55 protein-coding genes and 1 pseudogene (1 of these 56 cut by a window edge) are annotated in these 55,970 nt (G+C 70.6%); 28 read left to right on the top strand and 28 right to left on the bottom strand.

Annotated elements, in window-relative coordinates; genetic code table 11:
* The 3 genes from ABD346_RS16735 to ABD346_RS16725 all read right to left on the bottom strand — a co-directional run.
* Positions 1-253: the beginning of a CpaE/TadZ family protein gene (locus ABD346_RS16735; protein WP_344375588.1), read on the bottom strand. Its footprint begins 983 nt before the window's first position; only the first 253 of its 1,236 coding nucleotides appear in the window; the start codon lies at positions 251-253; its stop codon lies off the left edge, out of view.
* Positions 254-260: 7 nt separating this feature from the next.
* Positions 261-968, bottom strand: coding sequence for a Flp pilus assembly protein CpaB (gene cpaB, locus ABD346_RS16730; RefSeq protein WP_344375587.1), 708 nt, complete (start codon positions 966-968; stop codon positions 261-263).
* A gap of 69 nt (positions 969-1,037) precedes the next feature.
* Positions 1,038-1,973: a hypothetical protein gene (locus tag ABD346_RS16725; protein WP_344375585.1), complete on the bottom strand. Its 936-nt coding sequence runs from the start codon at positions 1,971-1,973 to the stop codon at positions 1,038-1,040.
* Between the two features lie 352 nt (positions 1,974-2,325).
* On the opposite strand from ABD346_RS16725, the gene ABD346_RS16720 reads away from it, so the two are divergent.
* Positions 2,326-4,089 carry a chitinase gene (locus ABD346_RS16720; RefSeq protein ID WP_344375583.1) on the top strand — a complete coding sequence of 588 codons (1,764 nt, stop codon included), beginning with the start codon at positions 2,326-2,328 and terminating at the stop codon, positions 4,087-4,089.
* A 58-nt stretch (positions 4,090-4,147) separates the two neighbouring features.
* Here ABD346_RS16720 and ABD346_RS16715 read toward each other — a convergent pair whose 3' ends face one another.
* The 5 genes from ABD346_RS16715 to ABD346_RS16695 all read right to left on the bottom strand — a co-directional run bounded on the left by ABD346_RS16715 (position 4,148) and on the right by ABD346_RS16695 (position 9,057).
* The gene (locus ABD346_RS16715; protein ID WP_344375580.1) at positions 4,148-5,020 is read right to left on the bottom strand and encodes a S1 family peptidase; all 873 of its coding nucleotides are present in this window, start codon (positions 5,018-5,020) and stop codon (positions 4,148-4,150) included.
* Positions 5,021-5,196: 176 nt separating this feature from the next.
* Positions 5,197-6,675, bottom strand: a complete 1,479-nt coding sequence (locus tag ABD346_RS16710; protein ID WP_344375579.1) for a GntP family permease — start codon at positions 6,673-6,675, stop codon at positions 5,197-5,199.
* Positions 6,676-6,798: 123 nt separating this feature from the next.
* Positions 6,799-7,212 (bottom strand): RidA family protein, encoded by a 414-nt coding sequence (locus tag ABD346_RS16705; protein ID WP_344375577.1) that lies wholly within the window; start codon positions 7,210-7,212, stop codon positions 6,799-6,801.
* A complete protein-coding gene (locus ABD346_RS16700; protein WP_344375575.1) occupies positions 7,202-7,984 on the bottom strand; it encodes an IclR family transcriptional regulator in 783 nt (260 codons plus the stop codon). The genes ABD346_RS16705 and ABD346_RS16700 overlap by 11 nt, the downstream gene beginning before the upstream one ends.
* Positions 7,981-9,057 (bottom strand): sugar kinase, encoded by a 1,077-nt coding sequence (locus ABD346_RS16695; protein ID WP_344375574.1) that lies wholly within the window; start codon positions 9,055-9,057, stop codon positions 7,981-7,983. Before ABD346_RS16695 ends, ABD346_RS16700 begins: the two co-directional genes overlap by 4 nt.
* A gap of 135 nt (positions 9,058-9,192) precedes the next feature.
* Here ABD346_RS16695 and ABD346_RS16690 point away from each other — a divergent pair, with 135 nt between their 5' ends.
* Both ABD346_RS16690 and ABD346_RS16685 read left to right on the top strand, forming a co-directional pair.
* Positions 9,193-10,482, top strand: coding sequence for an amino acid deaminase (locus tag ABD346_RS16690; RefSeq protein WP_344375572.1), 1,290 nt, complete (start codon positions 9,193-9,195; stop codon positions 10,480-10,482).
* Between the two features lie 271 nt (positions 10,483-10,753).
* Entirely contained in the window at positions 10,754-12,652 is a 1,899-nt protein-coding gene (locus ABD346_RS16685) for an N-acyl-D-amino-acid deacylase family protein (protein WP_344375623.1), read from the top strand.
* Here ABD346_RS16685 and ABD346_RS16680 read toward each other — a convergent pair.
* Complete coding sequence (locus tag ABD346_RS16680; RefSeq protein ID WP_344375570.1) at positions 12,582-12,914, bottom strand: alkyl sulfatase dimerization domain-containing protein; 333 nt, start codon at positions 12,912-12,914, stop codon at positions 12,582-12,584. The two genes, ABD346_RS16685 and ABD346_RS16680, sit on opposite strands and share 71 nt — an antisense overlap.
* Before the next feature lie 112 nt (positions 12,915-13,026).
* On the bottom strand, positions 13,027-14,460 hold the full coding sequence (locus ABD346_RS16675; protein WP_344375568.1) for a cellulase family glycosylhydrolase: 1,434 nt from the start codon (positions 14,458-14,460) through the stop codon (positions 13,027-13,029).
* Positions 14,461-14,568: 108 nt separating this feature from the next.
* Here ABD346_RS16675 and ABD346_RS16670 point away from each other — a divergent pair, with 108 nt between their 5' ends.
* The 3 genes from ABD346_RS16670 to ABD346_RS16660 all read left to right on the top strand — a co-directional run bounded on the left by ABD346_RS16670 (position 14,569) and on the right by ABD346_RS16660 (position 17,163).
* Entirely contained in the window at positions 14,569-15,132 is a 564-nt protein-coding gene (locus tag ABD346_RS16670) for a hypothetical protein (RefSeq protein WP_344375566.1), read from the top strand.
* 341 nt (positions 15,133-15,473) lie between these two features.
* Positions 15,474-16,685 (top strand): pyridoxal phosphate-dependent aminotransferase, encoded by a 1,212-nt coding sequence (locus tag ABD346_RS16665; RefSeq protein WP_189968624.1) that lies wholly within the window; start codon positions 15,474-15,476, stop codon positions 16,683-16,685.
* A 91-nt stretch (positions 16,686-16,776) separates the two neighbouring features.
* A complete protein-coding gene (locus tag ABD346_RS16660; RefSeq protein ID WP_344375564.1) occupies positions 16,777-17,163 on the top strand; it encodes an SCO4983 family protein in 387 nt (128 codons plus the stop codon).
* 272 nt (positions 17,164-17,435) lie between these two features.
* On the opposite strand, the gene ABD346_RS16655 is transcribed toward ABD346_RS16660, so the two are convergent.
* Entirely contained in the window at positions 17,436-19,259 is a 1,824-nt protein-coding gene (locus tag ABD346_RS16655; protein ID WP_344375562.1) for a phosphoenolpyruvate carboxykinase (GTP), read from the bottom strand.
* A gap of 288 nt (positions 19,260-19,547) precedes the next feature.
* Between ABD346_RS16655 and trhA the strand changes: the two genes are divergently transcribed.
* Together trhA and ABD346_RS16645 are read left to right on the top strand one after the other, a co-directional pair.
* A complete protein-coding gene (gene trhA / locus ABD346_RS16650) occupies positions 19,548-20,237 on the top strand; it encodes a PAQR family membrane homeostasis protein TrhA (RefSeq protein WP_381225644.1) in 690 nt (229 codons plus the stop codon).
* Between the two features lie 94 nt (positions 20,238-20,331).
* A complete protein-coding gene (locus ABD346_RS16645; RefSeq protein ID WP_344375558.1) occupies positions 20,332-21,033 on the top strand; it encodes a TetR/AcrR family transcriptional regulator in 702 nt (233 codons plus the stop codon).
* Between the two features lie 54 nt (positions 21,034-21,087).
* Here the strand turns inward: ABD346_RS16645 and ABD346_RS16640 are convergent, their stop codons facing one another.
* Entirely contained in the window at positions 21,088-23,112 is a 2,025-nt protein-coding gene (locus tag ABD346_RS16640; protein WP_344375556.1) for a thioredoxin domain-containing protein, read from the bottom strand.
* A 113-nt stretch (positions 23,113-23,225) separates the two neighbouring features.
* Here ABD346_RS16640 and ABD346_RS16635 point away from each other — a divergent pair, with 113 nt between their 5' ends.
* On the top strand, positions 23,226-26,432 hold the full coding sequence (locus tag ABD346_RS16635; RefSeq protein ID WP_344375553.1) for a tetratricopeptide repeat protein: 3,207 nt from the start codon (positions 23,226-23,228) through the stop codon (positions 26,430-26,432).
* A gap of 80 nt (positions 26,433-26,512) precedes the next feature.
* On the opposite strand, the gene ABD346_RS16630 is transcribed toward ABD346_RS16635, so the two are convergent.
* The gene (locus tag ABD346_RS16630) at positions 26,513-26,758 is read right to left on the bottom strand and encodes a hypothetical protein (RefSeq protein ID WP_344375551.1); all 246 of its coding nucleotides are present in this window, start codon (positions 26,756-26,758) and stop codon (positions 26,513-26,515) included.
* On the bottom strand, positions 26,751-27,632 hold the full coding sequence (mca, locus tag ABD346_RS16625) for a mycothiol conjugate amidase Mca (protein WP_344375550.1): 882 nt from the start codon (positions 27,630-27,632) through the stop codon (positions 26,751-26,753). The genes ABD346_RS16630 and mca overlap by 8 nt, the downstream gene beginning before the upstream one ends.
* A gap of 127 nt (positions 27,633-27,759) precedes the next feature.
* On the opposite strand from mca, the gene ABD346_RS16620 reads away from it, so the two are divergent.
* Together ABD346_RS16620 and greA are read left to right on the top strand one after the other, a co-directional pair.
* Positions 27,760-28,161: a DUF4307 domain-containing protein gene (locus ABD346_RS16620; protein ID WP_344375548.1), complete on the top strand. Its 402-nt coding sequence runs from the start codon at positions 27,760-27,762 to the stop codon at positions 28,159-28,161.
* 213 nt (positions 28,162-28,374) lie between these two features.
* Positions 28,375-28,872, top strand: coding sequence for a transcription elongation factor GreA (gene greA / locus ABD346_RS16615; protein WP_189968643.1), 498 nt, complete (start codon positions 28,375-28,377; stop codon positions 28,870-28,872).
* Positions 28,873-28,930: 58 nt separating this feature from the next.
* On the opposite strand, the gene ABD346_RS16610 is transcribed toward greA, so the two are convergent.
* The 3 genes from ABD346_RS16610 to ilvA all read right to left on the bottom strand — a co-directional run bounded on the left by ABD346_RS16610 (position 28,931) and on the right by ilvA (position 32,181).
* Positions 28,931-29,755: an ABC transporter permease gene (locus ABD346_RS16610; RefSeq protein WP_381225927.1), complete on the bottom strand. Its 825-nt coding sequence runs from the start codon at positions 29,753-29,755 to the stop codon at positions 28,931-28,933.
* A 17-nt stretch (positions 29,756-29,772) separates the two neighbouring features.
* Positions 29,773-30,780 carry an ATP-binding cassette domain-containing protein gene (locus ABD346_RS16605; RefSeq protein ID WP_344375545.1) on the bottom strand — a complete coding sequence of 336 codons (1,008 nt, stop codon included), beginning with the start codon at positions 30,778-30,780 and terminating at the stop codon, positions 29,773-29,775.
* Between the two features lie 171 nt (positions 30,781-30,951).
* Positions 30,952-32,181, bottom strand: a complete 1,230-nt coding sequence (gene ilvA / locus ABD346_RS16600; protein WP_344375544.1) for a threonine ammonia-lyase — start codon at positions 32,179-32,181, stop codon at positions 30,952-30,954.
* A 156-nt stretch (positions 32,182-32,337) separates the two neighbouring features.
* On the opposite strand from ilvA, the gene ABD346_RS16595 reads away from it, so the two are divergent.
* The 3 genes from ABD346_RS16595 to ABD346_RS16585 are packed head-to-tail and all read left to right on the top strand — an operon-like array spanning position 32,338 to position 33,664.
* The gene (locus ABD346_RS16595) at positions 32,338-32,841 is read left to right on the top strand and encodes a MarR family winged helix-turn-helix transcriptional regulator (protein ID WP_189968650.1); all 504 of its coding nucleotides are present in this window, start codon (positions 32,338-32,340) and stop codon (positions 32,839-32,841) included.
* A gap of 33 nt (positions 32,842-32,874) precedes the next feature.
* Positions 32,875-33,387, top strand: coding sequence for a sigma factor-like helix-turn-helix DNA-binding protein (locus tag ABD346_RS16590; RefSeq protein WP_344375542.1), 513 nt, complete (start codon positions 32,875-32,877; stop codon positions 33,385-33,387).
* A 22-nt stretch (positions 33,388-33,409) separates the two neighbouring features.
* Positions 33,410-33,664, top strand: a complete 255-nt coding sequence (locus tag ABD346_RS16585; RefSeq protein WP_344375541.1) for a hypothetical protein — start codon at positions 33,410-33,412, stop codon at positions 33,662-33,664.
* On the opposite strand, the gene ABD346_RS16580 is transcribed toward ABD346_RS16585, so the two are convergent.
* Positions 33,661-34,815 carry a cystathionine gamma-synthase gene (locus tag ABD346_RS16580; RefSeq protein WP_344375540.1) on the bottom strand — a complete coding sequence of 385 codons (1,155 nt, stop codon included), beginning with the start codon at positions 34,813-34,815 and terminating at the stop codon, positions 33,661-33,663. The two genes, ABD346_RS16585 and ABD346_RS16580, sit on opposite strands and share 4 nt — an antisense overlap.
* A gap of 168 nt (positions 34,816-34,983) precedes the next feature.
* Between ABD346_RS16580 and ABD346_RS16575 the strand changes: the two genes are divergently transcribed.
* From ABD346_RS16575 to ABD346_RS16560, 4 genes are all read left to right on the top strand, one after another.
* A complete protein-coding gene (locus ABD346_RS16575) occupies positions 34,984-36,093 on the top strand; it encodes a hypothetical protein (RefSeq protein WP_344375539.1) in 1,110 nt (369 codons plus the stop codon).
* 84 nt (positions 36,094-36,177) lie between these two features.
* Complete coding sequence (msrA, locus tag ABD346_RS16570; RefSeq protein ID WP_344375538.1) at positions 36,178-36,852, top strand: peptide-methionine (S)-S-oxide reductase MsrA; 675 nt, start codon at positions 36,178-36,180, stop codon at positions 36,850-36,852.
* 149 nt (positions 36,853-37,001) lie between these two features.
* A complete protein-coding gene (locus ABD346_RS16565; protein ID WP_344375536.1) occupies positions 37,002-38,417 on the top strand; it encodes an ATP-binding protein in 1,416 nt (471 codons plus the stop codon).
* A 297-nt stretch (positions 38,418-38,714) separates the two neighbouring features.
* Complete coding sequence (locus ABD346_RS16560; RefSeq protein ID WP_344375535.1) at positions 38,715-38,864, top strand: DUF6879 family protein; 150 nt, start codon at positions 38,715-38,717, stop codon at positions 38,862-38,864.
* A 69-nt stretch (positions 38,865-38,933) separates the two neighbouring features.
* Here the strand turns inward: ABD346_RS16560 and ABD346_RS16555 are convergent, their stop codons facing one another.
* Positions 38,934-40,418, bottom strand: coding sequence for a recombinase family protein (locus ABD346_RS16555; protein ID WP_344375533.1), 1,485 nt, complete (start codon positions 40,416-40,418; stop codon positions 38,934-38,936).
* Between the two features lie 54 nt (positions 40,419-40,472).
* Between ABD346_RS16555 and ABD346_RS16550 the strand changes: the two are divergent.
* From ABD346_RS16550 to ABD346_RS16535, 4 genes and pseudogenes are all read left to right on the top strand, one after another.
* Positions 40,473-40,565 (top strand): annotated as a pseudogene (locus tag ABD346_RS16550) (peptide-methionine (S)-S-oxide reductase MsrA); the annotation flags it as partial.
* A gap of 264 nt (positions 40,566-40,829) precedes the next feature.
* Complete coding sequence (locus tag ABD346_RS16545) at positions 40,830-41,243, top strand: hypothetical protein (RefSeq protein WP_344375532.1); 414 nt, start codon at positions 40,830-40,832, stop codon at positions 41,241-41,243.
* Between the two features lie 456 nt (positions 41,244-41,699).
* Positions 41,700-41,996 (top strand): hypothetical protein, encoded by a 297-nt coding sequence (locus ABD346_RS16540; RefSeq protein WP_344375530.1) that lies wholly within the window; start codon positions 41,700-41,702, stop codon positions 41,994-41,996.
* A 257-nt stretch (positions 41,997-42,253) separates the two neighbouring features.
* A complete protein-coding gene (locus tag ABD346_RS16535; protein WP_344375529.1) occupies positions 42,254-42,832 on the top strand; it encodes a hypothetical protein in 579 nt (192 codons plus the stop codon).
* A 7-nt stretch (positions 42,833-42,839) separates the two neighbouring features.
* On the opposite strand, the gene ABD346_RS16530 is transcribed toward ABD346_RS16535, so the two are convergent.
* Positions 42,840-43,634, bottom strand: coding sequence for an MmyB family transcriptional regulator (locus ABD346_RS16530; protein WP_344375527.1), 795 nt, complete (start codon positions 43,632-43,634; stop codon positions 42,840-42,842).
* 187 nt (positions 43,635-43,821) lie between these two features.
* Between ABD346_RS16530 and ABD346_RS16525 the strand changes: the two genes are divergently transcribed.
* A complete protein-coding gene (locus ABD346_RS16525; protein WP_344375525.1) occupies positions 43,822-44,259 on the top strand; it encodes a VOC family protein in 438 nt (145 codons plus the stop codon).
* Here the strand turns inward: ABD346_RS16525 and ABD346_RS16520 are convergent.
* Complete coding sequence (locus tag ABD346_RS16520; RefSeq protein ID WP_344375524.1) at positions 44,256-44,861, bottom strand: TetR/AcrR family transcriptional regulator; 606 nt, start codon at positions 44,859-44,861, stop codon at positions 44,256-44,258. The two genes, ABD346_RS16525 and ABD346_RS16520, sit on opposite strands and share 4 nt — an antisense overlap.
* A 132-nt stretch (positions 44,862-44,993) precedes the next feature.
* Between ABD346_RS16520 and ABD346_RS16515 the strand changes: the two genes are divergently transcribed.
* Both ABD346_RS16515 and ABD346_RS16510 read left to right on the top strand, forming a co-directional pair.
* Entirely contained in the window at positions 44,994-45,938 is a 945-nt protein-coding gene (locus ABD346_RS16515; protein ID WP_344375523.1) for an alpha/beta fold hydrolase, read from the top strand.
* Positions 45,939-45,986: 48 nt separating this feature from the next.
* Positions 45,987-46,580: a DUF4291 domain-containing protein gene (locus ABD346_RS16510; RefSeq protein WP_344375521.1), complete on the top strand. Its 594-nt coding sequence runs from the start codon at positions 45,987-45,989 to the stop codon at positions 46,578-46,580.
* A 1-nt stretch (position 46,581) separates the two neighbouring features.
* On the opposite strand, the gene ABD346_RS16505 is transcribed toward ABD346_RS16510, so the two are convergent.
* Entirely contained in the window at positions 46,582-47,232 is a 651-nt protein-coding gene (locus tag ABD346_RS16505) for a GntR family transcriptional regulator (RefSeq protein ID WP_344375520.1), read from the bottom strand.
* Between the two features lie 52 nt (positions 47,233-47,284).
* Between ABD346_RS16505 and ABD346_RS16500 the strand changes: the two genes are divergently transcribed.
* Positions 47,285-48,277: a DMT family transporter gene (locus ABD346_RS16500; protein ID WP_344375518.1), complete on the top strand. Its 993-nt coding sequence runs from the start codon at positions 47,285-47,287 to the stop codon at positions 48,275-48,277.
* Here ABD346_RS16500 and ABD346_RS16495 read toward each other — a convergent pair.
* From ABD346_RS16495 to ABD346_RS16485, 3 genes are all read right to left on the bottom strand, one after another.
* Positions 48,201-49,364: an AAA family ATPase gene (locus tag ABD346_RS16495; protein ID WP_344375516.1), complete on the bottom strand. Its 1,164-nt coding sequence runs from the start codon at positions 49,362-49,364 to the stop codon at positions 48,201-48,203. The two genes, ABD346_RS16500 and ABD346_RS16495, sit on opposite strands and share 77 nt — an antisense overlap.
* 65 nt (positions 49,365-49,429) lie before the next feature.
* Positions 49,430-49,795 (bottom strand): DUF1330 domain-containing protein, encoded by a 366-nt coding sequence (locus ABD346_RS16490; RefSeq protein WP_344375515.1) that lies wholly within the window; start codon positions 49,793-49,795, stop codon positions 49,430-49,432.
* Between the two features lie 173 nt (positions 49,796-49,968).
* On the bottom strand, positions 49,969-51,006 hold the full coding sequence (locus tag ABD346_RS16485; RefSeq protein WP_344375514.1) for an NAD(P)-dependent alcohol dehydrogenase: 1,038 nt from the start codon (positions 51,004-51,006) through the stop codon (positions 49,969-49,971).
* A 158-nt stretch (positions 51,007-51,164) separates the two neighbouring features.
* On the opposite strand from ABD346_RS16485, the gene ABD346_RS16480 reads away from it, so the two are divergent.
* Positions 51,165-52,019, top strand: a complete 855-nt coding sequence (locus ABD346_RS16480; protein ID WP_344375513.1) for a helix-turn-helix domain-containing protein — start codon at positions 51,165-51,167, stop codon at positions 52,017-52,019.
* An 8-nt stretch (positions 52,020-52,027) separates the two neighbouring features.
* Here the strand turns inward: ABD346_RS16480 and ABD346_RS16475 are convergent, their stop codons facing one another.
* Positions 52,028-53,296, bottom strand: a complete 1,269-nt coding sequence (locus ABD346_RS16475; RefSeq protein ID WP_344375511.1) for a L,D-transpeptidase — start codon at positions 53,294-53,296, stop codon at positions 52,028-52,030.
* Between the two features lie 182 nt (positions 53,297-53,478).
* A complete protein-coding gene (locus ABD346_RS16470) occupies positions 53,479-53,805 on the bottom strand; it encodes a hypothetical protein (protein ID WP_344375510.1) in 327 nt (108 codons plus the stop codon).
* 107 nt (positions 53,806-53,912) lie between these two features.
* Between ABD346_RS16470 and ABD346_RS16465 the strand changes: the two genes are divergently transcribed.
* Positions 53,913-54,194: an LPXTG cell wall anchor domain-containing protein gene (locus ABD346_RS16465; protein ID WP_344375509.1), complete on the top strand. Its 282-nt coding sequence runs from the start codon at positions 53,913-53,915 to the stop codon at positions 54,192-54,194.
* Positions 54,195-54,303: 109 nt separating this feature from the next.
* On the opposite strand, the gene hutH is transcribed toward ABD346_RS16465, so the two are convergent.
* Positions 54,304-55,845: a histidine ammonia-lyase gene (gene hutH, locus ABD346_RS16460; RefSeq protein WP_344375621.1), complete on the bottom strand. Its 1,542-nt coding sequence runs from the start codon at positions 55,843-55,845 to the stop codon at positions 54,304-54,306.
* Between the last annotated feature and the right edge of the window lie 125 nt (positions 55,846-55,970).

The following is a 55,970-nucleotide window of genomic DNA, read 5'->3' as shown; positions in this document are numbered from 1 at the left end:
CGACCGCCGGGAAGCGCAGGGCGACCTCGCGGATCAGCTCCAGGGCCGGAACAGGGCCGATGCGTTCGTGGACCAGGACTACCTCGGGGAGCTCGTCCAGGGACTCGGCCGCGAGCCTGGCCAGGGTGTCGAGGAGCTGGGTGGAGTCGCCGACGGGCACGGCGGGTTCGGCGTCGGGGAGCTGGCTGAGCAGGGTGGTGACGGAGCGCGCGGTGTCCGCGTCGGCGACGGCCGGAAGGATTCTGGTGGTCATCCGCACCTCACTGGTCCTTTTCGAGCCGGTACGTACGGTCACCGGGCGGGATCGTGCTGTCGCCGTTGCCGCGGCCGACGAGCGCGAGGCGGACATGGGTGGCGAACGACTCGGCGTAGGCGACCCGTTGGGCGTCGAGGGTGGAGAGGGCGAAGGTGATCGGGACCGCCTGGGTGGTCTGATTCTTGGCGGCGGCGTCCGGGTTGAGCGCCTGCAGCTGACCCACGGCGATCACCCGGGCATTGGCCACGATGAGCTTGGACTCGGGGGTGTCGCCCTGCTTGGTGGCGGCGAAGGTGGCGAAGATGTTGACCGTGTCGCTCGCGTTGATCTTTCCGGCGACACCGGTCGCCGCGTCGATCATGATGGCGATCTCCTGTTCGCCCGGCTTGAGCTGGGGCCGGTCGGTGAACATGCCGTCCTGGAGCAGCGAGCCGCGGGTGAGGTGGGTGGCGGCCATCTTGCCGTTGACGTCGGAGATGTCGGTGACCGCGCCCTGCGAGAGCCACCGTTTGGGCATGCTCGTCCTCACGAACAGGTCGGCCTTGAGCGGCGTGTAGGCGGGGATGTCGTCCTTGAGTTTGTACGCCGTCACCTCCGGCCCCACCTTGGAGTTCACGTCGCTGATCACCGTGAGCACCCCGGCGAACGCGCCGAGGGCGCACAGGACCGAGAGGAGGAGAAGGATGGTGCCGCGGCGCTGGCGGGAGTTCATTGACCGTACGACCTCGTTCGCTGACGTGGGGCAGAGCGGGCAAGTGGCGGGCCTTTGAGGCGCGTTGGGTCAGGGGCCCGGGGCGATGGCGCGGCGGCGTTCGGCCCGGGTGAGGGGCCGGGCGCGATAGGCGGAGGCGGGGACGGGACCGAGGGCGGCGGCGCCGTACGGGTCGGCGGACTCCTCCTCGGGCGGCTGGTGCGAGGCGCAGAATCCGCAGCGGTCGCCGATGAGCTCCATGGCGCACCAGCGGCACTGTTCGCGGCGTACGGAGGCGACGAGTTGGTAGAGGACCGAGATGTCGGGCAGGTAGGCGGCGAACTCGGTCAGTTTGCCGGTGCCCCACCAGGTGGCCGAGTCGGCGGGCAGGGCGGCCTCCTGCACGGCCTTGACCTGCCAGGACGGGGCGAGGGTTCCCGTGATCCAGTCGGCGTTGGCGGTGCCTCGGGCGAGCAGGAGGTGACAGGCGAAGTCGGGCCCGGTGAGGGCGCCGGCCGGGCCGACCTTCACGAGTTGTGGGGCGGGGTTGGCGAGGACGGCGAACTGGCTGCCCGGTATCCAGGACTTGGCGTGCGCGGTCAGGGCGACCGGGATGCGCTCCAGGCGGGTCACGGAGTTGAGGACGGCGCCCGCGTGGATGTAGTGGGAGAGCAGCCGGGCCGCCGAGGCGATGACGCCGGGGCTGAAATCGCAGACCGACAGCTGCCTCAACTGCCGCACGAGGATGGCGAGTCCCAGCGGCGGAAGATCGGATTTGATCAGGGTGATCCGATCCGTTTCCAGGAGAGACCGAACGGTATGCAGCCGGTGTTCATGGGCGGCGTCAATTGATGCCGGATAGAACGCGATGACATAGCCGTGCTGTTCCAGGAGGCGGTGCATGTCGACGAGTGCGGCATCGAGCGGCTGGGCGTGCGGCGACTGGAACAGCGCCGCGAGCGGCGTCTGCGGATCGGTCGGCGGCAGCACCAGGTCGGGGCTGGTGACGGCTATCGCGGTCGGCACGTCGCGGGCCCCCGTTCACTGATCGCGGTCGCCACCTTGCGGCCCCCGTTCCCTTCGGACGCGCGAGCGTGTGCGAGCCCCCACGACCGCAACTGATCACTGCAATTCCCACCTGCCTCAGCACTTTATCCACGACCTACCGGCCGGAGAACCGTCTTCTCCTTTCCTGTGTGCTTCCACGGCCGGTTTTGGTGCGCGTGGGACGGGAGTTGCGTGGAAAGTCAGCCAGCCGTGCGGCCGGAATTGATCCTTCACTCCAGAAGGCCGAACGAGCGAGCGCCACAGGGAGCCCAGGCGCAGGACCGTGTACGGGTCACCGCCAGAGGTCTTGACAACCCAATTGGTCTGGACCATGTTGTGCGACCAGGACGCCCCACCCCCACTCCCCCACGTCCTCCTCTCCTCCCAACTCCCCTCCCGGAGGCAGCAAGTGAACCGTGCAAGATTCGGTCTTGCCGTGGCCGCGGCCGGCGCGCTCTCCATAGCCGGGCTCACCGGCGTCGCGTCGGCGGCCGATGTCAACAACGCCAAGAACGCCGGGTTCGAGTCGGGCCTCGGCGGCTGGAGCTGCACGGCCGGCAGCGGCTCGGTCGTCTCCTCCCCGGTGCACGGCGGAACCGCCGCCCTCAAGGCGACGCCGTCGGGCTCCGACACCGGCCAGTGTTCGCAGACCGTCGCGGTCAAGCCCAACTCGACCTACACGCTGAGCGCCTGGGTGCAGGGCAGTTACGTCTACCTCGGCGCGAGCGGCACCGGCACCACCGACGTCTCGACCTGGACGCCGGGCACCGGCAGCGGCTACGGCCAGCTGTCCACGACGTTCACCACCGGCTCCTCGACGACCTCCGTGCAGATCTACACCCACGGCTGGTACGGCCAGCCCGCGTACTACGCCGACGACATCTCGGTGTACGGACCCGACGGCGGCGGGGGCGGCGACCCCGCGCCGACGATTCCGGCGGCTCCGGGCGGTCTGGCGGTCGGCTCGGTCAGCTCGTCCTCGGTGAACCTGTCGTGGGGCGCGGTGTCGAACGCGACGGGTTACAACGTCTACCAGGGCGGCACCAAGGTGCAGTCGGTGACGAGCAGTTCGGCGACCGTGACCGGGCTGAGCGCCTCGACCTCGTACCAGTTCCAGGTGACCGCGACCAACGCGGCGGGCGAGTCCCCGAAGTCGGCGGCGGTGACCGGCACGACGTCCGGCTCCAGTGGCAACCCGGGCGGCGGGACCGTGCCCAAGCACGCGGTGACCGGCTACTGGCAGAACTTCAACAACGGCGCGACCGTGCAGAAGATCAGCGACGTGCCGGCGAACTACGACATCATCGCGGTCGCCTTCGCGGACGCCACCACGACGCCGGGCGCGGTGAGCTTCACGCTCGACACCAACGGCCTGGGCGGCTACAGCGTCGACCAGTTCAAGGCGGACATCGCGGCCAAGCACGCGGCGGGCAAGTCGGTGATCATCTCGATCGGCGGCCAGAACGGCACGATCTCGGTCAGCGACTCCGCCTCGGCGAACAACTTCGCGAACTCCGTCTACTCGCTGATGCAGACGTACGGCTTCGACGGCGTCGACATCGACCTGGAGAACGGCCTCAACTCCACCTACATGACACAGGCGTTGAAGTCCCTCTCCGCCAAGGCGGGCAGCAAGCTCGTGATCACGATGGCTCCGCAGACCATCGACATGCAGTCCCCGTCGAACGAGTACTTCAAGACGGCGCTCAACATCAAGGACATCCTGACCGTCGTCAACATGCAGTACTACAACAGCGGCTCGATGAACGGCTGCGACGGCAAGGTGTACTCGCAGGGCACGGTCGACTTCCTGACCGCACTCGCCTGCATCCAGCTCCAGGGCGGCCTCGACCCGTCGCAGGTGGGCCTCGGCCTGCCGGCGTCGACGTCCGGCGCGGGCAGCGGCTATGTGTCGCCGTCGGTGGTGAACGCGGCGCTCGACTGCCTGACCCAGGGCACGAACTGCGGCTCGTTCAAGCCGTCGAAGACGTACCCGGGCCTGCGCGGCGCGATGACGTGGTCCACCAACTGGGACGCGTCCTCGGGCAACGCCTGGTCGAACGCGGTGGGTCCGCACGTACACGCCCTGCCGTAACGGGTGGCAACGGACAGCAGCGCCGCCCGCAAGCCCGGACGGCGCTGCTGTCGCGCGCTTACGGCTTGGGCAGCGTGCAGCCGGCCCGGGTCAGGTCGATCTTGTTACCGGCCCCGATGCAGGGAACGATGATGTACGTCTCCTCGGCATAGTTGATGCCCTGGCGTACGGTCACGTTGCCGTTCTCGTCGACCTCGCACGGGTTGTTCTCCGTGCACCGCTCGCCGTCCTCGTTCCCGGTGTTGTTGACGGCGACGACCTTGCCGGTGGTCGTGTCGATCACCGGCGAGCCGGAGGTTCCGCCGATGGTGTTGCAGGACGAGGTGTAGCGGACCGAGTCCTTCCAGGTCCAGTCGCCCTCCTTCAGCCGGTAGACGAAGCCGTCCACGTTGCAGCTGTAGGTCCGCTTCCAGTACCCGGAGACGACCTTGATCGCCGAACCCTGCGTCGGGTGCGCGTCGTTGAGGGTGAGCGCGCTGATCCCGTAGCTGCTCTGGATCTTGGCGTACGTCGTGTTGAGCTGGTAGATCGATATGTCGGTGTCGGTCATCGTGGCGTACGAGACCTTGGTGGCGCGCAGGGTGGCGACCTTGGACCCCGACGCGTTCAGCAGCGAGAACGAGCGGGACGACGGCTGGTCCGTGATGACCTCGCCTGCGGCGGGGAATCCGCTTTCGAGGCAGTGCCCGTTGGAGAGCACGAGCGCGGGGTCGTTCGGCTGCGAGCTGGGCGTACGGATCACGGAGCCCGAACAGTTGCTCAGCGCCACGGTCCCGGCGAAGTTGACCGCCTTGGCGGCGGCCTTGGCGGGGGCGGCCTTGACGGGGGCCTTGCTGTCGGAGGGCTGAGCCGCGACGGCGGGCACCGCGCCCGCGGTCGCGAGCAGCAGGGCACAGACGGCGCCGAGTGCGCCGACGTAGGACTTCTTCATGTGGGGGTTCCCTTTTTGAGGGTGCTCGGATGATGAAGGAGTGCGGTTTTGTCATGCGCATTGTTGAGGGTCCACTGGGCAACGGGCAAGTGGACAAAAGGAGTTGTATGCGTGCTGGAAGGGATGGCCGAAGCAGCCCGTAGCGGGCAACCCCCACCGGCCACCCCCTCGGGCTCCTAGATCACCAGACTGAGCACCGCCGCCACCGCGAAGCCCGCTACCGACAGGACCGATTCCAGGACCGTCCAGGACTTCAGGGTGTCCCGTTCCGTGATGCCGAAGTACTTGGCCACCATCCAGAAGCCGCCGTCGTTCACGTGCGAGGCGAAGATCGAGCCCGCCGAGATCGCCATGATGATCAGGGCCAGGTGGGCCTGGGAGTAGCCGAAGCCCTCCACCAGGGGGACCACGATGCCGGCCGTCGTCACGATCGCCACCGTGGCCGAGCCCTGGGCGACGCGCAGGACGACCGAGATCAGCCAGGCCAGGAGGATGACCGGGAGGCCTACGTTGTTGAAGGTGGTGGCCAGCGCGTCCGCGATGCCCGAGGCCTTCAGGACCGCGCCGAAGATGCCGCCCGCGCCGACCACCAGCAGGATGTTGCCGACCGGCTTGAGGGATGAGGTCGACACCGTTTCGAGGGACTTGCGGGACCAGCCGCGCCGGATGCCGAGCAGGTAGTAGGCGAGGACGAGGGCGAGGGTCAGGGCCACGAAGGGGTTGCCGAAGAACTCCAGGACCGAGCGCAGCGTGGAGGGGTCCAGGGCGATCGAGGAGAAGGTGGCGGCCAGGATCAGGATCAGCGGCGTGCCGATGATGGCGAGGACGGCGCCCAGCGGTGGCGGTTCCTCGCGCGGGGTGACCCCGGCGGCCCGCTGTTCGGCGGCGACGGCGGCCTTCGCCTCCTCGGCGGCCTCCAGCATGTCCTGCGGGACCTCGACGAAGATCCGCTTGCCGATCCAGGCGGCGTAGCCCCACGCGGCGAGCACGGACGGGATGCCGACCAGGGCGCCCATCAGGATGACCCAGCCGAGCGAGACGTGGAACAGGCCGGCCGCGGCCACCGGGCCGGGGTGCGGCGGCAGGAACGCGTGGGTCATGGACAGGCCCGCGAGCAGCGGCATGCAGTACAGCAGGATCGACTTGCCGGACCTCTTGGCGGCCGCGTACACGATGGGCGCGAGGACGAAGATGCCGACGTCGAAGAAGACCGGGATGCCGAAGATCAAGCCGGTCAGGCCCATGGCCAGGGGGGCGCGTCGCTCCCCGAACACATTCAGCAGCCGGGTGCTCAACACCTCGGCGCCGCCGCTGACTTCGAGGATCGCGCCCAGCATCGTGCCGAGCCCGATGATGATCGCCACATGGCCGAGGATGCCGCCCATGCCGGACTCGACGACCGAGACGGCGGCGGACTTCTGGACCGTACCGAAGAGTTCGGTCACCGACAGGCCCGCGCCGAGGCCGACGGCTATGGAGACCGCGAGCAGGGCCACGAACGGCTGGAGCCTGACCTTGATGATCAGGAAGAGCAGCAGGGCGATGCCCAGGACGGCGACGGTCAGGAGACCGGCGGTGCCGCCGACGAGGGGCAGGATGCCGCCCGTGTGGACGGGGGGTGGTGGGGTGGCGGCCGCGACAGCTTGGAACAACATGTGCCAACTCCGTTGTACAGCAGGGGGGTTCCAGGGCAGGGGGGACCGCGGCACGGCACCCCGGCGGTCCGGGGTACCGCACCGTGCGGCGGGTCGAGCGGTGTGACTAAGGGCAGCAAGGAATTACGCGTCCAGTACGGCGAGGGCATCGATCTCGATGAGCAGGCCGGCCGGGAGACCGACGTACACGGTCGTGCGGGCGGATGCGGGCGCCTTGAGCCCCTGCTCCTCGAAGTAGGCGTTGTAGATCTCGTTCATCTCCGCGAAGTGGTCCACGTCCGTCAGATAGACGCGCATCATCATCACGTCGTCCCAGCTCGCGCCGCCCTCCTCCAGGATCGCCTTGACGTTGGCGAAGGTCTGGAGGGTCTGCTCGCGCAGGGTGGGCCCGGCCGGGGTGGGCGCGCGGCCCTCGACGGCCGGCAGGAAACCGACCTGGCCGGCGACCTGGAGGATGTTCCCCTTCCGCACGCCGTGCGAGAACTTGGCGGGCGGGGTGGTGTGCGTGGCGGGGGTGAGGGCGGTCTTATCGGTCATCGGAACTTCCTTGTGCGGGTGGGGTGTCGGGGGCGGTACCGGAGTACTCGCGGCTGATGTCTTCCGCGGTGCGGCGCACCTGGGGAAGCAGGGTGAGGAGTTCCTCGGCCGTGACGACGACGTTCGGCGCGGACACCGACATGGCGGCGACGACCCGGCCGTCCGCACCGCGGATGGGGGCCCCGATGCAGTTGATGGACTCCTCGTGACCACCGAGGTCGGTGGCCCAGCCCTGTTCGCGCACGGTCGCCAGCTCCTTGAGGAAGGCGGCGGCGTTGGGCGTCGAACGGGACGTGTAGGTGGGGTAGTCGAGCTTCTCCGCGACGGCTCGGCGCTCGGCCTCCGGCAGGTCGGCGAGCAGCAGCTTGGCGACGGCGGCGACGGTGATCGCGACCGGCTTCCCGATCCGCGAGTACATCCGCACGGGGTAGCGGCTCTCGACCTTGTCGATGTAGAGGACCTCTCCCTCCTCGTGCACGGCGAGGTGGACGGTGTGCCCGATCCGCTCGTTGAGCGCGACGAGGTGGGGGTGGGCGATCTCGCGTACGTCCAGGTTCTCGACGGCTTCCTGGGCGAGCGCGAAGAGGCGGGCGCCGAGCCGGTAGCGCTGGTCCTCCTGGCGGTAGACGAGGCCGTGCTCGTGCAGGGTGCGCAGGAGCCGCAGCGCGGTGGACTTGTGCACCCCGAGCCGGTCGGCGACCTGCCCTAGGTCGGCGGGGCCCTGCGCGAGCAGCGGCAGGATGCTCAGCGCCCGGTCGACGGTCTGACTCATGGCGTACGTACCTCCTGGTCGTCCCCCGTCCACCCGGGGCCGAGACGAAGTCTCCCCCAGCCGGTGTCGTCGAGGGCCACGAGCCGGTCGGCGTGTGCGCGGGTCGGCGGCTGGGTGAGATCCCCGGGCACGGTGAGCACGGCGGCCGCCATGAGGTGCCCGTGCCGGATGCGGTCGCGCACGGGGAGGCCGCGGAGGGTGGCACTGAGAAACCCGGCGGCGAATGCGTCGCCTGCGCCTACGGGGGCGACTACGTCGACACGGGGAGGACGTACGAGGGTGGCCACCCCGTCGCCGTCCCCGAGCCCTTCGGTGGCCTCGGGCCCCCTCTCGAAGACGATGGCCCCGCCCTTGCCCAGCTTCACGACCAGGACGGCCGGCTCCGGCAGCGCATTGCTGATGGCATGGGTTCCCCGCAGCCCCCACGCCTCCTCCGCCTCGTCCTCCCCCACGAAGACGACGTCCGCCCCCCGGGCCAGTTCGAGCAGCACGGCGGGTCCCGCCGCGTCCCGCCACAGCCCCGGCCGGTAGTTGACGTCGAACGAGACGAGGGGGCGGCCGGGACGGCGGGAGACGAGGGCGCGCATCAGGGCGAGGCAGTCGTCGGAGAGCGCGGCCGTGATGCCGGACAGGTGCAGGATCCGCCCGCCCCACAGGTCCCGGTACGGCACGGTCGCCGGCGACATCGCGGAGGCCGCCGACCCGGCGCGGTAGTAGAGCACCTCATGGCCGTCGGCCGCCCGGTCGTCGGCGGTGCGGAAGTAGATCCCGGTGGGCCGCACCGGGTCGCGGCGTACGGCGCTCACGTCGACCCCGTACGCGCCGATCGCCTCGACCAGATGGTCGCCGAAGCCGTCCGAGCCGACCCGGCCGACCCACTTCGCACGGTGCCCGGCCGCCGCGAGCGCGCAGGCCACGTTGGACTCGGCGCCGCCTATCGTCCGCTCGAACGCGGGAACATCGGCGAGGCGGCCCGGCCGGGCCGGGAGGAAGGTGACCATGGACTCGCCGAGGCAGACGACGTCGACGGGAGTGTCGGCGTCGTCCGCGGCGGCTGGGGATCCGGTGGTCACTGCTGGCTCCTCGCTGATGGGCGGCCGAGGCCGGTCATTGACCCGGCGTTGGCCCGGATGTTAGACAGCATTGAGCGATATACGCAATGGGTGTTGCAGATGCTGCAACGCCACCCGAGGAGGGTGAGGTTTTCCGTGGCAGCCACCGATCGCGAAGACAGGCTTGCGGCGCTGGGCGCCGAACGCGTCGACCACCGCTTCAAGGGGCTGCCGCCGGACGCGGACGGGCTCACCGTCGCCGAGCTCGCCGCCCAGCGCCGCGACCTCTTCACCGGCGGCTTCAGCACTCCGGTCCTCACCCTGTCCGCGGAGTCCCTGGAGCACAACCTCGCCCTCCTGGAGACGTACGCGGAACGCCACGGCCTGGCCTTCGCGCCGCACGGCAAGACCACGATGGCGCCGCAGCTCTTCGCCCGCCAGGTCGAGCGCGGCGCCTGGGGGATCACCCTCGCCATGCCCCACCAGGTGCGCGTGGCGAGGGCGTTCGGGACCGAGCGGATCTTCCTCGCGAACGAGCTCGTGGACGCGCCCGCGCTGCGCTGGATCGCCGCGGAGCTGTCGCGGGACCCGTCCTTCCGCTTCATCTGTTACGTCGACTCCGTACGCGGGGTCGAGCTGATGGACGAGGCGCTGCGGGGCTCCGCCCGGCCGGTGGACGTGGTGGTCGAGCTCGCCGCGGGCGACGGCGCGCGGACGGGTGTGCGTACGGCGGCGGAGTGCGCGGAGGTCGCCGACGCGGTGGGCCGCGTCGGGACGCTGCGGCTCGTCGGCGTCGCAGGGTACGAGGGCGAGGTTCCGCAGGCCGACCCCGCGCGGGTGGGGGCCTATCTGGAGCGGATCGTCTCGCTGGCGGTCGACTTCGACAAGGCGGGTCGGTTCGCGGGGCTCGGCCTCGATGAAATCGTGGTCAGCGCGGGGGGATCGGCGTGGTTCGACTCGGTCGCGGAGACCTTCGCCGCCATCCCCGAACTGTCGCTCCCCGTACTGAAGTTGCTCCGCTCCGGGGCGTACGTCTCGCACGACTCGGGGCACTACCGGAAGCTGACCCCGTTCAACCGGGTGCCCTCGGAGGGCGCCCTCCAGCCGGCCTTCCGGCTCTGGGCCCAGGTCGTGTCGCGGCCCTCGCCGGAGCAGGCGTTCGTGAACGCGGGGAAGCGGGATGCGGCGTACGACCTCGACCTGCCCGTGGCGGAGGTGGTGCGGGATGCGGCTTCCGGGGTTGTCCGGCCCGCGTCGGGCATCTCGGTGACGGGGCTCTCCGATCAGCACGGGTGGCTGCGTACGGCGGAGGGGGTTTCGCTGTCCGTCGGGGACTGGGTGGGGATGGGGCTTTCGCATCCGTGCACGGTGTTCGACAAGTGGGGGTTGATTCCGGTGGTGTCGGGGGACGGGGCGGTGTCGGACTACATCCGCACGTACTTCTGACCCTGGCCCCGCCCGGGGCTCCGCCCCCGACCCCGGGGGTTCGCCCACCCACCCGCCCGTTGCTCAGGACTGGATGGCTCGGCCCCTGGGGCTGCGCCCCAGACCCCCTGCGGGGGCTGCGCCCCCGGACCCCCGTTCGCGCCTTAAGGGCGCTCGTCCTCAATCGCCGGACGGGCTGGGAGTGCCTGTGCGGGCGGCTGGCAGGTGCTGGACGGGCTGGGAGTGCCTGGAAGGGCGGTGCGCAAGGAGCCGGGCGGGCTGAAGATGCTCGATCCTGCCGGGACCAACCCTGCTAGGGGCGCGGGGAACTGCGCGACCAGCCACGCACGGCCCGCAGCCGAAGGCGGCTCTAGGGAACGCGGGGAACTGCGCGAGCAACCACCCACGGCCCGAAGCCAGAAACGGGGTTTGGGGGCGCGGGGAACTGCGCGAGGGGTCGCCGACGGCCCGCAGACTGTCGACCACGCCCCGGGCCCAGCACCACCCACCAGCCGACCCACCCACCCCCGGAGGGTCTAGGGGAAGGGGCGGGGTGGGGGAAAAGACCCGACTCACACGAGAGGCACGCATGGACCTCCTAATCCAAGACGCCCGCGTCATCGACGGCACCGGCACCCCCTCCCACCCCGCCGACGTCGGCATCACAGACGGCCGGATCGCCGCGATCAGGAAACCCGGCGAGCCGCCGCTCACCGCCCGCCGCACCCTCCGTGCCCACGGCCTCGCCCTCGCACCCGGGTTCATCGACATGCACGCCCACTCCGACCTCGCCCTGCTCCGCGACCCGGACCACAGCGCGAAGGCCGCCCAGGGCGTCACCCTGGAGGTGCTCGGGCAGGACGGGCTCTCGTACGCGCCCGTCGACGACCGCACGCTCGGCGAGGTCCGCCGGGCCATCACCGGGTGGAACGGCGACGGCAGCGACATCGACTTCGACTGGCGCACCGTCGGCGAGTACCTCGACCGCCTCGACCGCGGCATCGCCGTCAACGCCGCCTATCTCATCCCGCAGGGCACGGTCAGGATGTACGCCGTCGGCTGGGACGACCGGCCCGCCACCCGCCAACAGCTCGACCACATGCGCCAGTTGGTGGCCACATCCATGGAAGAGGGTGCTGTCGGCATGTCCTCCGGGCTCACCTACACGCCCGGCATGTACGCCACCGACTCCGAGCTCACCGAGCTCTGCCGCGTCGTCGCGCGCTACGACGGCTACTACTGCCCCCACCACCGCTCCTACGGCACCGGCGCCCTCGAAGCGTACGAGGAGATGGTGCGGCTCACCCGGGACGCCGGGTGCTCCCTCCACCTCGCGCACGCCACCATGAACTTCGGCGTGAACAAGGGCCGGGCTCCCGAGCTGCTCGCCCTGCTCGACGACGCCCTCGCCTCCGGGGCGGACATCAGCCTCGACACCTACCCGTACACCCCCGGGTGCACGACTCTCGTGGCGATGCTGCCCAGTTGGGCCAGTGAGGGCGGGCCCGAGGCCACTCTCGGGCGGCTTCGGGACGACGCCACCGCCGAGCGCATCCGGCATCACATGGAGGTCGTCGGCGCGGACGGCTGCCACGGCGTGCCCATCGACTGGGGCACGATCGAGATCTCGGGCGTGAGCCACCCCGGCCTCGCCGACTGTGTCGGGAAGACCGTGGCCGAGGCCGCCGCCCGGCGCGGCGAGGCGCCCTGGACCACCGCCCGGCGGCTGCTCGTCGACGACGGGCTCGGGTCCACGATCCTCCAGCACGTCGGCCACGAGGAGAACGTGCGGGCCATCATGCGGCACCCCGTGCACACGGGTGGCAGCGACGGCATCCTCCAGGGGGACAAGCCGCACCCCCGCGCCTACGGCACGTTCCCGCACTATCTCGGGCACTACGCGCGGGAGTTGGGCGTCATGTCACTCGAGGAGACCGTCGCTCATCTCACCTCCCGGCCCGCCGCCCGGCTGCGGCTGCCCGACCGGGGGCTCGTCCGTGAGGGCTACCGCGCGGACCTCGTCCTGTTCGACCCGGACACGGTCGCGGCGGGCTCCACCTTCGAGTCCCCGCGCACGCTGCCCGTCGGCATCCCGTACGTCCTGATCGACGGGAAATTCGTCATCGAGGACGGCAGGCGGACCGGTGTGCTGGCGGGCCGCTCGGTGCGGCGGACGCCCGGGGTGCGGTGAGCGCGCCGGTCGACAGTTCGCGCGCCGCCGTCAGATAGACCGTACGCAGGGGGCCGTAGTCGGCCGAGTAGGCGAGCTGGGTGAGCGCGAGGGCCTGCAGGGCCCGCGCGCTGCGCCGGGCGGCCCGGGGGGCGGCAGCCCCGACCACCTCGTCGAGGAGCTCGATCACCTTGTCGTAGTGGGGAGCCGGCGCGTCGTACTCGCGCTGCGCGGCGGCGAGCAGCCCCCGCCACCGCAGCCGCCCATGGGACCGGTCGGTCATGGCCACTGCCTCCTGATGCGCGCCGGGATGGACGTACGGGACGCTAGGAACACCCCGGCCCGCGGCACAACACCGTCCTGCCGTACGTGGCTCAATCCGCCCCGCGACACCCTCACGCCCTCGGGGTGATCCGCACCGATACCGTGCCGCCACTCCCCGAAGTGAGGTGCAGCGTACGGGAGTTGGCGTCCCACGCCCCTGCCGACCCGTCCCCCGCCACCACACCGCCCCTGGGGTAGAACCGGGCGGGCAGATACACCTCCGTGTCGCCGCGCACCCCCTCCGCCGGCCGCCAGCTCACCGACAGCGTGCGGCTCGGCTCGTCCCACGCGTACGCGACGGGGTCACCCGCGATCGCCCTCGGTTCCGGGCGGTCCAGGACCGGGAGCAGCGCGGTGGGCTTCAGGTTCTGGTCCCAAGGGGCCCAGGATCCGGGGTCGTTGGACCAGTACGCCGTGCCCGCGCCCATGCCGTCGGCCATGGCCCGCACCTTGGCCACGTAGCGCAGGGCGCCGGGCAGGGTGGTGTCGAGGCCGTACTCGCCGATCAGGACGGGGGCGCCGAGCCGCTCGGCGGTCTTCTCGGCCTGTTCGCGCCAGGAGGTGAGCGTGCGGTCCACCCACTTCTCGGCGTCCCCCGTGTAGCCGCCGCCGAGGTCCATGGGGAGGGGGTAGAGGTGCGGTGCGTACGCGATGCGGGCGTCCTGCCCGTCGCCGCGCGGGTCCTTCAGATACGGAAGTGCGCTCGGCAGGCCCCAGTTGGTGCTGACGGCCTCGGGTTCGACGAAGATCCAGGAGTCGTGGTCGACCTCGCGGACGGCGGCGATGGCCTGGCGGTAGAGGGCCGCTAGCGGGCCGGCCTCGAAGGCGGGGCCCTGCACGCTGCCGCCGAACGGCTCGTTCATCAGGTCATATCCGAGGACGGCCGGGTCGTCGGCGAACCGTGCGGCGACGTGCGCCCAGGCAGCCGCGTAATGCGCGCGCAGATCCCGGCTCGCGGTGCGCGTCCCCCAGAAGTTGTCGAAGGCCCGCACTGTGCCCGGCTCGATGTACTTGAGCTCCCACTGGCCCTGCTCGGCGACCGGCAGCCCCTCGTTCTCGGTCGCCCACTCCGGCGCGCCATTGCCCTTCACCTTCGGCCCGTACACGTCCTGGTGCAGGTCGAGCATCACGCGGTAGCCGCGCGCCCCGTACCAGCGCACCCGCTCGGCGACCTGCGCGAGATAGCCGTCGTCGTACTGCCCGGGCTTCGGCTCGACGTTGCGCCACTGAATGAGAAACCGTACGAAGTCGGAGCCCAGCGCATCCGATTCGCGCTGTACGTCGGCCTCCTTGATCCAGGGGAGGCCGTCGGGCCGGGACTTGGCGCTGCTCGCGGTGTTGAGGCCGGTCAGGACGAGGGCGCGGCCCTGGTCGTCGGTGATCCAGCGGTGCCCGGTGGCGGTGTGCGCGGAACCCGCTTCGGCGGGACCGACCACCACCAGGAGGGCGGCGGCCACCGCCAGTGCCGCGCCCGCCGCCGTCCACCTGATCGCCCGTAGCCGCATGGCCGGACTCTAAGCGCTCGGCCTTGCACCCAACACCCCTGTTCACAGCGATAATTGAGCCTTGTTCAGCATCTTCTCTTCGCTCCCTCCGTGCCCTAGGGTCCGCCCATGCGTCAGCTCACGCGTCTGCCGATACGGCTGCCCGGAACCGAGCCGGCGGTGGCCGCCGTCGCCGGGGTCTGCCTGCTGCTCGCCCTGCTCCTGGGCCTGGCCCCGGTCCTGACCTCGCTCACCGCGCACGAGGGAACGACCCTGGTCCCGAGCGCACTCGGCGCCCCGTTCGCCCTGCCCTCGCTGCGTGCGGTCCCCCTGGGGAGCACGGGCTGGGCACAGCTCCTCTGCGAGGACTTCGCGGCGGCGATCCTGGTGACGGTGGCGGCTCTGCGCACGCGCCGCCACCTGCGCCGGCACCCCGAGGCTCGCCGCCTCCGCCGCCTCCTGGCCGGCTGGACCGCTCTGATCGCGGCCGGGGCTGCGTCGGGGGCGTGGCGCGGCCTGGTCGCGGCCCGCATGGTGGACGCGGGGCCGGTGGGCTGGCTGCTGTACGCGACGACGGGGGCGGTGTTCGGGGCGGTGTGGGGGCTGGGTCTGGGCTGGCTACCGGGGCTGGCAGCGCTTTGCGTGCCTGACGGACGCGGACGGCAGCCCACTCCTAGCCCGTCCAGCGATTGAGGACGAGCGCCCTTAAGGCGCGATACGGGGTCTGGGGGCGGAGCCCCCCCGGAAGGGGCGCAGGGGACGAAGTCCCCGCAGGGGGTTCGGGGCGCAGCCCCGGGAAACCGACCTTCACCGCCCCTCCAACCGCCGGAGGCTCTCGGGAAGGGGCGGGGTGGGGAAGATCTCACCCCCCACCCCCCGCACCCGCATTCCAAGCCCCCCACCCCGAACAACCCCGCTTCCCCCGGCCCGAACCCAACCCGCACATTGCGATGAAAGCCCGCCCCGGCGGGCTCACGCCCAGGCGGCCCCAAATCACGAGGCACACCGCGAAACGCGCCCGTAAGGTGGCCGTCATGCAGGTGATCCAGTCGACGAAGCTCGCCAATGTCTGTTACGAGATCCGGGGCCCGGTGCTCGAAGAGGCCATGCGCCTCGAAGCGGCGGGCCACCGCATCCTCAAGCTGAACACCGGCAACCCGGCGGCGTTCGGCTTCGAGTGCCCGCCCGAGATCCTGGAGGACATCCTCCGCAATCTCGCGGGCGCGCACGGCTACGGCGACGCGAAGGGCCTGCTGTCCGCGCGCCGCGCGGTGATGCAGCACTACCAGACCAAGGGCATCGAGCTGGGCGTCGAGGACGTGTACCTCGGCAACGGCGTCTCCGAGCTGATCCAGATGTCGATGCAGGCACTGCTCGACGACGGCGACGAGGTGCTCGTCCCCTCGCCGGACTACCCGCTGTGGACCGCCTCGGTCTCGCTCGCGGGCGGCACCGCGGTGCACTACCGCTGCGACGAGCAGGCCGACTGGATGCCGGACCTCGCCGACATCGAGCGCAAGGTCACCGACCGGACCAAGGCCATCGTCATCATCAACCCGAACAATCCGACGGGTGCGGTGTACGACGAGGAGATGCTGCGCGGGCTCACCGAGATCGCCCGCCGCCACAACCTGGTCGTCTGCTCGGACGAGATCTACGACCGCATCCTGTTCGACGGCGCCACCCACACCCCGACCGCGGTGATCGCCCCGGACCTGATGGTCCTCACGTTCAACGGGCTCTCGAAGAACTACCGGGTGGCCGGCTACCGCTCCGGCTGGCTGGCGGTGTGCGGGCCGAAGGCCCACGCGTCCTCGTACATCGAGGGCCTGACCATCCTCGCGAACATGCGCCTGTGCGCGAACATGCCGTCCCAGCACGCGGTGGCCACCGCGCTCGGCGGCCGCCAGTCGATCGAGCAGCTGGTGCTGCCGGGCGGGCGGCTCCTGGAGCAGCGGGACACGGCGTACGAGCTGCTCACGCAGATCCCCGGCGTCACGTGTGTGAAGCCGAAGGGCGCGCTCTACCTCTTCCCGCGTCTCGACCCGAAGGTCTACAAGATCAAGGACGACCGGCAGATGGTGCTCGACCTGCTGCGGGCCGAGAAGATCATGGTCGTGCACGGGACCGGGTTCAACTGGCACGAGCCCGACCACTTCCGCATCGTGACACTGCCGTCCGCGAAGGACCTGGCGGACGCGGTGACGCGGATCGGCAAGTTCCTGGAGGGCTACAGCCAGGTGTAACCCCTGGACCCGGCCTTCGGCTGGGCCCGACTCAACTTTAGACAGAATCTAAGCTAGGATGGCTTCCTGAAACGTTCAGGAGGCCATTCCCATGTACGAACCGATCCGCACCAAGTCGGTCCACAGCACGATGGCCACCGACGACGCCCCCATCCCGCACCGCTCCCGCGAGGACGAGCTGGACATCCAGCTCGCCGGACATCTCTCCGCCCTGCTCGCCGTCACCGACGAACTCGGGCTCACCGAGGCCGGGGACGCCATCGCGCGGCAGATCGCCCGGCTGCGCGGCGGTCTGCCGCCGGTCCGCCACGCGGGGCTCAGCGGTGCCGACGCGGACGCCCTGCACACGCGCGCCCACGCGCTCGCGGGCCGCGCCCTTGTCGTCGCCGCCTCGCGCGCCGACACCGCCGCCGCGATCCTGGCGGCCGGGCGCATGGACGCCCACGCGGCGGCCCGCGCCCTCACCGCCGCCTCCTGAGCGGCCCCCGTTCGGCCCCGGTCCGCGAGCCGCGGAGGTCTGCGGACCGGGTGCCACACATCTCCAACTGCCGAGCCGCACAAGGCGGTTGAGGCTGCGTACGAGAAAAAGGCCGACCCCCGGAGCCGTGAGGGAACTCCGGGGGTCGGCCTTCATACGCGGCGGGTCACGAGTGACCCCACAGGTCAGGGCGGATGTCGAACCGACCCGCCGCGAACACCTCCGGCCGGGCCAGGACAGGCGGCCGTGACCGGAGGGGGTTTTCGGGGCGGTCAGCCGAGGCGGGACACCAGGGCGCGGTACTCGTCCCACAGCTCCTTGGGCGTGTGGTCGCCGAAGGTGTTGAGGTGCTCGGGCACCAGCGCCGCCTCCTCGCGCCAGATCTCGGTGTCGACCTTGAGCAGGAAGTCGAGGTCGGCGTCGGGCAGGTCCAGGCCGTCGGTGTCCAGGGACTCCTTCGTCGGCAGGATGCCGATCGGGGTCTCGACGCCCTCGGCCTTGCCTTCGAGGCGCTCCACGATCCACTTCAGGACGCGGCTGTTCTCGCCGAAGCCGGGCCACACGAACTTGCCCGCGTCGTTCTTGCGGAACCAGTTCACGTAGTAGATCTTCGGCAGCTTGGCGGCATCGGCGGTGGCGCCGACCTTGACCCAGTGGGCCATGTAGTCGCCCATGTTGTAGCCGCAGAACGGCAGCATCGCGAACGGGTCGCGGCGCAGCTCGCCGACCTTGCCCTCGGCGGCGGCCGTCTTCTCGGAGGCCACGTTCGCGCCGAGGAAGACGCCGTGGTTCCAGTCGAAGGACTCGGTGACCAGCGGCACCGCGGAGGCGCGGCGGCCGCCGAACAGGATCGCCGAGATCGGCACGCCCTTGGGGTCCTCCCACTCGGGCGCGATGATCGGGCACTGGCCGGCCGGCACGGTGAAGCGGGCGTTGGGGTGGGCGGCCGGGGTGTCGGACGCGGGCGTCCAGTCGTTGCCCTTCCAGTCCGTGAGGTGCGCGGGCGCCGTCTCGGTCATGCCCTCCCACCACACGTCGCCGTCGTCGGTGAGCGCGACGTTGGTGAAGACGGAGTTGCCCCACATCGTCTTCATGGCGTTGGCGTTGGTGTGCTCGCCGGTGCCGGGCGCGACGCCGAAGAAGCCGGCCTCGGGGTTGATCGCGTACAGCCGGCCGTCCTCGCCGAAGCGCATCCAGGCGATGTCGTCGCCGATCGTCTCGACCTTCCAGCCGGGGATCGTCGGCTCCAGCATGGCGAGGTTCGTCTTGCCGCAGGCGCTCGGGAAGGCCGCGGTGACGTACTTGGGCTCGCCGCTCGGCGGGGTCAGCTTGAGGACGAGCATGTGCTCGGCGAGCCAGCCCTCGTCGCGCGCCATGACGGAGGCGATGCGCAGCGCGTAGCACTTCTTGCCGAGCAGGGCGTTGCCGCCGTAGCCCGAACCGTACGACCAGATCTCGCGCGTCTCGGGGAAGTGCGAGATGTACTTGGTGGTGTTGCACGGCCACGGCACGTCGGCCTCGCCCTCGGCCAGCGGGGCGCCGAGGGTGTGGACGGCCTTCACGAAGAAGCCGTCGGTGCCGAGCTCGTCCAGGACGCGCTGTCCCATGCGGGTCATGGTGCGCATCGACACGGCGACGTAGGCGGAGTCGGTGATCTCGACGCCGATCGCGGACAGCGGCGAGCCGACGGGACCCATGCAGAAGGGGACGACGTACATCGTGCGCCCGCGCATCGACCCGCGGAAGATGCCCTTCTCACCGGCGAAGATGGCCTTCATCTCGGCCGGGGCCTTCCAGTGATTGGTCGGCCCGGCGTCCTTCTCGTCCTCGGAGCAGATGAAGGTACGGTCCTCGACCCGGGCGACGTCTCGGGGGTCGGAGGCGGCGTAGTAGGAGTTGGGGCGCTTGGCCTCGTCGAGCTTCTTGAACGTGCCCTTGGCAACGAGCTCCCCGCACAGGCGCTCGTACTCCGCCTCGGATCCGTCGCACCAGACCACACTGTCCGGCTGGGTCAGTTCCGCGATCTCGTTGACCCACGAGATCAGTTCCTGGTGCTTGGTGGGGACAGAGAGGGGAGCCGCGATATCGCGCGCCACGATCGCTCCTTGTGAGGGTCTTTGGAGGGGTTGACGTACTACTTCATTGCCGCCCCGTGGGGGCTGCGACCCGGATGCTTGACCCCGTGGATCCTCTTGGCGCTCATCCGGTGCCGACCGCACTCATCTGATCTTCCGCGTCGTTCGCCCATATGTCCAGGGGGCCTCTCACGTGAGCATCACCACTTACCGCCTTCTTAACTGCCATTTGCCGTTCACTTACCCGACAGCCGAGGGACGCTCGGTGACGGGCCGTACCTATCCGTAACCTACGGGGCCGTAGGTAGCATGCGGAACATGACTGATCAGGTGATGGCCCCCGCGATCGACCCGGTGACACAACAGGTGAAGCCAAAGATGCGCGGCTGGCTGCACGCCGGGATGTTCCCGGCCGTACTGATCTCGGGCCTGGTGCTCACCGCGCTCGCGGACTCCACCAAGGCGCGGATCGCCTGCGGGATCTACGTCCTGACCGCCTGCCTCCTGTTCGGGGTCAGCGGTCTCTACCACCGGGGCAACTGGGGCCCGCGCGGGGAGGCGATCCTGCGCCGCCTCGACCACGCCAACATCTTCCTCATCATCGCGGGCACCTACACCCCGCTCACCCTTCTCCTGCTGCCGGGCTCGACCGGCCGCGTCCTGCTGTGGGCGGTGTGGGCGGCCGCGGCGGCCGGCATCGCGTTCCGGGTGTTCTGGATCGGCGCGCCGCGCTGGCTCTACACCCCCTGCTATCTGGCGATGGGCTGGGCGGCCGTGTTCTTCCTGCCCGACTTCATGCGGGCCGGCGGCATTGCGGTGCTCGTCCTGGTCATCGTCGGCGGGCTGCTCTACAGCGCGGGCGGCATCATCTACGGCATCAAGCGCCCCAACCCGTCGCCCCGCTTCTTCGGCTTCCACGAGGTGTTCCACTCGCTGACCCTGGCCGCGTTCGTCGTGCACTACGTGGGCATCTCGCTCGTCGCCTACCAGCACGGATAACCCGGACTCCGGCCCCCGAAGGCCACATCCCCGCACCCTTCACCGGCGCCGCGCCCACCGTCACGGCCGCGCGCGATGCAGGACAATGACGAGCATGGCCGCCACCTCCCGCACCTCAGCCGCCGCCGCTTCCCCCGGCCGGGTCGCCCCGGCCGCCCCGGTCGACTCGGTTGCGGCGAGCCTCCAGCCGCAGCTGAGCCTGCGCGAACGCAAGAAGATCAAGACCCGCACCGCGATCCGCCGGGCCACGTTCCGGCTGATCGCGGAGCAGGGGTACGAGGCGACCACGGTCGAGCAGATCGCGGACGCGGCGGAGGTCTCCCCCTCGACGGTGTTCCGCTACTTCCCCACCAAGGAAGACATCGTCCTCACCGACGAGTTCGACCCGATCATGCTGAGGGAGCTGCGGGCCAGGCCCGCCGGGGAGCCCCCGCTGGAATCGCTGCGGCACATCATCACCGAGGCGATCCGGCTCTCTCTGCTGCACGACCGCGAGGAGACCCTGCAGCGCACCCGCCTGATCGCGGAGGTCCCGGCGCTGAGGGCCCGCATGATGGAATCGGTGGCCGATGCCGGCCGGTCGCTGTGCGATGCCCTTGCGGAGCGGACGGGGCGGGAACGGGTGGACCTGGAGGTCCGGGTCTTCGCCATGGCGGTGCTCGGGGCGCTCCACGAGACGACGGTGTACTGGGCGGAACACAACCACGAGGACGACCTCCTGGACCTGATCGCCCGAACGATGACCACGCTGAGCGAGGGCTTGACCCTGGGCACGCGGGGGCCTTCGACCCCCTGAGGCCACGCGGCGGAGCCGCAGAGTGCCACAGCGGGAAGGGGGCAGGGTCGGGGACTAACCCAGGGCCTCCGCCAGCGCATCCGCCGACGTCACCGGCGCCTCGCAAGTGAATCGCCGGCACACATACGCGGCCGGAGCGCCGTCCACCAGAGGCCGGTCCGCCAGGAGCGGGAACTCCGCACCCCCCGGCATCCCCACCGCCACCACCGCCCCCGGCGCGGAAGCCAGCAGCGCGGTCCGGTGCAGCGCCCCCGTCCGCGGGTCGGTGGGCGCACCCACCACCGCGACCTCCCGGGGCCCGTCCAGCGCGGCGGAGGCCGCGGCCAGCCCCCACCCGATGAAGCGCGGCGCCCGCGGCCCGAGCGCCCGGACCACCCCCAACGCCCCCTCCGCCGCCTCCCGGTGCGCCGAGGACCCCGTGTGCGCCGCGTACGACAACAGCGCCGAAGCCGCGGCCGTCCACCCCGACGGCGTCGCGTTGTCCGTCGGGTCCTGGGGACGCCGGATCAGCTTCTCCGCGTCGTGCGCGGTGTCGTACAGCACACCCTCCTCGCCGACGAACTGGTCCAGGACGATGTCGAGCAGGAACCCCGCGAACTCCAGCCAGACCCCCTCCCCCGTCACCCCGGCCAGCGCGAGGAAGCCCTCGGCGACATCCGCGTAGTCTTCCAACACCCCGCTGTTCGCGCCCACTTGACCGTCCTTGGAGGTCCGGGCGAGCCGGGCGTGGTCGTCCATGTGGACCCGTACGAGAACGTCCGCCGCCTCCGTCGCGCGCTCCACCAGGTCCGGGCGGTCGAACAGCGCGCCCACCTCGGCGAGCGCCGCGATCGCCAGGCCGTTCCAGGCGGCGACCAGCTTGTCGTCACGGCCCGGACGCTCCCGCAGCTCACGGGCGGCCAGCAACCGCTCGTACAAGGATGCGTCCAACGGTCCGCCGTCCGGCGGCAGTTGGAGGACGGACGCGCCCTCCTCGAACGTGCCCTCCTCCGTCACCCCGAAGTGCCGGGCCGCCGCCTCGCCGTCCCGCTCGCCCAGGACCTCCGCGAGCTGCGCGGGCGTCCACACATAGAACGCGCCCTCCACATGGTGTCCGGCACCGTCGTCGCTGTCGGCGTCCAGCGCGGAGGCGTAGCCGCCCTCGTTGGTGCGCAGCTCGCGCACCATGAAGTCGGCGGTCTCCAGGGCGACCCGCCGGGCCAGGTCCGAGCCGGTGACCCGCCACAGGTGGGCGTACACCCGGCACAGCAGGGCGTTGTCGTACAGCATCTTCTCGAAGTGCGGCACCAGGGCGGCCCCCGGGCGCGGGCGCAGTACGTAGCGGTGGAAGCCGCCGCCGAGCTGGTCGTACAGGCTGGAGCGGGCCATGGCCTCGCACATGCCCTCGGCCATCTCCAGGGCACCCTCGGACCCGGTCCGGACGTGGTGGCGCAGCAGGAACTCGATCACCATGCCCGGCGGGAACTTGGTGTCGCCGCTGCCGAGCCAGCCGCTCGCCGGGTCGTACTCGCGGACGATCCCGAGCAGCGCCTGGTTGAGCTCCTCCTCGCCGGGCAGCCCGCCCGTACCGTGGTCCAGTTCGCGGGCCGCCAGATCGCGGGTGATCTTCTCGGCGACCTCGGCGACCTCCTCGCGCCGGTTGGCCCACGCGCCCTGGACTCCTTCGAGGACCTGCCGGAAGGACGGCATGCCGTGCCGGGGCTCGGGCGGGAAGTACGTACCGAAGTAGAACGGCTCGCCGTCCGGGGTCATGAACACGGACATGGGCCAGCCGCCCTGCCCGGTCGCCGCCTGCACCGCCTCCATGTAGACGGCGTCGACGTCGGGCCGCTCCTCGCGGTCCACCTTCACGTTCACGAAGTGCTCGTTCATGAAGGCCGCCGTGACCTCGTCCTCGAACGATTCGTGCGCGAGGACATGACACCAGTGGCAGCTGCTGTACCCGACGCTGAGCAGCACCGGAACCCCGCGTTCGCGGGCCTCCTCGAAGGCCTCGGGCGACCAGGGCCACCAGTCGACCGGATTGTCGGCGTGCTGCAGGAGGTACGGGGACGTCTCATGGGCGAGGCGGTTCGGCATGACCCCATACTCCCCCACACGGGAGATGATCCGCCGACTCCCTCGCGCCGACGCGCGTCACGCTGGACACTTGGACAGGTAGGCGGGCGACGGGCTCTCGGAGGGGGACGCACATGCGGGACAGCCATCGGGCCGAGGCCGAGCGGCTGTTGGTACGCGCCGTGGAGGAAGAGGTACGGCGCTCCGGCGGGCGGTCCGACGGGAGCGCTTTGCTCTCCCGGGGCCGGGGCGCGCTCGACGCGCTGGCCCAGAGCGCCGCGGAGGAGTACGCGGCCTACACCCACGCCCTGGACGAGGCGGCGGCCGGGCAGCTGTCCTTCGGCGACCGGTTCAAGCGTGACGGCGGGTCAACCGGCTTACTGGCCACGGGCGTCGGGGCCGTCGCCGCCGTGGTCGTCGACATCGCGCTCGGGGTCGGCGCGGGTGGCGCGATGGCCACCGGGGCGGCCGTGGCGGTGGCCGGGGCCGCGGGGACGGTCGCCAGGGTGACGGCCTCGCACGTGCCGGCCGCACACCGGCGGGCCGGGGCGCTCGGCCAGCCGGGCGGCCTGGAGCAGCTGCGGCTCCAGTGGCTGACGGCCCTTGAGGTGCGGGGCATCCGGCCGTTCCTGGACCAGCAGCGCGCGGTGAGCCCCAAGCCGCCGCAGAAGAAGGTGCCGACGCAGTTGCGCGGTACGGACAAGAGCGCGGCGGCCCGCCGCCGGTCGGTCCTTGAGCAGTCGTTCGGCCATCTGCCCGATCCGCAGGGCCCGTTCGCTGGCCGCCGGGCCGAGCTCGCGCGGATCGGCCAGTGGGTGCAGGCGGCCCGCGCCTCCACCGAGACCCGCCCGGTGGTCGTCGTCCTGCACGGCGCGCCGGGCTCGGGCCGCAGCACCCTCGCGGTGCGGGCGGCGCACGGTCTTCGCGACCAGTTCCGCGGCGCGTGCCTGGTCGACATGCGCGGCGGCGGCCTGTCGGGCGAGAGCCCGCTGCCGACCCGGGACGCGCTCCTCCACCTGCTCAACCGGCTCGGCGCGCCCCGCGAACAGCTCCTGTTCCGCGAGAGGTCGTCCCCCGAACAGCAGGTGCGCCGCCTCGCCGAGCTCTACCACCAGCACCTGACGGGCCTCGCGGTCACCGTCGTACTGGACGACACCGACGACGCCGACCAGGTGTGCACCCTGGTGCCGCAGCGCTCCGAGGGCCTGGTGCTCGTCACCTCGTCCAGGCCGCTCGACCTGCCCGCCGACTTCCCGGCGTGGGTGCACCAGCTGGCCGTCGAGCCGCTGGACGCGGCGGGCGCCGAGGAGCTCCTGCGCGAGTGTGCCGAGGAGAAGGAGCCCAGCCCCTACGACGCCGAATCGGCCGAGCTGGTACGGCAGTTGTGCGGCGGGCTCCCGCTGGCGCTGCGCATCGCCGGGTCCTCGCTCGGCCCGCGTTCGGCGCGGGCGCTCGCCGCCGACCTCGCGGCGTACGGCCCGGTGGCGCCCGCCGAGCGGGCCCTGTGGCTGCGCTACACCGACCAGTCCGAGCCGGCCCGCCGCCTCCTGCGCCGCCTGGCGCTCGCGGGCCGGGCCTCGCTCGGGGCGGCGGCCGCCGCGTCGCTGCTCGCGGCCGACGAGCAGGAGGCCCAGCGCCAGCTCACCGCCCTTGCCACGGCCGGGCTCATCGACCACGTGCGCGGCAGCCGCTACCGGCTGCACGACGTCGTACGCTCCTTCGCCGAGGCCCGCCTCGCCGACGAGGAGGAACAGGCCGAGCGGGTGGCCGCGCAGGAACGCCTCATCCGCAACTACGCGGAGCTCGCCGACGCCGTGGGCCGCATGGTCGACGGCAAGATGTCGACGCGGGCCGGCCAGTTCGGCGGCCACGGCTTCGCCTCCCTGGACGCGGCGCTGCGCTGGCTGGACGACGAGTCGAGCTTCATCACGGCCGCCCTGCGCCAGGCCGAGGGCGTCGACCAGGAGGCCGTGCTCAGCCTGCTCGGCGCGCTGTGCGACTACTGCCTGCTGCGCGGCGACCTCTACCGCCTCGGCGAGATCAGCGAGCTGACCCAGGCAGTCGACCAGGGCCTGCTCGTCCGTTCCGTGCAGTGGCGCACCGGCATCGCGGCCCGCCAGCTCGGCGAGCTCGACACGGCGCGTACGACGCTGTCGTCCGTGGTCAACCTCTACCGCGAGGCCCAGCACGAGGCGGGCCAGGCGCTCGCCCTGTGCTCGCTCGGCATCACCCTGCACCACCAGGGCAACCTGGCCGAGGCGGCGGCCCGCCTGCGCGAGGCCATCGACCTCCAGGCCGGCGAGGATCTCTCCGGCGACCGCGCCTGGTCGCTGCACGCGCTCGCGGCGGTCGAGCGCGACCGCTCCAACCTGTCCGGCGCGCGGACACTGCTCGCCACCGCGCTCGCCCTGCACCGCGAGAACGAGTCGCTGCACGGCGAGGCCTGGACACACTTCCAGCTCGGCCAGCTGTATCTGCGGATGGGTGAAGTCCCGCGCGCGGAAGAGGAGTTGCGTACCGCGCTCGACCTGTACGGCCGCACCCGCGACGGCCGCGGCGAGGCCTGGGCGATGACCCAGCTGGCCCGCGCCCGGCTCGTCGACGGCGACGCGTCCGCCGCGGTCGACCAGCTCCGCCAGGCCCTCTCCCGCCACCGCGAGCAGGAGGACGCGCGCGGCGAGGCCTGGACGCTGTACTACCTGGGCCAGGCCCTGGAGGAGCGCGGCGACCGCGACCAGGCGGTGCGCGAGCTGGAGCGGGCCCGCACCATGTTCTCGCGGATGCGGGACGTGTACGGGCTGGCCTGCGCCCGCCACCACTCGGGCCGGGTCACCCGCGACCAGCGCGCCGCCCAGACCGGCAACCTGCGCAACTCCGGCTTCGCCCGCCAGCTCCTGGTCGACGCGCGCGCCGACTTCCACCGCATCGGGGTGGCGCACGGCGAGGCCTGGACGTGTCTGGAGCTCGCGATGATCGACGCGGGCAACAACCGCCCCGGCCCGGCGCTCGCGCTGTGCGACGAGGCGACCGCGCTGTTCGCCTCGTACGACGACCGGCGGGGCGGCGACTGGTCCCGCTTCCTGCGCTGCACGCTGCTGCCGTACGCGGGCGCCGGCGGTGTGGACGTCGGCACGGCGGTCGCCCAGGAGGAGGTGGCCCAGCTCCTGCGCGCCAGGCACGACTCCCGCGACAGCAAGCTGGAGGACTGCGCGGAGGCCTTCGCGCTCATGCTGGAGCGCGGCATCTCCCTGGAGGCGGGCTGGCAGGCCTGGCACCTGGGCATGGTCCCGGACCGGCATGCCCGGGAGGTCATGGGGGTGCCGGTGACGGCCGGGCGCTGACGGCCTCGGCCACGGCTGAACGACGCCCGCCGCCGCGTCCCGGAACGGGCGCGGCGGGGGCGCTTCGCGGACCCGGAGGGTCAGGCGTTCTTCGGTGCGCCCTTGCCCGGGGCGGCGGCCGGGGTGGTCGCGGACGGGTCCGGGGCCTCCTCGAAGTCCACCTTGCCCATGTGGCGGTTCATCGACTTCATCAGCATCCACACGCCAAGCGCGAGGGCTGCGAAGACGATGAAGCCGAGGACACCCGGCGTCACCTTGTCGTTGTTGATCTCCGCGGCCAGCGGGACCATGTGCGTCATTGCGAGGCTTGCGCTCATATCAGGCATTGTCGCGTACGCCCGCGAAGAGGTCGTCCTCGGGGAGGGAAGTGTCCACGAGCGACTTCGCGAGCTCGTACTCCTCGGTCGGCCAGACGTCCTTCTGGAGGTCGAGCGGCACGCGGAACCAGCCGCCGTCCGGGTCGATCTGGGTGGCGTGCGCGATCAGCGCCTTGTCCCGGATCTCGAAGAACTCCGCGCACGGAACGTGCGTGGTCAGCGTGCGCTCGGCGCGGTCGAGCTCCTTCCAGCGCTCCAGCCACTCGCCGTACGGGGACTCCATGCCGCGGGCGAGCAGCGCCTCGTGCAGGGCGACCGTGCGCGGCTTGTTGAAGCCCTGGTTGTAGTAGAGCTTCTGCGGCTGGAAGGCCGGGCCGAACTCGGCCTCGGGGTACTTCTCGGTATCGGCCGCGCCCTCGAAGGCCACCATCGTGATCTTGTGGGTCATGATGTGGTCGGGGTGCGGGTATCCGCCGTTCTCGTCGTAGGTCGTGATGACCTGCGGACGGAAGTCACGGATGGAGCGCACGAGGCGGCCGGCCGCGACGTCGACGTCCTCCAGGGCGAAGCAGCCCTCGGGCAGCGGCGGCAGCGGGTCGCCCTCGGGGAGCCCCGAGTCGACGAAGCCGAGCCACTCCTGGCTCACGCCGAGGATCTCGCGCGCCTCGTCCATCTCTCTCTTGCGGACCTCGTGGATGTGCTCCTCGATGTACTTGTCGCCCTGGAGCTTGGGGTTGAGGATGGAGCCGCGCTCGCCTCCCGTGCAGGTCACGACCAGCACGTCCACCCCCTCGGACACATACTTCGCCATGGTGGCCGCACCCTTGCTCGACTCGTCGTCGGGGTGGGCGTGGACGGCCATCAGTCGCAGCTGCTCAGTCAAGACTCGATCCTCGGTGACTCAGTAAGTGAATTCGGCGCCCTCTGTGATCGGCGCAACGGGCGGCTTCTATAGTGACCGAATCGGGGGGCGGAAAATTCCGGCGACCCCCACCAGCAGGAGGACGATCATGGCCGCTGTTCGCGAGCAGCTTCCCCAGGGGCGCTACGGGCGCTCGGCGGACGAGCGCGCGGACCGCAAGCTGAAGATCATCGGCGCCGTGCTCGGAATCGTGGTGCTCGGCGTGATCGGCTGGATCGGTTACGACTACGTGGGCGGGCAGTCGCTCTCCGCGCAGGTGATCAAGTTCAAGGTCGTCTCGGACACCTCGGTCGAGGTGCACCTGGAGGTCCGCAAGGACAAGGACGCCAAGGGAACCTGCACCCTGCGCGCCCAGCAGACCAGCGGCGACGACGTGGGCCGGGCGGACTTCCGGTTCGACGAGCCGGCCGAGCAGGTCGACAAGGTGGTCACGATCACCACGACCTCGCGGGCGACGGCCGCCGACCTGGTCGGCTGCCAGTCCGACTGAGCCCGACCGGGCCCGGCTCGGCCCCGTACTGCTCAAGTTATTGATCAAAGTTGACGACGCACCGGCTCTGACCTGCGTTGATGAAGTTCTAGCGGTTTATGTCCTCCCCCTACGGCGCCTGAATTGTTAGGCTCGTGGTTTCGCCCACCCATCAAGGCACATGCTTGTGGGTAGGGCGATGCTTTGTATTCCCAGTACCGACGAGGAGCACCTGTGACCCAGACCAGCGACAACGTCACCTGGCTGACCCAGGAGGCGTACAACCAGCTCAAGGCCGAGCTGGAGTACCTGTCTGGTCCCGCGCGCACGGAGATCGCCGTAAAGATCGCGGCGGCCCGTGAGGAGGGTGACCTCCGGGAGAACGGCGGGTACCACGCGGCCAAGGAGGAGCAGGGCAAGATGGAGCTCCGGGTGCGCCAGCTGACCCAGCTCCTGGAGCACGCCAAGGTCGGCGAGGCCCCCGCCGCGGACGGCGTGGTGGCCCCCGGCATGCTCGTCACGATCGCCTTCGACGGCGACGAGGACGACACCCTGCAGTTCCTGATGGCCTCCCGCGAATACGCCTCGGACGACTTCGAGACGTACTCGCCGCAGTCGCCGCTCGGCTCGGGCGTGAACGGCAAGAAGGTCGGCGAGGACGCGGAGTACGAGCTGCCCAACGGCAAGAAGGCCTCGGTGAAGATCCTCGCGGCGAAGCCGTTCAACGGCTGACGCCCGCACGCAGCGCGAAGCCCCCGGCCGCTTTGGAGCGGCCGGGGGCTTCGTCGTGCTATGCCGTGGCCGAGCGGTACTTGCGGACCGCCAGCGTGCGGAAGACCACGATGATCAGGACCGACCAGAGCAACGAGGCCCAGACCGGGTGCTGCATCGGCCAGGCGCCGGAGTGGACCACGCCCGGGTTGCCGAACAGCGTGCGGCAGGCCTGGACGGTCGCGCTGAACGGGTTCCATTCGGCGATGTGGCGCAGCCAGGCCGTCATGCCCGAGGTGTTCACGAACGCGTTGGACACGAAGGTGACCGGGAACAGCCAGATCAGCCCGCCCGAGGTGGCCGCCTCGGGGGTACGCACGGAGAGGCCGATCAGGGCGCCGATCCAGGAGAACGCGTACCCGAGAAGGAGCAGCAGGGCGAAGGCGCCGACCATCTTGGGCAGGCCGTTGTGGATGCGCCAGCCCACCAGGAGGGCCACGATCGCGAGGACGACGACGGTCAGGGTGGTCTGCACGAGGTCGGCGAGCGTGCGACCGGTCAGGACCGCGCCGCGCGCCATGGGCAGCGAGCGGAAGCGGTCGATGAGGCCCTTGTGCATGTCGTCGGCGATGCCCGCGCCCGCTCCGGCGGTCGCGAAGGTGACCGTCTGCGCGAAGATGCCGGCCATCAGGAACTCGCGATAGGCGCCGGCGTCCGTGGTGCCGCCGATGTTGACCGAGCCGCCGAAGACGTAGCTGAACAGCACCACGAACATTATCGGCTGGATGAGGCCGAAGATCACCATCTCCGGTATCCGGGTCATGCGGATCAAGTTCCGTTTTGCAACGACCAGCGAATCCCGTACGGACCCGCCGATGCCGCCGCGCGCCCGCGGTGCGGGCATGGTGTCGGTGATGGCGCTCACTTCGCGGCCTCCTTGCGGGGCTTGGGCGTGACGTCCGCGTCCTCTCCGCCCTCTTCCGGCGGAGCCTCCGCCGCGTGGCCGGTCAGGGAGATGAAGACGTCGTCGAGGGTGGGGCGGCGCAGGCCGATGTCGTCGATCTCCACGCCCCTGGTGTCGAGTTCGCGGATGACCTCGGCGAGCAGCTTCGCGCCGCCGGTGACCGGGACGGTGAGCCGGCGGGTGTGCTCCTCGATGGCGACCTCGCCCTTGCCGAAGCCCGCGAGCACATCGCGGGCCGGGGCTATCTGGTCGCCCTGGTGGACGACGACCTCGACGCGCTCGCCGCCGGTGCGGGCTTTGAGCTGGTCGGAGCTGCCGCGGGCGATGACCTTGCCGTGGTCGACGACGCAGATGTCGTGGGCGAGGCGGTCGGCCTCTTCGAGGTACTGGGTGGTGAGCAGCAGGGTGGTACCGCCGGCGACCAACTCCTGAATGACTTCCCAGAGTTGCTGCCGGTTGCGCGGGTCGAGGCCGGTGGTCGGCTCGTCCATGAACATGACGGGCGGCGAGACCACGAGGGCGGCCGCGAGGTCGAGGCGGCGGCGCATGCCGCCGGAGTACGTCTTGGCCGGGCGGTCGGCGGCGTCGGCGAGGTTGAAGCGGTCGAGCAGTTCGCCCGCCCGCGCCTTCGCGGCCTTGCCGTTCAACTGGTAGAGCTGACCCACCATGTGAAGGTTCTCGCGGCCGGTGAGGTATTCGTCGACGGCCGCGAACTGGCCGGACAGGCCGATGGAGCGGCGGACTTCGTTGGGATGCTTGAGGACGTCGATGCCCGCGACGACCGCTGTGCCGCGGTCGGGCTGGAGCAGGGTGGTCAGGACGCGCACGGTGGTGGTCTTGCCGGCGCCGTTGGGGCCGAGCAGGCCGAGGACCGTCCCTTCCGGGACATCGAGGTCCACGCCGTCCAGAGCCGTTACGTCGCCGAAAGTCTTCACCAGGCCTTCGGCATAGATGGCGCCTGGCATGTGGGTACCCCCAGTGTTGGCTGTGACTTTCTGGACAAATCCTAGATTTTCCGGGCATGGGACGCCCGGTGAAGCCTTGTCGAGCCACACACACCATAACGCGATACATCGCGTACTGTCAGCCGTCCTGCGCGACCTTCCCGTCCCCTTCTCGCGCACGCGGATCCCGGCTCAGCCCATGACCGTGTAGCCCGCCTCCCGCAGCGCCGACGCCACCTCCTTGCAGTGCTCCGGGCCCTTCGTCTCCAGGTGCAACTCGACCTCCACCTCCGTGAGTCCGAGCCGGGGGTCGGTCCGTACGTGGCTCACGTCCAACACATTGGCATCCAGCACTGACAATTCCCCGAGAAGCGAGGCCAGCGCCCCGGGCCGGTCGGTGAGGCGAAGGCGCAGCGACAGATAGCGGCCCGCCGCCGACATGCCGTGCCGCAGGATCCGCTGCATCAGGAGCGGGTCCACATTGCCGCCGGAAAGCACCGCCACGACCGGCCCGCGGAACGCCTGGGGGTCACTGAGCAGCGCGGCCACCGGGCTCGCCCCGGCCGGCTCCACGACCAGCTTCGCCCGCTCCAGGCAGAGCAGCAGCGCGCTGGAGAGCTCGTCCTCAGTGACCGTACGCACCTCGTCCACCAGCTCGCTGACCAGCGCGAACGGTATGTCGCCGGGTCGTCCCACCTTGATCCCGTCGGCCATCGTGGGCGCGGTGTCGATGGCGACGGGGTGCCCGACGGCCAGCGAGGGCGGGTAGGCCGCGGCGGCCGCCGCCTGCACGCCGACGATCTTCACGTCGGGCCGCAGTGCCTTCACCGCGACCGCGATGCCCGCCGCGAGCCCGCCGCCGCCGATGCCGACGACGATGGTGCGGACCTCGGGGCACTGCTCCAGGATCTCCAGGCCCACGGTGCCCTGCCCGGCGATGATGTCCTGGTGGTCGAAGGGGTGGATGAACACCGCGCCGGTCTCGGCCGCGTACGCCTGGGCGGCGGCCAGTGTCTCGTCGACGACCGTGCCGTGCAGGATGACCTCGGCGCCGTAGTGCCGGGTCGCGGCGACCTTCGGGAGCGGGGCGCCCATCGGCATGAACACCGTGGAGTGCACGCCGAGCAGCGACGAGGCGAGGGCCACGCCCTGGGCGTGGTTGCCCGCGCTCGCGGCGACCACCCCGGCGGCCCGCTCCTCCGGACGCAGCCCGGCGATCCGCACGTACGCACCGCGCAGCTTGAAGGAACCGGTGCGCTGGAGGTTCTCGCACTTGAGGTGGACCGGCGCTCCGACCAGCGACGACAGATGGCGGGAGCCCTCCATCGCGGTGGTGCGGGCCACTCCCGAGAGCATCTTCTGCGCGCCGCGGATGTCATCGAGGATGAGGTGGTGCAAGGGGCCAGACGTACTGAAGCTCATGACGGCAAGTCTTGCAGCTCACGGCGCTTTCCGGCCGCCCGGATTTCGATCCGGGCGGCAGTTGTCCACAGGTTTGCGCACCGCCGGTACGTATACCGGTCAGGCCGCGTACTCTGTCCCCCACCACACCGACACCCGCACGAGAGAGCCCCGGCCATGCCCCCAGTTCAGGACATGACTCCCCCGCTTGACCCCGGCCTCCTCGATGCCCTCCAGCACCAGGTGGCCGTGTTCGCCCGCCGCGCTGAGCAGACCAGGCTCGGCGGCGTCGGCCAGGTCCGCAACTCGATGGACCGGGCCGCGTATCTGCTGCTCAACCGGCTCGACCTGGAAGGCCCGATGGGCGTCAAGGCGCTCGCCGCGGGCATGGGGATCGACTCGTCGACCGTGACCCGCCAGGTCGCGCCGCTCGTCGACACCGGCCTGGTCAAGCGCACCTCGCACCCGGAGGACGGCCGGGCGGTCGTGCTCCAGCTGTCCCCGCGCGGCCAGTCCCGCCTCGAAGAGGTGCGCTCCTCGCGGCGCGAGCTGATGGCGCAGGTCACCGACGGGTGGACGGAGCACGAGCGGGAGTCGTTCTGCACGCTGCTCACGCGCTTCAACTCCGCGCTCTCGGCCCGCCAGTCGGCCGCTCAGGAGCCGTCCGCGCCGACCTCTTGACCGGGGGCTCGCGCCTGCCCTCATATGAGGCTCATGCGCGAGCGGTACTTCAGCCAACACCGCCGCCGCACCCGGGAGTTCGAGTCGTACGTGGCGGGCGCGGGCGGCCGGTTGCTGCACGCCGCCACCCTGCTCACCGCCGAGCTCCCGGACGACAACCCGCGCGCCCGGCGTCTGCTGACCGCAGCGCTGGCCGAAACGTACGCCCGCTGGGACCGGCTGCGCGGTGAGGACCCGTACGACCGCACCCGTCAGGAGCTCGCCGCCCGGTTCGCGCGCGGCGCCTGGCGCCACCACCGGCCGGCGATACCCGGTCTGCCCCGGCCGCACGCCGACGTGGGGCTGCTCGCGCGGCTGACCCCGCAGGAGCGGCTCATCCTGGTGCTGCGCCTGTACGAAGGGGTCGCCGAGGAGCAGACGGCGGCCCTTGTCGGGCTCCCGGCGGACCGGGTCCGGGCGATCTGCACCCGGGCGATCGCCACGATGCGCAGCACCCCGCCGACGCCGCCCGCGCCCGCCGCCTCGGCCCCCGGGGTGGCCACATGAGCGGCTGCGAGGAGGCCGTGCGATGAGAACGCCGGACCGCAAGACCGCCGAGGTCCGCCGCCTCCTGGAGGGCGGCCCGCACCCGGCCGTACCGGCCGAACTGGCCGTCCGGGCAACGGAGTTGGGCCTGCGCATGCTGCACCGGCGACGGCTCGTCCGCCGCACTCTGTGGCTGCTGCTCGCGGTGGCGGTCGTCCTCTTCCTGGTCTGGGCCTCGATCGCCCAGCCGTGGGTGGCGCCCCCTTCGACGGTGACGCCACCCGTGGAAGGGCTCTAGCCCAGCGCCTGCTGCAGGTCGGCGAGGAGGTCGTCCGCGTTCTCGATGCCCACCGAGACCCGCACCAGGTCCGCCGGGACCTCCAGGGCGGAGCCCGCGACGCTGGCGTGCGTCATGCGGCCCGGGTGCTCGATCAGCGACTCGACACCGCCGAGGGACTCGCCGAGCGTGAACAGCTTCGTACGGTTGCAGACCTCGACCGCCGCCTCCTCGCCGCCCTCGACGCGGAACGAGACCATGCCGCCGAAGGCCCGCATCTGCTTGGCCGCGACGTCGTGGCCCGGGTGCCCGGGCAGCCCCGGGTACAGGACCTGGGTGACCTTGGCGTGCCGGGTCAGCATCTCGGCGACCTTGCCCGCGTTCTCGCTGTGCCGGTCCATGCGGACGGGCAGCGTCTTGATGCCGCGCAGCACCAGCCACGAGTCGAAGGGCCCGGCGACCGCGCCCATCGCGTTCTGGTGGTACGCCAACTCCTCGCCGATCTCGGCCGAGTTGGTGATCAGCGCGCCGCCCACGACGTCGGAGTGGCCGCCCATGTACTTGGTCAGCGAGTGCACGACGATGTCCGCGCCGAGCGACAGGGGCTGCTGGAGGTAGGGGCTCGCGAAGGTGTTGTCGACGACGAGCCGGGCGCCCGCGTCCGCCGCCACCTGCGCCACGGCCGCGATGTCCGTGATGCCGAGCAGCGGGTTGGAGGGCGTCTCCACCCAGATGACCTTCGTACGGTCGGTGACGGCCGCCCGCACCGAGGCGGGGTCGGAGGTGTCGGCGACCGACCACTCCACGCCCCAGCGCGAGACGACCTTCGCGAACAGGCGGAACGTGCCGCCGTAGGCGTCGTTCGGGATCACGACGTGGTCGCCGGGGGCGAGCAGCGTACGCAGCAGGCAGTCCTCGGCGGCGAGACCGGACGCGAAGGCGAGGCCGCGGCGGCCGCCTTCGAGCGCCGCCAGGTTCTCTTCGAGGGCGGTCCGCGTCGGGTTCGCGCTGCGGCTGTACTCGTAACCGCCGCGCAGGCCGCCGACGCCGTCCTGCTTGTAGGTGGAGACCTGGTAGATCGGGGGTACGACCGCGCCGGTCAGCGGATCCGCGGTGTTCCCGGCATGGATCGCGATGGTCTCGAAGCTCTTGTCGAGGTGCTCGTGGCTCATGGCTCAGAGCCTAAGCGCTCCGCGGGGATCGGCGGGGAGTGGAGTGCTTCATCCGCCGGCCGGTCGTGCCCACGCGGCGGAGCCGCACGGTGCCACTGTCCCGCGCCTCTTCGGGGCGCGTGCCCACCGGTTCGTCATATCGGGCCGCGGTCTGGTTCGCTGGAAGACATGGAGATTCTGTGGACCCTGCTCGCGCTGTGCATGCTCGTCGCGATCATCGGCCGGTTCGTGTTCCGCCGCGGCGGGGGCGGCATCCAGCTGTCGCGGCCCGGTGCGCCCGATGCCGCCGACCCGGCGGCGTACGGCTTCGCGCTCCAGGAGGAGCTCGACGTGCGCATGCCCGGGCCCGACCAGGATCTCCTCGACGTGCTCGCCGTGGTGCAGCAGACCCAGGACTGGAAGCCGGCCGCCCGCCTCCTCGCCGAGACCCCGAAGGAGGGCGAGCGGCGCTGGCAGCGCGTCCAGGCCTTCGCGGGCGCGGCCTCCCTGGAGCTCGCCCAGCGCCCGGGCATCGGCGGGGCCTGGCTGCGCAAGTGGCGCTCCGAGGCGCCGAAGGACGCGGGGGCCGCGCAGGTGCACGCGGAGTTCCTGGTCCAGCAGGCCTGGCGGTCCTCCTCCGTCGGCCAGGACGACTTCCGCATCATCCTGGAGGAGGCGCACACGGTCTGCTCGGAGGCCGCGCTGCTCGCGCCGGGCGACCCGGTCCCGTACATCACCGAACTCGCGGTGGCGCGTGGACTGGCCTATCCCCGGCCGGAGTTCGACCAGCTGTGGGCCAAGGTCATGGACCGCGCCCCGCACCACATGGGTGCGCACCTCGCGGCCCTGCACTACCACTGCGAGAAGTGGCACGGCTCGCGCGCGCAGGCCGACGAGTTCGCGACGTCGGCCGCGGCCCGGGCCCCGCGCGGCTCCCTGCTTTCCGCGCTCCCCCTCTTCTCTGTGTACGAGCACGTGCCGGACGTCGTCCTGGTCAGCGACTTCTACCGCACGGCGGTGGTGAGCCGTGCCATGGAGGGCGCCCTGCACGCCGTCCACCAGGCCCGCCCCGACGACCCGGTCCTGCCACAGGTCCGCCACCTCCTGGTCTTCTTCCTGGTACGCGCCGAACGCTGGGCGGAGTCGATGGACCAGTTCGTGGCCCTGGACGGCTATGTGGGCGCCCTCCCCTGGACGGTCTCCGAGGACCCGGCGGCGGACTACACCCTGTGCCGGGCCCTGGCGGTGGCGGGCTACGAGGCGAACGGCGGGAGCCCGGCGACGCTGCGGCGGCCGTAGCGGGTCATGGGGGGGGGCGCCCGGAATCTCTCGGCCCGGCCGTACGTTCCCCTAAGGCATCCACTCTCTTCCGAGGAGCCCCCGATGATCTTCGGCCGCCGTACGCCCGAGCTGCCCACCCCCGAGCAGGCCCTCAAGGGACGCCCGGAGCCCGAATTCACCCTGCCGTCCCGGCACACGGTCCTCGGCAACCCGCTGGCGGGCCCGTACCCCGAGGGATTCGGGATCGCGGACTTCGGGATGGGCTGCTTCTGGGGCGCCGAGCGCAAGTTCTGGCAGACCCCGGGCGTGTGGACGACGCTGGCGGGCTACCAGGGCGGAAGCACGGTGAACCCGGCGTACGAGGAGGTCTGTTCGGGCCTGACGGGCCACACGGAGGCGGTCCGGGTGGTGTACGACCCCGCCGTCGTCTCCTACGAGCAGCTCCTGAAGGTGTTCTGGGAGAACCACGACCCGACGCAGGGCTTCCGCCAGGGCAACGACGTGGGCACCCAGTACCGCTCGGCGATCTACACCCACACCCCCGCCCAGGAGGCCACGGCCCAGGCGTCCCGCGAGGCCTACCAGAAGGTCCTGACGGCTTCGGGCCACGGCACGATCACGACGGAGCTGCTGCCGGCACAAGGGCGTCCGTTCTACGCCGCGGAGCCGTACCACCAGCAGTACCTGGACCGCAACATTAACGGCTACTGCGGCATCGGAGGGACGGGCGTGGCCTGCCCGATCGGCATCGCCGAGGCGCCGTCTTCGGACGAGTAAGGGCAGGCACACATCCCGGCTACGCCGCAGCCCCCACGCATCAGCTTGCCGGCCCGCCCCGCGCGCTTGCCCAAACTCCAGGACGAGAGCCAGAAGTCTGGCTACCATCCGAAGAGATCGATCGGGCAAGCGAGGGGGCGGAAGCCGGAGTGATCCACAAGGTCTCGATTCCGAAGAGCCAGGTCTTCAAAGTTCTTCAGCTCGAAGAAGGTCACTTCACTGACCTGAAGGCCATCGAGATTGCACCCGCGAAACTCACAAAGGCCATCGCAGCCTTCGCGAACGCCGACGGCGGGGAGCTTTACGTCGGAATCGACGAAGGCCCCGACGGAAAGAACCACAAGTGGCGCGGTTTCGCCAACATGGAGGCAGCAAACGGCCATCTACAGGTTTTCGATGAATTATTCCCCTTAGGTGGCGGATTCCTCTACGAATTCCTTTCATGCGATGGAGAACTCGGCCTCGTCCTTCATGTAATCATTCAAAAAACGAAGGACATCAAGCACGCCAGCGACCGTAAGGCATACATTCGGCGCGGTAGTCAGAGCATTCCAATCGGCCCGGACGGGATGGAGCGACTTCGGCGCAACAAAGGAATAACCTCCTTCGAGTCCGAGACCGTCACAGCATCGATCGATCTTATCTCAAATTCACTGACAATCATTGACTTCATGCTGAGTAGCGTACCCACAGGTGAACCCGAGGTTTGGCTGCGAAAGCAGATGATGATTGTCGCCGATAAGCCAACAGTTGCTGGAGTCCTCCTTTACTCCGACGAACCGCAGGCAGTTCTGCCAAAGCGGTGTGCGATCAAGGTCTATCGCTATAAGACCACAGACCCTGAGGGGTCTCGCGAGAACCTCGCGTTCGATCCACTCACGATCGAAGGATCACTGTACGATCAGATCAAACAGGCCGTAGCGAAGACCTCCGAGCTCATCGAAGGCGTCAAAATACTCGGCCCCGAGGGTCTTACCCCGATCACGTACCCGTTCGAGACACTGCACGAGATCATCACAAATGCTGTCATTCACCGAGACTACGGAACAGCAGACGATGTACATGTGCGAATTTTCGACAACCGCGTTGAGGTTGAGAGCCCGGGCAGGCTGCCGGCTCACATGACGACAGCCAACATTCTCAAGGAACGCTTCTCGCGAAATGGCGCAATCGTTAGACTAATCAACAAATTCCCCGACCCTCCGAACAAGGATGTCGGCGAAGGTCTGGCGACAGCGTTCGCAGCGATGAAAAAGCTAAAACTGAAAGATCCGGTGATCGAGGAGCGAGAGAATTCTGTTCGCGTAAACATTCGCCACGATCGCCTCGGGTCGCCAGAGGAAATCATCATGCAGTACCTGGAGACCCACTCGGAAATCAATAACAGGACAGTCAGAGCCCTTACCGGGATCGGATCAGAGAACAAGGTAAAGACGATCTTCCTGCGCCTAATTGATGCCGGGCAAATCGAACGCGTTCCAGGAAAGCGCGGTAGCGCCTCCGCGTATAGGCGCATCACTAGGACCTCAGGGGATTACCGAATCCTGACAGACACTGGGATATGAGCCCAACGCCCTTCCTGTTTTGGAAAGATCACCCTCTTGACCCATCCATCAGCGCCTCGGGAGCATCCAACCCGACAGGCGTGCGCCGACATGTGGGGGCGAGGATGCTACGAAAGCTGTCCGGTGCCCGGGAGTGCAGGAACGGAACGTGCCCGACGCTTTGGGGTACCAAGGACGCCAAGGAATATGGAGTGCAGGGCTACGTCATCACTGACCCCGAGCGGCTGGCGCAGCTCGACCTGCCCGAGCGTGAGACCGCCGTCGTGGTCCCGGCCGCGGTGCTGGAGGAGTACTTCCGTGCTCAGCAGTGAGGAGTTCGGCCGACTATTCGTGACCTTCGAGCGGAGCGCCTTTCGGCTAGAGACGCTCGCCGTTTACAGCGTGGAGGAGGAGCGCGAGGAGTTCGAGCATCAGAACTCGATCAAGGCCACGCGCGAGCAGTGGTAGTCCGGGCCCGTAAGACGAACGAAGGGGCACCAGCCGGATGGCCGTGCCCCTTTCCGTTTCAGCTCACTGTCAGTCGCGCCACTTCGGGACCAGCAGGTCAGGGTTGAAGGGGCGTCGGCCTCCGCCGCCCACCGGCAGGACGATCACCGCGTGCAGTGCCTCCCTGATCAGGGCGCGCTTCTGCGCCAGGTCCAGCCTGCCGGAGGTCCAGCGCTCGCGTACGTCGCCGGTGACCTCGGCTGCACGCTGCTGGTTGAGAACGTGGCGCGTACGGTCCGCACGTAGTTCCTTGACCCGAGATTCCATCCTCTGATTCTCGGGGAAGAACAACTCATCCGAGATCTCGTCCCCCTGCCAAGCCTGGAGCAGCTTGCGCTGCTTCCGCGTCAAGCGGTCCAGTTCGTCTTCCCTCGCCCATTTCTCGTCCGCATGCGCCGTCCTGGCCGCCCGCTCCTCCAAGTTCGCCAGAACCGCTTCCGTGATGAATTCGTCAATCTTGGCACCATTGCGTCCCGTGCCACCGCAGCCGCCCATTTCCTTACTGGGGCACTGATAGAGGTAGCCGCCGGAGAGATCCAGCCGCACGGTCGCGCGGAGGGGCGCGTTGCAGATCCGACCGTCCGCACCGGGCTTTCCGCATCGGAGGATTCCGGTCAGCAAGTACGACGGGGTGCGATAGTCAGTGACCGTTCCGTCGGACTTCACGTTGGGACCGACGCGGGCCGAGAAGACGGCGTCGATGGCCATCCACTCCTTCGGCGTGATGACGGGCTCCCAGCGGCCCACCACCGGCACGCCGTTGGCGTCGCGGACCAGCTCTCCGTTGTGCTTCCGCCAGCCACACAGCCGCGGGTTCCAAAGTGCGAGCTTCAGCGAACGGCTCGCCCACTCCTTGTCGTTGATCGTGCGGACGCCAGCCTCCCGCCACTCCCGGAGGATCGAGTGCAGGGACTTGCCCGCGATTACCTCACGGGCGCCCTTCGCCAGCCACGCCGCTTCCTCGGGCTCCAGCGTGAGCTTGTCGTCCTGCCAGCCGAAGGGTCGCTTTCCGCCCACCGGGATGCCCAGCTCGGCACGGGCACGGTGCGAGCGGCGCGCACGCCGCTGCATCTTGCGCACCTCCATCTTGGAGATGACGACGCCGAAGAGGCCCATGGACTCCACATCCTCGCTGTAGAGGTTCTTCGCCCCCTTGGCGTCGGCGTAGAGACGGCCCTCCTCGTACGTGAGCGCGTCCACGAACCGCTCGTAGTCCCCAGCCCTGCGCGTCAGCCGGTCGTCCGCGACGACGATGACGCCGCGCACCGGCTGCCCGTCAGGCATGTGGCCCGACTTGAGCGCCTTCACCATGGTCTCGAAGTCCGGGCGCACCACACCCGCCTTCGCCGCCGACAGGTCGTTGTCGGTGTAACGGTGCACGATCGTCCAGCCGAGACGGGCCGCCGTCTCGGCGTTCACCTTGTGCTGGTCTTCGACGCCGTGACCGTCCCTGGCCGTGTCGGCGGAGATACGCGCGTACGAGACAACCGGGATCACCGGTGCCGCTTCGTTCACTTCCCACCCCTTTACGAAGAGTCACCAATTCTACGCAAAGAGAAGTAGTACTAACAGCAGTACCTGGACAAGAACCCGGCGGGGTACTGCGGGATCGGCGGGACGGGGGTCTCCTGCCCGATCGGCGTGGCGAAGGCGGGGAGCTGACCCAGCCGGAAGTTCCTCGGCTGCTCGACGAGGCGGGAGGCGTTCGCGGCTCGCCGGGCTGGGGATGGGCTGGGCGGGGGAAGCGGGGTGACCGGGGTCGCGGAGGGCCGTTGAACCCGGGGCAAGATCACGGCGGCGGGTTGGGTATTGGCCCGAATGAGCACAATTTGTGACGTGATGCCCGGGTTCCTCGTTCCAGGGACGACGGGCTTCCTCCGGGCAGCCCCGTCACCCCCCTCTGACCGACCCAATGGGAGTACAACCGTGATCAAGCAGGTTCTCGCCGGAGCAGCCTTCGCCACCGCAGCAACGATGGCCATCGCCGCCCCGGCCTCCGCAGCCACGGCGACCCAGGCCCCCAGGTCTCCGCTCCAGCTCCCCACCAGCGCGCTCCAGAGCCTCCTCGCCACCGCCACGGGCCCGACCTCGACCGGCTCGGGTTCCATGGGCAGCGCCGGCGCCACGGGCTTCGCGACCCGCAACGGCAACACCGTCATCGCGGGCGAGGCGGGCGGCATCGGCAACACCTACGGGGCCTCGCTCATCAACGTCGACCTGCGCTGCGCGGTGCCGCTGCCGGAGGGCGAGGGCATCGGCGGACACGCCCTCGGTGGCCCCAAGGCCGCCTGCAACCTGGCGCCCGTCGACCAGTACCAGGCCCCGCAGAAGCTGCTCTGACGCACCACCCGGCGTACGGGTCTCCCACGGGAAAACCCGGCACGGCCGGCTGAACGAACATGGACCCGCCCAGCCCGCGGAACCCTCGATGGGCTGGGCGGGGGAACCGGGGTGACCGGGGCAGCGACGAACCGTTGAACCCGGCGCATTGGAGAGTGCACAGGAGTCCTGGGGTCCGACCAGTCACCCCGGGACTCCGCACACTCACCACCCCCCGGACCGACCGGGGCACCAGCCCCCTCCTCGCGTCCGTTTTTAGTCTTATCGGGCGCAATTTGCGACGTGTTGTGCATGTTCCTCCGTCGAGGGGGCGTCCGGTGGATCAGGGTCGGACAGGGCACGGCGTCCGGTGCGGTGCATGCCGGACGGCGCCCCTTGTCCGACCCCTCCAGGGGTCGCAGGTTTCCCTGGGGCGGGCCTGTCGCCCTCTCTGATCCACCGAATGGGAGCACAACCGTGATCAAGCAGATTCTCGCCGGGTCGGCCCTCGCCATTGCCGCGACGATGGCCATCGCCGCCCCCGCCTCGGCGGACACCAGGGACTTCGGGACCCGCAACGGTGACACCGTCATCGCGGGCGAGGCGGGCGGCATCCTCAACACCTACGGCGCCTCGCTCATCAGCGCCGACCTGCGCTGCGCGATCCCGATGCCGGAGGGCGAGGGCATCGGCGGACACCTGCTCGGCGGGCCCAAGGCCGCCTGCAACGTCGCACCCGTCCGCCAGTACCAGGGCCCGCAGAAGCTCCTCTGACCCCTCGACGGCCGACCGGGGCACCGAGTACACGCGTCCAGTACCGGTGCCGCCGGCGGCCGAAGGGTGCGGGCCCGTCCGCGGCCCCGTCCCCGGCCCCGGAGGCCTCCGATGGACAGCGGACGCATCAGCCCCTGCGCGTTGGTCCGAATGAGCACACTTCGTGACGTGTTGTGCATGTGCCTCGTTCCAAGGGGCGGCAGGTTTCACAGGGCGAACCTGTCACCCCCGACCAACCACCGAATGGGAGCACAACCGTGATCAAGCAGGTTCTCGCCGGAGCAGCCTTCGCCACCGCAGCAACGATGGCCATCGCCGCCCCGGCCTCCGCAGCCACGGCGACCCAGGCCCCCAAGGCTCCCGCCAACGCGCTCCAGAACCTCCTGTCCAGCCCTCTCACCCAGAGCCCGACCACGAGCGGCACCGGCTGCGGCTGCATCGGCGACACCGTGAGCGGCCTGACCGGCAACACCCCCCTCGGCAACGGCACCACCGGCAAGCTGACCAGCACCGTCAGCAACACCACCGGCAGCCTCACCGGCACCAACAACGGCACCATGGGCAACGGCGGCGGTAACGGCGGCAGCAGCGCGAGCGGCAGCGGCGCCACGGACTTCTCGACCCGCAACGGCGACACCGTGATCACGGGCTCGGACGGGGACGGAGCGGGCGGCATCCTCAACACCTACGGCGCTTCGCTCATCAACGTCGACGGCCGCTGCCTGGTGCCGCTGCCGGAGGGCGAGGGCATCGGCGGACACGGCCTCACCGGCCCCAAGGCTGCCTGCAACCTCGCGCCCGTCGACCAGTACGAGGCCCCCCAGAAGCTCCTCTGACCCCGGGTCAGCCCAGCCGCTGGACCAGGATCGGGTCCGCGCCCACCGCCGGGTAGAGCAGCGTCATGGTCGAGCGAAGCCCCGGGGCCCCGGGCGCCGGGGACAGTTCGACCGTACGGCTCGCGAAGTCGCCGACCTCGCGGCAGGACCACCATGCCGCCAGGTCGGGGCGGGCCTCGCGCAGCCGGGCGGTGAGGCGGCGGACCCGGTCGTCAAGGGGATTGCGGTCCGCGCGGGTACGGAAGTGGCGGTGCAGGTCCATCGCCACCGGCTCCCAGTCGGGCAGCAGCCTCTGGTGGGCCGGGTCCGTGAGCAGGAGGAGCAGCAGGTTCCGGTCCGGGGCCGCGATGCGCGCCGGGTCGGGCCAGAGGGCGGCGTATGCCTCGTTCCACGCCGTCATGAAGAGTGCCGGGTCGAGGGCCACGGCCGGAGTCTCGCCCCAACTGGCCATCAGGGCGCGGATGTCGGCGTCCACAGGCGCGGTCGGCTCCGGCGCCGCGAAGCCCGCCAGGGTCAGGACGTGGGCATGGGCCGTCGCGTCCAGCCGCAGGGTACGGCTCACCGCGTCCAGTACCTGACGGGATGTCTCGACCCGGCCCTGCTCCAGCCAGGAGTACCAGGCCACGCCCACCCCGGAGAGCGCGGCCACTTCCTCGCGGCGCAGGCCCGGGGTGCGGCGCCTCGCCCCGGCGGGCAGGCCGAGTTCGGCGGGGTCGATGCGTTCGCGGTGGGCGCGCAGGAAGCCGCCGAGTTCCCGCCGTCGCGCACCACCGTTGCCCTCGGCTCCGATGCCCGCCGTCACACCTCCGCCTCCCCACACGTACGCCCGCCCTCACGCCTGCCGGCTGCTGGGGCTCACGGGAACAGACACGCCTCCCCGAACATACGCCCCGCGCCCTCGGCCTCCCTCGTCGCCTCAGCCTATGACTCCCACTCACCGCATCAACCGGCGTCTGGTTGCCGCCCCTTGGGAGTCCGAGGCTGAACCCATGACTCGACACGACATCACCACCCCCGTCGTACGGCGCCGCAGCAACGACTCCTCCACTCGCACCGCACCCCGCGCCTTCGTCCGCGTCTTCACCGGGCCCGGCACCCTCGAAGAGCTCACCCGCTTCTACGAGGAGGTCCAGGGCGTCGAGCGCGACATGTGGTTCACCTATCCGGCGAAGCGCCTCGCCCTTGCCGCGGTCGGCGGCTTCCTGCTCGTCGAGGGGTCCGACGACGCCGTCGCGCCGTTCCTCGACGTCGACGGCACCTTGCTCGTCGACGATGCCGCGGCTCATCTCGCCCGGCTGACCGCGCTCGGCGCGGAGATCCTCGACCCGCTGCACAAGGTGCCGACGGGGTCCGGGTTCCATGCCCGGCACCCGGACGGCACCGTGATCGAGTACGTCGAGCACCGGCCCACCCCCGAGGGGTTCTAGCCCGCCCCGAAGATCCGGTCCAGGTGCAGCCTCAGCACCCCCGTCGCCGACTCCGCGTCCCGCTGGCCGACCAGGATGCTCGTGCCGAGGCCGGCCGACATGGCCAGCAGGCCGATCGCCTCGCCCCGGGCGTCGAGGCCGGGCGCGACCAGGTCGGCTTCCTGCCCCTGGCGGAGGAGGCCCGCGACAGCCTCCTCCGCCGCGTCCGGGTTCGCGATGAACGGCTGGGCGGCCAGCGCCTCGTCGGTCATGGCCAGGACCGCGTACGAGGTGTAGAGGAAGTGGAAGGTGCGGCTCTCGTCGTCGGTGGGCAGGGCCGACAGGAGCAGGGCCTCGATCGTGGCGCGCGGGCCGGGGGCGTCACCAACGGCCGCGATCCGTGCGGCGACCCGCTCCCCGAACCGCTGCGTCAGATGGTCGAGGCCGAAGAGCAGCAGCTTCTCCTTGGTCTCGAAGTAGTACTGGACCAGCCGCAGCGACACCCCCGCCTCCGCCGCCACGTCGCGCATGCCCACCGCGTGCAGTCCGCGCCGGCCCGCGACCCTGACGAGCGCCTCGGTGATCTCGGTCCGTCGTTGTGCGTGGTCCACGCGCTTCGGCATCGGTCCCGTTCCCGCCTCTCGTCCGCCGCCCGCCCGGCCAAGGAGCCCGGGGGTTTTCATGGTACAGCCGTATCAAGTTGATGATACGGTCGTACCACGAAAGAGTTCGACCGCTTCCGGAGGTGGCCTCCCGTGCCCAAGTCCACGACCCGCGAACGTGTCCGGCCCGACGTCGGGCGGTATGTGAGCGACGCCCTGCGCGACCGCTACTTCGCCGCGTGCGACGCCCTCTACGCGCTGGGAGCGCCGGCCGTCGCGGAGCAGGACGTCGAGACGAGCTTCGGCACGACGCACGTCTACCGGTACGGATCCGACGACCCGGCCGCCTCCTCGCACACCCCGGTCGTCCTGGTGCACGGCGCCGGGAGCTGCTCCGCGATGTGGTACCCGAACACCGCCGCGCTCAGCGCGGAGCGCCCCGTCTACGCGGTCGACACCCCCGGCGACCCCGGCCGCAGCGTGCAGCGCGAGCCCATTCACCAGCCCGAACGCGCCGCCCAGTGGCTGGAGGAGACGCTCGCCGGGCTCGGGCTCGACCGCGTCCACCTCGTCGGCTCCTCCTACGGCGGCTGGCTCGCCCTGAACCAGGCGCATCTGCGGCCCGGCCGTCTCGCGTCGGTCACCCTGCTCGATCCGGGCGGCCTGGAGAAGGTCGGCCTGCGCTTCTTCGTCTGGATCTTCGCCAGCCTCTTCGCGACGTCCGCGCCCAAGGCGCTGCGCCCGCGTCTGGCGGCCTGGCTGGAGCAACCCGTCCTCGTCGTACCGGAGCTGCGCGCGATGGTCAGGGCGAGTGTCCGCGCCTACCGCATCCGCCGCCCCGCTCCCCTCCCGCTGTCCGACGCGGAACTGTCCACCGTCCGCACCCCGTTCTACCTGCTGCTCGGCAGGCGCAGCCTCCTCGTGCACCCGAAGCGGCAGGTGGAGCGCGTGCCCCGGCTGATACCGGGCGCCCGGGCCGAGATCGTCTCGCACACCGGTCACGGACCGCAGATCGACCACGCGGACGAGGTCAACCGCCGGATGCTGGCCTTCATGGAGTCCGCCGGGTCCGGGCACCGCGTCCCCGAACGCCCGTAACCCGATATTCGCTGGTGACGCCCCGTCCCGCCGGGCCACGCTTTCCCCATGGAAGCAACGCACGACCGCACCACCACCCCGCCCCGCCAGCAGATCCGCGCCCTGCATACCGGGTCGACGGTCACCGTCTACCAGGCGTACGACCCGGCGCTCGGACTGCCCGCCGCCCGCGACGGGCGGTTTCCGGCGGCGTGGAAGCGGGAGCGGATGACCTGGGTCAAGCCGTCGTTCCTGTGGATGATGTACCGCTCGGGGTGGGGCACGAAGGAAGGCCAGCGCACCGTGCTCGCCGTCGAGATCCGGCGGGACGGCTTCGACTGGGCGCTCGATCACGCCTGCCTCTCGCACTACGTACGCGAGCTGCACGGTGAACGGGACGACTGGACGCGGGAGTTGAGGCGGGCGCCCGCCCGGGTGCAGTGGGATCCCGAGCGGGATCTGCGGCTCCAGCCGCTGCCGTACCGGTCGCTGCAGCTCGGGCTCGCCGGGGAGGCCGTGCGGCGGTACGCGGACGAGTGGATCGTCGGCATCCGCGATGTGACCCCGCTCGCGCACCGCGTCCACGCGCTCGTACGCCAAGGCCAGCTCGACACCGCCGCGGCCCTGTTGCCGAACGAGCGGGTCTATCCGCGGGCCGGGTAGCTCATTCCAGCTCCGCCCAGATCTCGTACGAGATCTCCGCCGCCCGGTCCGCGTCCCCCGCCTCGCATGCCGCGATGAGCGCTTCGTGGCGGGCGGCCGAGGCGCGGGCCGCCGTGCCGGAGAAGCGCTGGTGTTCCAGGCGGCGCAGCAGCGGCGTGTAGCGGGCCACTGTGTCGGCGAGCGGCTGGTTGCCGCCGGCCGCGATCGGGACGGCGTGGAACGCGTCGTCGGCGCCGATCGCCGCCGCGATGTCGCCCGCCTCCACCGCCCGTACGAACTCCGCGTTCGCCGTGCGCATCCGGGCCAGGTGGTCCGGCTTCAGGCGGGGCAGGGCCTCGCGCACCGCGAGGGTGTGCATCGCGCCCACCACGGCGAGCGCGCCCCGGATCTCCTCGGCGACCAGCGGCGCGACCCGCGTATAGCTCTGCGGCTTGGACACGACGAGGCGTTCCGTGGCGAGCCGGGCCAGGGCGTCGCGGACCGGGGCGCGGGAGAGGCCGAGGCGGGCGGCGAGTTCGACGTCGCTCAGTTTCGCGCCGGGGGCGAGGTCCCCCGACACGATCGCGGCGAGCAGCGCCTCGTACGCGACATCGCGCAGCAGTCGGCGGGGCGGCTCGGGGACGGGGGCGGAGGCAGGCTCTTCGGACGGCACAACTAACATTTTAGTTCGTGGCCGGGGACGAGCAGACGCAGGGAGTACGGGTGTGAACAGGGACCGAGGCAGTGCCGTGCCCATGGCGCTCGGCGTGGTCGCCGCCGCCTGTTTCGCGAGCAGCTTCGTGCTCAACCGCGAGATGAGCGCGGCGGGCGGCTCCTGGCTGTGGACCGCGAGCCTGCGCTATCTGTTCATGGTGCCGCCGCTCGTCCTGCTCGTGTGGATACGGGGCGGTCTTCCCGGGGTCGTACGGAGTCTGCGCGCCCGGCCCGGGCTCTGGCTGGGCTGGTCGACCGTCGGGTTCGGGCTGTTCTACGCGCCGCTGACCTGGGCGAGCCAGGAGGGCGCGGGGTGGCTGCTCGCGGCGACCTGGCAGCTCGTGATCGTCGCCGGGATCGTGATCGGCGGCCGGGTGCCGCGCCGCACCCTCGCGGTGTCGCTGCTCATCGTCGCCGGGGTCGCGCTCGCGCAGACCCAGAACGCGCACGGCATGAATGCCGCGACCATCGCCCGGGTCGTCGTCCCGGTCCTGGTCGCGGCCGTCGCCTACCCCCTCGGCAACCGGAAGCTGCTCGGCCGCGACGGCCTCGACGGGGTGCAGCGCACCCTCGCCATGACGCTCGGCTCGCTCCCGCTGTGGCTGGCCCTCGCCGGTACGGCCGGCCTGCGTGCGGGGGCGCCGGGGCGGGACCAGGTCGTCCAGTGCCTGATCGTCGCGCTGGTGTCGGGGGTGGTGGCGACCACCCTGTTCTTCCGCGCCACCGATCTCGTACGGGACCGGCCGGCCGCCCTTGGTGCAGTGGAGGCGACCCAGGCCGCCGAGGTGCCCTTCACCCTGGCGGGCGAGGCCCTGCTGACCGGCGTCGCGGCCCCGACCCCGCCCGCCTGGACGGGCCTCGCGCTCATCGTCGGCGGCCTCTGCCTGCACGCCCTGCACCGCCCCGCGCCGGAGCCGCCGGCTGCGGCTACCGCTTGGGCCAGTGCCACGCCGGCTCGTCCAGCAGTCCCTGCCCCTCGACCACCGTCTGCCCGAACTCCTTGACCAGCTCGATGACTTCGGCCCCGCGCGAGAGCTCGGCGGCCAGCGGGCGGGCGTGGGTGACGACCACGATCTGGGAGTGCTGGGTGGCCGTACGGATCAGGTCGGCGAGCGGGGCGAGCAGGTCGGGGTGCAGGCTCGTCTCGGGCTCGTTGAGGACGAGCAGCTCGGGCGGGCGGGGCGTGAGCAGCGCCGCGACCCACAGCAGATAGCGCAGGGTGCCGTCGGAGAGTTCGGCCGCGGTCAGGGGGCGGAGCAGTCCGTGCTGGCGCAGCTGGAGCTCGAAGCGCGTGCCGAGCAGTCCGATCTCGACGCGGCTGCCGGGGAACGCGGCGTCCACGGCTTCGTCCAGCGCGTCGCGGTCGCCGATCTCGCGGATCGTCTGGAGAGCGGCCGCCAGGTCGGCGCCGTCGGCGCTCAGCACCGGGGTGCGGGTGCCGACCTGGGCGCTGCGGGCGGGGGCGTGCGCGTCGGTGCGTACGTGGTCGTAGAAGCGCCAGGCGCGGATCTGCTCGCGGACGGCGAGCACGTCGGGGGCGCGCTGCGGGTCGGCGAGCTCGCCGAGCATCGAGTCGTACGGACGGAGCGCGCCGTGCGAACGGTGCCAGGTGCCGTCGGCGGCCCGCACCTTGACGGCGGCACCCCTGCGCTCCGACAGCAGCGCGGCCGGGCGCAGTACCGGGCCGCTCCAGATCGCCTCCGACTTGATCTCGGGGTCGAGGTTGAACAGGGAGCGGTTGTCGTTCGGGGCGGGGTGGCCGAAGTCGACGGCGTACCCGAACTCGTCGCCCGCGAAGCCGAGTCGCAGGCTGACGGGCTCGCTGCGGACGGTGCCCTGGAGCGGGTGCAGCCCCTCGCGCACCGCGCGGCCCGTCTTCTCGGGACCGGCCCACAGCGTGGAGGGCAGCCCGCCCTCGTGGGCGAGCGCGGCCACGGCTCCACCGCGCGCGGAGTCGCCGAGCAGCCGCAGCGCCCGGTACAGCGAGGACTTGCCGGTGCCGTTGGACCCGGTCACGACATTGAGGCGCCCGAGCGGCACGACGAGCCTGCGCAGGGACCGGTAGTTCTCGACGGCGAGGGTGCGGATCATGCGGTCGAGCCTAAGGACCGGGGGCCCGGAATGCCTCCGAGCCCGTCACCGCGCTCGGAGCGGCGTCAGGCCGCAGCGGCCGGAGTTCCCGCCTGCATCGCGCGGTACGCCGCCGCCGTATGTCCCGCGTCGTACCCGTCCCCGACCCCGTCGACCAGGACCAGGTCCCCCGGGATGTGGTCGGCCCGCAGCGACACGAGCTCCTGGTAGGCGGCGGAGTCGTACCAGCCGCGCGCCTCCTCGATGCCCGGGAACCCGATGATCACCAGCGCCTCGGGCCACTCGCCCTCACGGACGTCGAGCACGGCGTTGTGGACGAGGAAGCGGCCGCCGAAGGGGTCGAGCGTGGACTGGATGCGCTCCATGTACTCGAAGACCTGCTCGTCCAGGCGGGCCGGCGGGCGCAGGTTGCCGATGGCGTAAGCGGTCACGATGTCCTCCCGGGGAAGGTGGTGGTGGTCTCCCTTGCGAACGCACCGATCATGTCCCGCCCCGCCCGGCCCGGTCGATTACCCGGGAGGTAAGCGAAGACAAGCAGCCGCATGCGAACGGCCCCGGAGGCAGCCATCGCCTCCGGGGCCGTGACACCACAGCCGGGCCGGGATCAGATCGTCGCGGTGTCGATCACGAACCGGTAGCGCACGTCGCTGGCAAGGACGCGCTCGTACGCCTCGTTGATCTGGTCGGCGCGGATCAGCTCGATCTCGGCGCCCAGGCCGTGCTCGGCACAGAAGTCGAGCATTTCCTGGGTCTCGGCGATGGAGCCGATCATCGAACCGGCGAGGATCTTGTTGCCGCCGATGAGGCCGAACATGTTCAGCGAGTTCGGCTCCTCGGGGGCGCCCACGTTGACGAACGCGCCGCCGGTCTTCAGGAGCGAGAGGTACGCGCCGAGGTCGAGCGGCGCGGACACGGTGGAGACGATCAGGTCGAGGGAGCCCGCGAGCTGCTTGAAGGTGTCCTCGTCGCTGGTCGCGTAGTAGTGGTCGGCGCCCAGCTTGAGGCCGTCCTCCTGCTTGCGCAGCGTCTGGCTGAGCACGGTCACCTCGGCACCCATCGCGTGCGCGATCTTGACGCCCATGTGGCCGAGGCCGCCGAGCCCGAGGATGGCGACCTTCTTGCCGGGGCCGGCCTGCCAGCGCTTGAGCGGCGAGTACAGGGTGATGCCGGCGCAGAGCAGCGGGGCGGCGACGTCCAGCGGGATGCTGTCGGGGATGCGCAGGGTGTGGTCGGCGTCCACGACGATGTGGGTGGAGTAGCCGCCGTAGGCGGGCTTGCCGTCCCGGCCGATCGCGTTGTACGTCGAGACACCGTCCTGGCAGAACTGGTTCTGCCCCGAGCGACAGGCCTCGCACGTGCCGCAGGAGTCGACGAAGCAGCCGACGCCCGCGCGGTCGCCGGCCCGGAACTTGGTGACGGCGGAGCCGACCTCGGTGATCACGCCGGCGATCTCGTGGCCGGGCACCATCGGGAAGATGGCCTCGCCCCAGCCCTCGTTCGCCTGGTGGATGTCGGAGTGGCAGATACCGGCGTACTTGATCTCGATGAGCACGTCGTTCGGGCCCACGGGACGGCGCTCGATGGTGGTGCGCTCCAGCGGAGCCTTGGCGGCGGGGGCGGCGTAGGCGGCGACGGTGGTCATTGCCGTTCTCCTCAGATCTTTGGGGTACGCGGTCCAGCGTGCCCCTTCTCCCGCCTGCCACCCAGGCCCCTGTTCTGCCTACGTCCAGCGTGCGTACCACTGACAGGGTCAGGCTCCCGGTCGTACGACCAGGCCGGTGGCCTCGGATACTGGGTGTCATGGACCAGCGCGCCGAACTCAGCGAATTCCTCCGCTCCCGCCGGGCCCGGCTGAAGCCCGAGGACGTGGGGATGCCCGACCACGGGCGCCACCGCAGGGTGCCCGGCCTGCGCCGGGAGGAGCTGGCGCAGCTGGCCGGGGTGTCGGTGGCGTACTACACGCGCCTGGAGCAGGGCAACGCGCAGAACGTGTCGGTGGAGGTCCTGGAGGCGATCGGGCGTGCGCTGCGCCTGACCGACACCGAGCAGAACCACCTCACCCACCTCGCCAAGGGCAAGGCGAAGAAGAAGCGTGCCTCGGCCGCTCGGGCGCACGAGTTCCGTCCGGCGCTGCAGGAGCTGATGGACGCGATGGAGGGCGTGCCCGCGTACCTCGTCGGGCCGCGCCTGGACATCCTCGGCTGGAACCGGATGGCAGCCGCCCTGCTCGGCGACCTTTCCCAACTGCCGCCGCAGGAACGGAACTTGGCGCGACACGTGTTCCTCGACCCGGCTTCGCGTTCGCTGTACGTCGACTGGCAGGCCAAGGCCGTCGACGTGGTGAGCGTGCTGCGGCTGTGTGCGGGCTGCTACCCCGACGACCCCCAGCTGACCGCGCTGATCGGCGAGTTGTCGGTCAAGAGCGAGGAGTTCCGCTCGATGTGGGCGGCGCACACCGTCGCCGAGAAGGGGCACGGCGTGAAGCGGCTGCGCCACCCGGTGGTGGGTGAGCTGACGCTGGCGTACGAGACGCTGAAGCTGCCGGACGCGCACGACCTGTCGCTGGTCACCTATCACGCCGAGCCGGGCTCGAAGTCGGCGGAGTCGCTGCGGCTGCTCGGCAGCTGGAGCGCCGAGCAGCCGGTGCGTACGTAAGGCGGGCGTCAGACGGCGGAGCCGGCCTTCCACTGGGCCCAGTTCATGTTCCAGCCGTTGAGGCCGTTGTCGGGCTGGATCGTCTTGTCGTGCGAGTTCTTCATGATGACGACGTCGCCGGTGATCGAGTTGTTGTAGAACCAGGCGGCCATGGTGCCGTCGTCGCCCGCGCCCTTGACGTCGGCCAGGCCGACGCAGCCGTGGCTGGTGTTGGCGCTGCCGAAGACGGACTTGGCGCCCCAGTAGTTGCCGTGGATGAAGGTGCCGGACGCGGACAGACGCATGGCGTGCGGCACGTCCTTGATGTCGTACTCGCCCTTGCCGTCGTCGTCGGTGAAGCCGACCGTGGCACCGTTCATGCGGGTCTGCTTGTACTTCTCGGAGATCACCATCTGGCCGTTGTACGTCGGGTGCTCGGGGGAGCCCGCGGAGATCGGGATGGTCTTCACGACCTTGCCGTCCTGGGTGACGGTCATGGTGTGGGTGTTGGCGTCGACGGTCGAGACCTGGTTGCGGCCGATCTTGAAGGTGACCGTCTTCTCCTGGACGCCGGTGATGCCGTTGGAGCCCTCGACGCCGTCCAGGTCCATCTTCATGGTGACGGTCGAGTTCTCCTTCCAGTACTGCTCGGGGCGGAAGTCGAGGCGCTGCGAGCCGAACCAGTGCCCGACGACCTCCTGGCCGCTGCTGGACGAGACCGTGATCTTGGCCTGGACGTCCTTCTTGTTGGTGATCGCCTTGTCGAAGTTGACCGACACCGGCATGCCGACGCCGACGGTCGAGCCGTCCTCGGGCGTGAAGTTGCCTATGAAGCTGTTCTTCGGGGAGACGGTGGTGAAGGAGGCGTTCTCGTGCGCCTGGCGCCCCTTGGCATCCGCCGCGGTCGCCGTGATCTTGTACGTCGCCGAACGCTTCAGGGCCTTCTCGGGCGCCCAGCTCAGGCCGTCGGCGGATATCTTCCCGGCGACCTTGGCGCCGTCGGCGGAGGCCAGCGTCACATCGGTCAGCTTGCCGTCGGCGACGGTGACCTTGGTGTCGCTGTTGATGCCGACGTTGTCGGCGCCGTTCTTGGGCGCGATGGTGATCTTGGCGTCCGAGGTGTCCTTCTCGGCCGCCTTGTCCGCCGCCGCCTGGGCCGACGACGAGCTGTCGGCCTTGGCGCTCTTGCCGCCGCCGTCGTTGCAGGCAGAAAGGACCAGTACGCCGCCGAGCACCGCGCACGCCGCCGCGAGACCCTGCTTGCGGCGCTTACTCTCCGTCTTCACACGCTTCTCCATCGTCGCCTCGTCCCCCGAGTCATCTCGCCTAGGACATCAGACTGCCTGGCGCAGCTGTGCAGCGGGGGTGAATGTGGGGCACACCACGCACCGGCGGACGGGTCGGGGCGGGACGGTACAAGATCACCAAAAGGTCGTTCCGGTACGCCTCACGCCCGCCCGCCCCGCCTCCTCAGGGGCCGTCAGTCCTCGTCATTGCTGTCCTCCTCGTCCAGGTCCCATTCCTCGTCGTCGGGGTCGTAGCCGACCCGCTCGCTGCTCCAGGAGGCCTGGACCAGCTCCGCACCGGGCAGTGCCTCCACGAGGTCCACGGGATCCACGAGGTAGGCGAGGGCCTCCGCTCCGTCTTCCCGTACGGCCGCCTCGGCATGCGCGCGTTCCTCGGGCCGCATCGCCGGGTCCTCGGCGATGCGCTCCAGGGCGGCCGCCGCCAACTGCCCCGCGTCCTCGATCTCCAGGACCAAATCGACGCGGAGGCGCACATACCGTGATGTCTCTTCTTCGCTCATGCGGGGAGCGTAGGGCTCGAGCGGACCGCGACTTTCCCGCGACCCGCTGCTTTCACTAGCATCAGCGCATCCCGCCAATTCGAGGTACTCGCAAGGGGATCGCTCACTTGTCCGTCGCTCGTCGCCCCCTGCTCACCGCCACCGCGGCGGGCACCCTGCTCTGCGCCCTCTGGTTCGTCCCGTCCGCCAACGCGACGGACGAGCAGCACCCTTCGGCGCCCCCCGCGCACTCCGCGTACCGGGCCGCCCCCGCACCCGCCGAAGGCCCCCTCGCCCTGGCCGACACCGGCGGCGCGAACACCTCCCCCTACCTGGTCGGCGGCACGCTGTTCCTGGGCCTCGGGGCGGGGTTCGTGACGTACTCGGTCCGCAGGTCGAGGACCTGCTGACCACGCCGTCACAACTCAACTGCCGCTTCGCACACGGAAGTCGCCCCTACGGAAAGGGCCGCCCGGGATACGAGATCCCGGGCGGCCCTTTCCGTATGAGCGGGTGTGGTCAGGCGAGCGGACCCGTCACCGGCTCGACGGCGGCGACGAGCCTGCCTTCGCGTACGAAGGCGTCGGCGGCGGCCAGGTCGGGGGCGAGGAAGCGGTCCGGGCCGGGGCCCTGGACGCCGGCCGCGCGGGCCGCGGTGATGGCGGCCTGCGAGGCGGGCGCGGGGGTGAGGCCCTTGCGCAGCTCGATGCCGCGGGTCGCCGCGTACATCTCGACGGCGATGATGCGGGTCAGGTTGTCGACGGCGGTGCGCAGCTTGCGGGCCGCCGACCAGCCCATGGAGACGTGGTCCTCCTGCATGGCGGAGGACGGGATGGAGTCGGCGGAGGCGGGCACCGCGAGCCGCTTCATCTCGCTGACCAGGGCGGCCTGCGTGTACTGGGCGATCATGAGCCCGGAGTCGACACCGGCGTCGTCCGCGAGGAACGGCGGCAGGCCGTGGCTGCGGTTCTTGTCGAGGAGGCGGTCGGTGCGGCGCTCGGCGATGGAGCCGAGGTCGGCGGCGGCGATCGCGAGGAAGTCCAGGACGTAGGCGACCGGGGCGCCGTGGAAGTTGCCGTTGGACTCGACACGGCCGTCGGGCAGCACCACCGGGTTGTCGACGGCGGAGGCCAGTTCGCGCTCGGCGACGGTCAGGGCGTACGCGATGGTGTCGCGGCCCGCGCCGTTGACCTGCGGGGCGCAGCGCACCGAGTACGCGTCCTGAACGCGGGGCGCCTCTTCCTCCTGGAAGTGGCCGGTCAGGCCCGACCCCTTGAGCACGGCCAGCATGTTGGCGGCGGAGGCGCCCTGGCCGGGGTGCGGCCGGATGGCATGGAGCTCGGGGGCGAGGACCTTGTCGGTGCCGAGCAGCGCTTCGAGGGTGAGGGCCGCGGTGATGTCGGCGGAGGTGTAGAGCTTCTTCAGGTCGGCGATGGCCATGCACAGCATGCCGAGCATGCCGTCGGTGCCGTTGAGGAGGGCGAGCCCTTCCTTCTCGCGCAGCTCGACGGGCTGGATTCCATGCTCGGCGAGCAGCTCGCCGGCGGGCTTCACGACACCGTCGGGACCCTCGGCGTCGCCCTCGCCCATCAGGGTCAGGGCGCAGTGCGAGAGCGGCGCGAGGTCGCCGGAGCAGCCGAGCGAGCCGTACTCGTGGACGACCGGGGTGATGCCCGCGTTGAGCACGTCGGCCATCGTCTGGGCGACGGAGGGGCGGACGCCGGTGCGCCCGGAGGCGACGGTCTTCAGGCGCAGGAACATCAGCGCACGGACGACCTCGCGCTCCACCCGCGGGCCCATGCCGGCCGCGTGCGAGCGCACGATGTTGCGCTGCAGCTGGGCGCGGAGCTCAGGGCTGATGTGCCGGGAGGCGAGGGCACCGAAGCCGGTGGAGACGCCGTACACCGGCTCCGGCTTGGCGGCCAGCGCGTCGACGATCTCGCGCGCCTTGGCCAGCGCGTCGAGCGCCCCGGCGGAGAGCTCGACCTTCGCGTTGCCGCGGGCCACGGCGATGACGTCCTCGGGGGTGGTCCCGGAGGTCCCCACCACGACAGTGTGCATATCCATATTCAGCACCCTACGGATTGAATCCCGTCATGTCACTAGCAGAGGAGGGGTGGGGGGCTTACTGGGTTCGGTGGCCGCATGGCGCCAACGGGCGCGGGCCTGTGACAGTGTGCGGCTCC

It is taken from the genome of Streptomyces mauvecolor, assembly GCF_039532965.1.
In the GTDB taxonomy this organism is placed as follows: Bacteria; Actinomycetota; Actinomycetes; order Streptomycetales; family Streptomycetaceae; genus Streptomyces; species Streptomyces violascens.
The sequence above is the reverse complement of the archived record's forward strand: the minus strand, read 5'-3'. Positions and strand labels throughout refer to the sequence as shown.

Excerpts from the sequence above, each read along its gene's own strand:
- cpaB (WP_344375587.1), bottom strand. The coding sequence starts at position 968 with ATGAACTCCCGCCAGCGCCGCGGCACCATCCTTCTCCTCCTCTCGGTC.
- ABD346_RS16720 (WP_344375583.1), top strand. The coding sequence starts at position 2,326 with ATGTTGTGCGACCAGGACGCCCCACCCCCACTCCCCCACGTCCTCCTC.
- ABD346_RS16715 (WP_344375580.1), bottom strand. The coding sequence starts at position 5,020 with ATGAAGAAGTCCTACGTCGGCGCACTCGGCGCCGTCTGTGCCCTGCTG.
- ABD346_RS16710 (WP_344375579.1), bottom strand. The coding sequence starts at position 6,675 with ATGTTGTTCCAAGCTGTCGCGGCCGCCACCCCACCACCCCCCGTCCAC.
- ABD346_RS16705 (WP_344375577.1), bottom strand. The coding sequence starts at position 7,212 with ATGACCGATAAGACCGCCCTCACCCCCGCCACGCACACCACCCCGCCC.
- ABD346_RS16700 (WP_344375575.1), bottom strand. The coding sequence starts at position 7,984 with ATGAGTCAGACCGTCGACCGGGCGCTGAGCATCCTGCCGCTGCTCGCG.
- ABD346_RS16680 (WP_344375570.1), bottom strand. The coding sequence starts at position 12,914 with ATGACCGACCGGTCCCATGGGCGGCTGCGGTGGCGGGGGCTGCTCGCC.
- ABD346_RS16675 (WP_344375568.1), bottom strand. The coding sequence starts at position 14,460 with ATGCGGCTACGGGCGATCAGGTGGACGGCGGCGGGCGCGGCACTGGCG.
- ABD346_RS16670 (WP_344375566.1), top strand. The coding sequence starts at position 14,569 with ATGCGTCAGCTCACGCGTCTGCCGATACGGCTGCCCGGAACCGAGCCG.
- ABD346_RS16665 (WP_189968624.1), top strand. The coding sequence starts at position 15,474 with ATGCAGGTGATCCAGTCGACGAAGCTCGCCAATGTCTGTTACGAGATC.
- ABD346_RS16660 (WP_344375564.1), top strand. The coding sequence starts at position 16,777 with ATGTACGAACCGATCCGCACCAAGTCGGTCCACAGCACGATGGCCACC.
- trhA (WP_381225644.1), top strand. The coding sequence starts at position 19,548 with ATGCGGAACATGACTGATCAGGTGATGGCCCCCGCGATCGACCCGGTG.
- ABD346_RS16645 (WP_344375558.1), top strand. The coding sequence starts at position 20,332 with ATGGCCGCCACCTCCCGCACCTCAGCCGCCGCCGCTTCCCCCGGCCGG.
- ABD346_RS16640 (WP_344375556.1), bottom strand. The coding sequence starts at position 23,112 with ATGCCGAACCGCCTCGCCCATGAGACGTCCCCGTACCTCCTGCAGCAC.
- ABD346_RS16635 (WP_344375553.1), top strand. The coding sequence starts at position 23,226 with ATGCGGGACAGCCATCGGGCCGAGGCCGAGCGGCTGTTGGTACGCGCC.
- ABD346_RS16630 (WP_344375551.1), bottom strand. The coding sequence starts at position 26,758 with ATGCCTGATATGAGCGCAAGCCTCGCAATGACGCACATGGTCCCGCTG.
- ABD346_RS16620 (WP_344375548.1), top strand. The coding sequence starts at position 27,760 with ATGGCCGCTGTTCGCGAGCAGCTTCCCCAGGGGCGCTACGGGCGCTCG.
- ABD346_RS16610 (WP_381225927.1), bottom strand. The coding sequence starts at position 29,755 with ATGCCCGCACCGCGGGCGCGCGGCGGCATCGGCGGGTCCGTACGGGAT.
- ABD346_RS16605 (WP_344375545.1), bottom strand. The coding sequence starts at position 30,780 with ATGCCAGGCGCCATCTATGCCGAAGGCCTGGTGAAGACTTTCGGCGAC.
- ilvA (WP_344375544.1), bottom strand. The coding sequence starts at position 32,181 with ATGAGCTTCAGTACGTCTGGCCCCTTGCACCACCTCATCCTCGATGAC.
- ABD346_RS16595 (WP_189968650.1), top strand. The coding sequence starts at position 32,338 with ATGCCCCCAGTTCAGGACATGACTCCCCCGCTTGACCCCGGCCTCCTC.
- ABD346_RS16590 (WP_344375542.1), top strand. The coding sequence starts at position 32,875 with ATGCGCGAGCGGTACTTCAGCCAACACCGCCGCCGCACCCGGGAGTTC.
- ABD346_RS16585 (WP_344375541.1), top strand. The coding sequence starts at position 33,410 with ATGAGAACGCCGGACCGCAAGACCGCCGAGGTCCGCCGCCTCCTGGAG.
- ABD346_RS16580 (WP_344375540.1), bottom strand. The coding sequence starts at position 34,815 with ATGAGCCACGAGCACCTCGACAAGAGCTTCGAGACCATCGCGATCCAT.
- ABD346_RS16575 (WP_344375539.1), top strand. The coding sequence starts at position 34,984 with ATGGAGATTCTGTGGACCCTGCTCGCGCTGTGCATGCTCGTCGCGATC.
- msrA (WP_344375538.1), top strand. The coding sequence starts at position 36,178 with ATGATCTTCGGCCGCCGTACGCCCGAGCTGCCCACCCCCGAGCAGGCC.
- ABD346_RS16525 (WP_344375525.1), top strand. The coding sequence starts at position 43,822 with ATGACTCGACACGACATCACCACCCCCGTCGTACGGCGCCGCAGCAAC.
- ABD346_RS16520 (WP_344375524.1), bottom strand. The coding sequence starts at position 44,861 with ATGCCGAAGCGCGTGGACCACGCACAACGACGGACCGAGATCACCGAG.
- ABD346_RS16510 (WP_344375521.1), top strand. The coding sequence starts at position 45,987 with ATGGAAGCAACGCACGACCGCACCACCACCCCGCCCCGCCAGCAGATC.
- ABD346_RS16495 (WP_344375516.1), bottom strand. The coding sequence starts at position 49,364 with ATGATCCGCACCCTCGCCGTCGAGAACTACCGGTCCCTGCGCAGGCTC.
- ABD346_RS16485 (WP_344375514.1), bottom strand. The coding sequence starts at position 51,006 with ATGACCACCGTCGCCGCCTACGCCGCCCCCGCCGCCAAGGCTCCGCTG.
- ABD346_RS16480 (WP_344375513.1), top strand. The coding sequence starts at position 51,165 with ATGGACCAGCGCGCCGAACTCAGCGAATTCCTCCGCTCCCGCCGGGCC.
- ABD346_RS16475 (WP_344375511.1), bottom strand. The coding sequence starts at position 53,296 with ATGGAGAAGCGTGTGAAGACGGAGAGTAAGCGCCGCAAGCAGGGTCTC.
- ABD346_RS16470 (WP_344375510.1), bottom strand. The coding sequence starts at position 53,805 with ATGAGCGAAGAAGAGACATCACGGTATGTGCGCCTCCGCGTCGATTTG.
- hutH (WP_344375621.1), bottom strand. The coding sequence starts at position 55,845 with ATGCACACTGTCGTGGTGGGGACCTCCGGGACCACCCCCGAGGACGTC.